The organism is Rhizobium atlanticum (assembly GCF_030182485.1).
In the GTDB taxonomy this organism is placed as follows: domain Bacteria; phylum Pseudomonadota; class Alphaproteobacteria; order Rhizobiales; family Rhizobiaceae; genus Rhizobium.
Genome location: NZ_JAQJCJ010000017.1, coordinates 113,197 through 168,736, shown reverse-complemented (window position 1 = coordinate 168,736; position 55,540 = coordinate 113,197). Strand labels below are relative to the sequence as shown.

Genomic DNA, 55,540 nt, shown 5'->3' with positions numbered 1-55,540 from the left:
ACCGTTCTCATCAAGAATCCGAGCCGGCACTCGCGCCCGATCATGGACAAGATCATCAGAGCGTTTTCGCCTTTGCCGGCCTTCGCGCGTCAAAGCTTCACCTTTGATCGCGGTACCGAGTTTGCCGGATTCAGGGCTTTGGAAGAAGGGATCGGTGCGCATAGTTGGTTTTGCGACCCAAGTGCGCCTTGGCAAAAAGGAACCGTCGAGAACACCAACAAGCGCATTCGACGTTTCCGCCAGGCACCACAGACTTGGCAGTTGTGTCGCAACACGACCTTCTCAACCTGACGCGCCATATCAACGATCAGCCGCGCAAATGCCTCGGATACAGGACACCGACCGAGGTATTTATGGCGCATTTGCGCGAAGATGGGTGATCCCCTATCCTGCAAAACAGGCATGATGCACTTGGGTTAGCTTCTCCACCGGGGGTGGGTTCAAAGTTGAAGTGTCCCGTTTCTGCAAAGTTGGAATGTCACTCGCCCCGCATTGATGACGTGGGAGATTGCGAATGGGACTAATTCCAATGAACGAGCGAGATCTGCAGCGGATCGTTTTGTCGAAGGCAAGGCTCAAACCGGACGTGATCGTTCGAGGCAGGCAGTAGAGACTCTCGACGCCTAATGAGGGCCAAAGGCGGCAGAGCTACGTTCAACCAGTTTGCAAGAGACAACCCGACTGCCCGGATAAATCTTCTCGCCCGCTATCAAATCGTTCAGCCACTTCGCACCCTCTCGGCCGAGATCGTAGTATGGCAACGCCGCTGTGGTCAGCTCTGGCTTTAGCGCCATGGTGACTGTTCGAAAATCGTCAAAGCCGACGATGCTGACGTCTTGTGGAATTCGCAAGCCCAGTGCCATGGCGGCAATGTAGATTTGAATCGCCATTTCGTCGTTGCCGCTCATGATCGCGGTCGGACGGTCGTCTTGTTTGAGCATTTCGGTCGCTGCCGCAAAGACGTAGTTGTTTTCTGCCCCCACAGGTCCATCCATGCCAAGGCTGATCGAGAGGTCGTTCTCTGTGAGACCGAATTCGCTTGTCGTTCGGCGAAATGCCTCCAGGCGCAGTTCGGCTCCCAATAGGATCGGATTGAGCCGGATGTAGCCGATTCTGCGATGACCCCGTTCAAGGAGGTACCGGGTAAGGTCTCGCGCGCCCTGATAATCATCGGGCTCGATGGACGGCAGGAGCTCCCTTGTTTGCGGCCGACAGTTTATCATCACTGTCGGAATGCTGACATCGCCGTTCTCCGGATCCACAATGCGGCGGTACATGGTTACATACAAGACTCCATCAATGCGGTGGGACTGGAACATTTTCCAGATTTCCACCTCTCGCTCGGAAGAACCACCGGTGTTGGCTATCAGGATGGTTTTCCCATTCGCATTGGCCCAGTCTTGAATTCCGCGGACAATATCGACCGAATAAGGCGTCGTGGAAACATAATCGGTGATAATCCCAAAGGTGTTGGAACGGCTGGATCGTATGAGGCGCGCCGCCATATTCGGGATATAGCCGAGGTCTCGAATGGCTTTTTCCACCCTCTCCCGGGTTTCCTCAGTCACGTAGGGCTCGCCATTGATGACGCGAGAGACTGTTTTATTCGAAACCCCGGCCGCTTTCGCGACGCTGACGATGCTCACCATGTCCGCTAATTCTCCTGATGCGGGTCTGTTGTAAACTACACGCATGACAACGTCGACATATTTTTCTGACAACGTCGACAATGCAATTGACAACGTCGTCATAACACGCCTATGGTCCCAACAATGGAACTGCCCGAGGCAAGTGCTTCCGGCGGAACAAGGGAGGAATTCATGAAAAAACTGCTTGGCGCCAGCGCGCTCGCGTTCGTTTGCATTGCGGCCTCCGTCAAGGCCGAAACCATCAATGTCCTCGTGGAAGGCGGCGGCGAAATGCTGCAGAAGGCAGCCGCGGAGAAGTTTACCGCCGAGACCGGTATCAAGGTGGACTTCACCGTCGTTCCCTATCAGGGCGTCTTCGACAAATTTTCCGCCGAAATCGCCTCCGGCTCATCGGCGTTCGATGTGGTAACGATCGACGTCGTGTGGAACGCGAAATTCGCAAGCCATGTCGAAGACCTCGCGCCGCTCTTCACCGACGCGGTTCGCAAGGACCTGCCGCCTGCCTTGCTTGCCGACGCGAAGATCGGCGACAAACTGATCGGCATGCCTGCTTGGGCCAATGCCGAAATTGTTTTTTATCGCAAGGACCTCTTCGACAAGCCGGAAGAACAGAAAGCATTCCAGGCAAAATATGGTTATCCCCTCGCCCCGCCGAAGACTTGGCAGCAATGGCGCGACATCGCAACATTCTTCACCCGAGACACCGATGGTGACGGCAAGACTGACTTTTGGGGCACCGACACCATCGGCAGCTTCTCCGAAGAGTGGATGGCACATGTGCTTCAGGCGGGCTCGCCAGGTGTGATCCTCGACAAGGATGGGAAGGTGATCATCGACAACGAAGCGCATAGGAAGGCGCTCGAATTCTACATCGCGCCTCACTGCATCGATCATTCCGTGCCCGAAAACGTCAACGAGATTGGCTGGGGCGAAGCTCAGAACCTGTTCTATCAAGGCAAGACGGCGATGATGAAATTCTGGGCGCACGCCTACAAGATGACGCCCGCCGATTCCAAGGTCAGCGGAAAGGTCGGCGTCGCCCCGATGCTGGCCGGCGATGCAGGAATCGCGGCAATTCCGGGTCCTTGGTACAATGTCGTTCCGTCGACCTCCCAGCACAAGGACGCGGCCAAGAAGTTCATAGCCTTCGCAATCGCTAACAATGCTCTCGGTATCGAAGCGCCGCTTGGATTGGCTGCCACGAATTCGGCCTATAATGGCTATGCCAGCAAGCCCGGTTATGAGCATTTCACGCCGCTGCTTGAGACGTTGGGCGCTCCTGCGACGCAAGGCCGTCCGATGAACGAAAAATATCAGGAAATTGTCGACGAAGCGGTTCTGCCAGCTGTGCAGCAGGCCCTGACATGCAAAGCGGATGTCGGCAAGGTCCTGACGGACGCCAAGGAAACGATCCAAGACATCCTCGACTAGTCCCTCGGCGGCGAGGAGGACGGGTGGTCCTCCTCGCATCATCAGCTTTCGGAGAGCGCCATGTCGGGTGAAGACCGATTCGTGCTGTGCATGCTTGCGCCAGCCCTCGCCATCCTTGGCTTGCTAGTCGCATACCCGGTAGGGCTTTTGGTGTTCGATTCCTTTTTTAAGGTCGACACCATTACTCCCCACATACGAGAATGGATCGGGCTCAAGAACTATATCGACGCGCTAACCTCGAAGCGTGTCGCGGAAAGCGCATTCAGAACAATCCAGTATTCGATCTTTGCGCTGTTCTTCGAATTTACCTTCGGTTTCTGCGCCGCGCTGCTGTTCACGGCGCTCCCCGGTCAATCGCGCTGGCACCGCACGATCTTCACGCTGCCATTAATGGTGCCGCCCATTGTCGCCGGCCTCTTGTGGCGCTTTCTCCTGGTCGGGAACATCGGCATCTTGAACTACGGGCTCCTCCATCTGGGCGTCATCAGCGATCCCGATGCGATTGCCTGGTTGTCCGACGAAGATATCGTCATCTATTCCGTCTCTTTCGCCGATATCTGGCTGACGACATCCTTTGTCGCCCTCGTCTCCTATGCCGGATTGACAAACATTCCCAAAGACCTGCTCGAGGCCGCGCGGATCGACGGCGCGAACGCGTTCAAGCGCTTCTGGCATGTCACGCTGCCACTGATGCGCCCGGTGATCGCCGTCGTCGTCATCGTGCGTGGGGTGGATGCGGCCAAGACCTTCGACCTCATCTGGATTCAGACGCAGGGTGGCCCCAACCACGCTTCTGAAGTGTTTTCGATGAACATCTATCAGCGCATGGTGCGCTTCGGCGATCTCGGCGAGGCCTCGGCCTCCGGCACGCTGTTTCTGATCGTCATGATGGCTCTGGCTGCTGCTGCCTATTGGAAGATATGGAGGCCGGTCCATGCGTAGTGCGCGCCGCCTCAATTTCAACGGCATCGTGATCAATGCCGCCGCGTTCGTCCTCGTCCTGTCCTATGCGCTGCCTTACGTCTATCTGCTCATGACGTCGATCAAGCCGGCAGCGGATGTCCAGCAGATTCCGCCGAGCTTCTTTCCCGTCGTGATCTCTTTCGAGAATTTTCGCGATGTCCTGCAATCGTCGACCCTGCCGCGGGCCTTCGCAAGCTCGCTGGTAGTGGCGGTGCTGACAACCATCCTTTCCCTCGCTGTGGCGGTTCCGGCCGCCTATGTCGCGACCCACTATAGGCGCCGGATCACCACCCTGTTCCTGCTTTTCGCGCTGGTCACGCGCATGGTGCCCTCGGTGTCGCTCGGCGTGCCATTGTTTCAGCTTCTGAAGTCGCTCGGTCTGCTGGATACCGTTCCCGGTCTGGTGCTCGCCCACACATCAGCCGCGGTACCTCTTGCGCTTCTTCTCATGGCAGCCTTCTTCGAAGGCGTTCCGAAGGATTTGGAAGAGGCGGCGCGCATGGACGGCTGGACCCGTTTCCAGGCCTTTCTGAAGGTTATTCTTCCGATCATGACGGGCGGAATCGCCGTTACCGCGCTCTTTACCTTCATCACGAGCTGGAACGAGTTCCTCTATGCACTGCTGCTGACGTCAGAGTCGACCAAAACGGCACCGATCGTCATTGCTGAATACAACTCGGTCTATGGCCTGGCCTGGGGAGCGATGACGGCGGCAGCCGTGCTCTATTCACTGCCCGTCATCATCGTAACGCTCGCACTTCAAAAGCAGATCGTCGGCGGCCTGACTTTCGGCGCTGTAAAAGGATGAGGGAGGCTAGGACATGGCCGGTATAGAACTGCGCAACGTCAACAAGATCTACGGCAACAGCTTTCATGCGCTACACGACCTGAGTTTCAACATCAGGGATGGTGAGTTCATGGTGTTTGTCGGTCCCTCGGGATGCGGGAAATCGACGGCGCTTCGGATGATCGCCGGCCTTGAGAGCATTTCGAGCGGCGAACTCAGGATCGGGGACAGGATCGTCAACCATGTCGATCCCAAGGATCGCGACATCGCCATGGTCTTTCAGTCTTACGCGCTGTACCCGCACAAGACCGTGCGCGAAAACATCGCCTTTCCATTGCTGATGGCGGGGTTGCCAAAATCCGACATTGCCAGCCGCGTGGACGAGGCCGCGCGCATCCTCGAACTGACGGCTCTGCTCGACCGCAAACCGGCGCTGCTCTCGGGCGGCCAGCGGCAGCGCGTCGCCATGGGTCGGGCGATCGTCCGCCAGCCGTCCGCCTTCCTGATGGATGAACCCCTGTCCAATCTCGATGCAAAACTGCGTGTGCAGATGCGCGCCGAGATTGCCAGCCTCCAGAGAAAACTCAACGTCACCACGATCTACGTCACTCACGATCAGGTCGAGGCAATGACGATGGGCGACCGTGTCGCTGTCATGAAGAGCGGCGTGTTGCAGCAAGTCGACACACCGCAGAACCTGTACAGTCGCCCCGACAACGTCTTTGTTGCGGCCTTTATCGGATCGCCCTCGATGAACTTGTACGAGGCCGTCCTGAATGGAAGGACGGTGATCCTGGGCAGCAACAGTTTCGAAATTCCTGACCGGGTTTTCGAATGCCGTCCCTCGCTCAACGGTGCGTCTCACCGTCAAATCCTTCTCGGCATCCGGCCGGAGCACATGAATGACGCTTCAATCCGGCCTTCTTCGGCCGAGATCTCGGCCCCGGTCACTCTTGTTGAGGCGCTGGGTTCTGAATCCATGGTGCATCTGAATATCGATGCACCCTGGGTGGATGCTGGCGACCCGGACGCCATCGCCGACATCGGCGACGAAAAAGCTGCTGTAGCCCGTTTTTCCCCTAAGAGCACAGTGCGAGCAGGTGACATCGCGCGCATCGCTGTCGATGCCGAAGAACTTCACTTCTTTGACCCGGGCACCCGTACCAGCATCTGGTGATGGCACAGCCAAAAGACAAGATTAACCCTCGCTGTCCGCGGAGATGATAATGATTAGCGAAAACTGTTACGACGTTACGAAGTATCCATCAGGCAATCCCCGTGAGGATATTGGCGCCGTCATCAATAACATCATTGCGGATATCAAGAACAGGCAAGCGGTAGTCGATGCAAATGACGGCGGAAAACCTGGATCAGTTATCTATATACCGCCAGGCGATTATCGTCTTGTCACTCAAGTCGTTATAGACGTGAGCTATCTGAAGATCGTTGGCTCTGGGCATGGTTTTACGTCGTCGAGCATCCGCTTCAACACACCAGCAGGCGAGTTGACCCACTGGCACGAGGTGTGGCCGGGCGGAAGTCGAATCCTTGTGGACATTTCTCCAGAGGCCACAGACGTTGAGGCTGCTGGTGCCGCGTTTTATGTCAAGCGCAATGGAAATCCTCGTGTAAGCTCTGTGGAGTTTGCTGACTTTTGCATCGATGGCTTGCACTTCATCGATGATGGTTCGGGGCAAGACGACGCAGAAAACACATACAGGAATGGCAAAACGGGAATCTATGTAGGCAGCGCCAATGACTCATTTCGAATAACCGGTATGGGCCTTATCTACCTGGAGCATGGAGTCACTGTTCATGATGCAGATGCGCTCGCGATAGATAATAATTTCATCGCAGAGTGCGGCAACTGTATCGAGCTGAAAGGTATGGGGCAGGCCTCAAGAATAGCAAATAATTTTGTGGGCGCCGGATATAGGGGACACTCAATTTACGCCGAGAATTACGCGGGCATTCTGGTATCCTCGAACAACGTATTTCCGCGAGGAGCAAGCAGTCTCCATTTCTCCGGCGTGGTGCGTTCCTCGGTCACGGGAAATAGGTTCCATTCCTTCTATCCCGGAATGTTGGTGTTTGCTGCTAACTGCTGCGAGAATTTGGTCTCCTCAAATCACTTTCTGCGAGATCGCGAGCCATGGGCGCCGATGCAGAAGTACGACAATGGCTTGGATGATCTGTTTGGGCTTCTGCAGATTGACGGCAGCAACAATTCGCTGATCGCGAACCATATTTCGCACACCATTGACACCCAATATATCAAGCCTCCCGCAGCAAAACCTGTCATGATCAATGTAGTTTCCGGCAGTGGAAACTACATAGCCAACAACCACATTGTGGCCACCACCGAAATACCTCAAAAAGCCGGGAGCGATGCGCCAAACAGCGCCTGTTTTTCAACACAAGTGAGCGCATTGCTTTCAATCGGGAATTCGACTTCGCGCGACGTAACGACCGTGCTGGTGCAAAGGAACTCGGTGGGGAATACGGTCCTGGACTGCGGAAACGTCGAACAAGTGGTGATGGACCGAACGGTAAATGCATTCAGGGGCACTCCGGCTCCTGGGCAATAGACCGCAGCCGCCAGGCCTCTCCCGCCGGTCGTGGGACCACAAGTCCTCTTCCAAGAAAAACCTGGGTCAGTCTTCGGACCGGCCGTTCTACACTCAGATTGCGTCTCCAAATGGCTAAAGCGACTGTCTCTTTTGTTTCGGGCGAGCGTTTGGAATTCTGGGCCGTTGGCCCCGGGGCCGTCAGTATTTCGCAAGATGGTGAGACCCTCTGGCATGTGCCCGCTTTCGAAGCTCATCCATCATACTATGCCTATCACCACCGCGAGGCCGGCAGCGTTGTCGTTGAATGGGATCAGCCGGAAGCATTCCTCTGGGCCTACTCCTACGATCCGGCAACCGTTGCGGAGGCCGGCATAAAGCTATGGGAATTCAGCACGGATGAAATTCTAATTCGCGCAGGAAAGGAAATTGGCTCATGGCTGCGAGGCGATCCTCAGCGGCCTCGACTTCATTTTTCTCCTTGTCGCAACTGGATGAACGATCCCGTGGGTCTCTGCAGGATCGGCGAGTGCTGGCACCTGTTTTATCAATTCCATCCATGCGGCGGCGACTGGGGGCCAATGCACTGGGGGCATGCTACTAGCCCTGACCTGTTCAGCTGGACACACATGCCTGTTTTTCTCCATCCGGAGCAGAACCTCTGGCGTCTCGGTGCGACCGGAGGCGCATTCTCCGGCAATGCATTTCAGGACAGGGATGGCAGCCTGATGTTCTTCTATACAGAACGCCTGCCCGCCTATGACCTTTTCAATTCGAGAAATACAGAAGATCGCCCGGCCGGACCGGCGGATGATCAAGGCGGAAAGCATCTCGACCGTGCTCGAGCAGCGCCCCGAAGGAGTCCAGCACGACTTCCGCGATCCAAAGGTGTGGTGGGACGGAGACTCCGGCGCTTATCGCATGGTGCTCGGCGCCTCTATTCATGGCGACCCGGCAGTGTTGCTTTACGGTTCGGAGAATCTGCTGGAGTGGAAATACCTTGGACCGCTGTACCGTGCACCGCCCTTCTTCCGCGAGCAGGGCGCCAGAGCAGTTGAATGCCCCGACTTTTTCCCCATCGACGGCAAATGGGTGCTGATCATGGGACTTGTCGGACACTGTGATCCTGACAGCGGGCGCCACAACCTGCTCTATGGGCTCGTCGGAGATTTCGTCGATGACCGCTTCATTCCGGACTCCGATGCGCTGCAACTCCTCGACTTCGGTAGCGACTATTATGCGATGCAGAGTTTCGCGACGGGTGGGAGGCAGATTGCCTTTGCGTGGCTTTTCAATTGGGAGTTCCGCAAACCTGCCGGCTCGCCCTATTCCGGCGAGTTGTCCTTACCCCGCCAGCTGTCGCTGGATGCGCGCAACAGGATATGTATGAGACCCGCTGAAGAAGTGGAGGCGGCCCTCACTCATGCCCCTCTGTCTTCCGCAGAGCCCGGCAGATATGTTCTGGACGAATCGTCGATCGATATCCGATTGAACGGGATGCTCGACGGAACAAGGATCACTGCGACCGAAGCCGGACAATTGTCATTTTCCATCGTGGTGGAAGATCAAAGTATCTTCGTGCAGCTGCCGCAAGACGACGGATCGATCCGTTACGCCGCGGCCATTGCCGATGCGACTGATCTGAGAGTCATCCACGACAAGGGCATCTTAGAGATTTTTGCCGACGGAGGAGCCGTCTGCGGCACGCGGCGCAACTATCTCAACGTCAAACCGGACGATCTTGTTATCCTGTCAAAGGCACATGTGAGCGTTTTCAGCGGGGGGTAATCGCATCGTGCTGAAGGCGCTCTAAGAGGCAGGTTCTGTGCGTCGATGCCGTAGTCGCGAAGTCACGCGCGTCGTTTCCTATCGCACCTCGAATTCCGGATCTGGGGGAACCTGCATGGCGAGAGCGAGATGATTTGTCTGCGCGGCAAGGCCGATGATCGTCAGGAGTTCGCCATGTTGGGCATCGGTCATGCCGCGGGCTCGGGCAGCTGCGGTGTGGGATTGAATGCAATACTGGCAGGCATTGGCCGTCGACACGGCGATGTAGATCATCTCCCGTGTCAACGGATCAATCGCGCCTTCGACGGTCATGACCGATTTGAGCGTCTCCCATACCCGCTTGAGATTTGCCGGATCGTTTGCAAGTGCACGCCAGAAATTGTTGATGAAATCGGTCTTGCGAGTCGCCCTGATGTCGTCGAACACCGCTTGCACGGCTGGAATGGCTGCGGCCTCTTGGTCCGACAGGAGTTTGACTGTTGCCATCGATTTTCCTTTCGGGTTTGCCGATACACGGCCTCGAGCACGATGTTTCCTCCGCGAGCCCATGTTGCCGGCGGAAGATACGAAGAAATGCCAGCGACCGCCAGCCTCCCTCCCGGCGAGGAAATCGAAGACGGCTGTTTCAGGAACACAGGCAAAATTAGAAATTATTGTCTACAGATTTTATAGATTATACGGTTCCATAGACCTGTCGACTTTCAGCGATGAGATTTCGAACACCCGAAGAATCCTTCTGCGGGCGCAGGTGACCTGCCGACTTCTTGCAACATCAAAAGGAGATTTTCATGAGCGATCCGGTTCTCGTCGATCAGATCATACCCGAGTCCGATGTCGTCCCGCTGACCGGCCGCGTCGGCGCCGAAATCAAAGGTGTTCGTCTTGGCGGAGATCTTTCGCATGCAACGGTGGCAGCCATCAACCAGCTTCTGCTCAAACACAAGGTGATCTTCTTCCGCGATCAGGGACATCTTGACGATTCCGAACAGGAAGCCTTTGCACGCCGGCTCGGCGATCTCGTGCCGCATCCAACCCAGGGGCCCGTCGCCGGCACGGCGTCCATCCTCAATCTCGATTCCAGCCGCGGCGGCGGCAGAGCGGACCAGTGGCACACCGACGTCACCTTCGTCGACGCCTATCCCAAATTCTCCGTCCTGCGCGGCGTCGTCATCCCGGCGGCCGGCGGCGACACGATCTGGTCCAACACCCATGCCGCCTATGAAAGCCTGCCGGCGCCGCTCAAACTGCTAGCGGACAATTTGTGGGCCATTCACAGCAATGCCTATGATTATGCCGCCGTGCGCCCGCGCGCCACCGCCGAAGAGAAGAAGCATTTCGAGGAAGTTTTCACGTCGACGATCTACGAAACCGAGCATCCGGTCGTGCGTGTCCATCCGGAAACCGGCGAAAGATCGCTGCTGCTCGGCAACTTCGTTCAGCGCCTTGTCGGCCTGTCGAAGAGCGACTCCGTAAAACTCTACGAGGTGTTCCAGTCCTACGTCACCGCCCCGGAAAATACCGTGCGCTGGCGCTGGAGAGCCGGCGACGTGGCGATATGGGATAATCGCGCCACCCAGCACTATGCCGTCAACGATTATGACGACCAGCACCGTGTTGTGCGCCGCGCCACGGTTGACGGCGATGTTCCCGTCAGCATCGACGGCCGCCGCAGCATAACCCATGTCAAGGCCGCCAAGCCGCAAGCAAGGGCGGCGTGACCGCGCACATATGAGTGTTGCCCGGCCCATGAAGCGAGCAGGCTTGATGGGCCGGTCTTCGCAAGGACAAATGAACCGTATGCCTTACGAGAAGGAAAGCTTCTCACTTGGCCGCGTAAGCGTTTCCGGGCGCAGGACCGCATCGAGATGCTCCTTCTGCATCAGGCCGCGTTCGAGAAGGATTTCATAGACGCCCCGCCCCGAATGATGTGCTTCCAGCGCGACCTCCGTGGCATTGCGATAGCCGATATAGGGGTTCAACGCCGTCACGATGCCGATCGACTGCTCGACTGTCTGGCGCAGCCGGTCACGGTTGGCGGTGATGCCTTGAATGCAGTTGGCCTCGAGCGTCAGGCAGGCATTGGTCAGGTGGCTGAGACTGCGATAGAGGCTGTAGAAGATCACCGGCTCGAAAGCATTCAACTGGAGCTGGCCCGCCTCGGCCGCCATGGTGATCGTCACGTCATTGCCGATCACCTCGAAAGCCACCTGGTTGACGACTTCCGGGATGACCGGGTTGACCTTGCCCGGCATGATCGACGAACCCGCCTGGCGCGCCGGCAGGTTGATCTCGTTCAGGCCCGCGCGCGGTCCCGAGGACAGCAGCCGCAGGTCGTTGCAGGTTTTGGACAGCTTGACCGCGACGCGCTTGAGCACGCCCGAAAGCTGCACGAAGGATCCGCAATCCTGCGTCGCCTCCACCAGATCCGGTGACGTCACCAGATCGACGCCGACGATATCGGACAGGCGCTCGCGCACCAGCGCGGCATAGTGAGGATGGGCGGTGATGCCGGTGCCGATCGCCGTGGCGCCGAGGTTGATCTCGCGGATCAGCGAGACGGCTTCGGCAAGGCGCGCCTCGTCCTCTGCCAGCATCAGCGCATAGGTTCCGAATTCCTGCCCCAGCGTCATCGGCACGGCGTCCTGCAACTGGGTGCGGCCCATCTTGAGGACGTCGGCAAACTCGATCGCCTTGGCCTCGAACGATCGCCGCAGAATCGCCATGGCGTCGACGAGACGATGAACGCCGATCCATGCAGCGAGCTTCAGGGCCGTCGGATAGACGTCGTTGGTGGATTGCGACAGATTGACATGTTCGTTCGGGTGCAGGTGCTGATAATCCCCTCGCCCATATCCCATGATTTCAAGCGCCCGGTTGGCAATCACTTCGTTGGCGTTCATGTTGGTCGAGGTGCCGGCGCCGCCCTGGATCAGATCGACAATGAAGTGGTCGTGCAGCGCACCGTCGCGGATCTCGATACAGGCCGCAATAATGGCGTCGGCGCGTGCCCGGTCCAGAAGGCCGAGGCTTGCATTGGCCTGGGCCGCCGCCTGCTTGATCGCAGCGAGCGACGCAATCAGGTCCGCCGATTCCCGCAGGGTCTGACCGGTAATCGGGAAATTCTCCACAGCACGCAGCGTATGCACGCCGTAATAGGCCGAGGCCGGGACGTCGCGATCGCCGATCAGGTCATGCTCGACGCGGATTTTCGCAATATCGGAGATAGTCATGGCTGGACTTTCGAAAGCGGCGCTGCGGACCTGAACTGCGGCGGCAGGCCGGAGAGATGATCGGTTAGGCGCGGCAGAATTGCCGCGTCCGGAAGCGTCGTTGTATCAAGCTGCAGGACTGGACTACTCCCCCTCCGGCTCCGGTATGCGCAGCCTGAACGGAAAGGACACGCCACCGGTCGAAACACCCATGGTGTTCACCCGCTTGGGACGATGGAACGTTGCAAGCTCTCGGCGGAGTTCGGGCGAACCGATGCCGAGCTGATCGAGGATTTCCGTCACAACCGCGTAGAGGATTTCGATGTTGCCATCCTCGACCTTGACCGAAATGCCGAGCGCCCCATCCGCCCCCAATTGCCTGGTGTCATCCGAGGCGCGCACACCGATTGCATAGCTGGCATCGGCGCCGAGCTTGCCGATCAGCGCGCCGTTGAACGCGCGCATCAACACTGTGCAGTAACGCCCCTCGCCCGCGACCATTTCGGGGTGGCGCGCCATCGCCCGGAAAATGCGAGCGAGTGCTGCGTCTCGCCTCGACAAACCCTCCTGCCCCTCGCCCCGATCTGCTGCCGAAGCAAGCTTAGCGTAGAGGCGCGCCAGGCGATCCAACGGAAAAGCGGGCGTCGGCAGATTGCATCCGTCGATCCCCCATTCGACGTCCTGCGGATCAAGATCGCATAGTTCAGCGACTGTACGCTTCACGAGCACCTGCATCGGATGATCCGGCAGGTGATAGTCTTCGACGCCCGCGCCGATGGCCCGGGCGCCTGCAATCATTCCAACGTGTTTTCCCGAACAGTTGCTGCAGACCGCCGTCGGCGTATAGTCCTGCCTGATCCAGGCGCGATTCACGGTTTCGGACAAGGAAGGATGGCCGCCGCAGCGAAGATCGGCCTCTTCTGCCCGGACCTTCGCCAGCATGGTCCGCGTGTGCGCGATATGCAGCTCTTCGCTGCTGTGCGAAGCGCACATTAGCGCGAGATCCGCATCATCGAAGCCGTAACGCTCGATCCCACTCGTCTCCAGGATGGCGAGCGCCTGGGCCGGCTTGGCGGCAGACCGGGCAAGCGTCAGGCGCGTCGGGTTTCCCAGCGCATAAAGCAGCCGGCCTTCTGCATCGACGACCGCCGCATGGACGCGATGGCGGTTCTCGACGATGCCGCCACGGTCGGTGACGACGAAATCCTCACTCGGGATCATTTCTCTCTCCATTGAAGCGGCCCCGGCGGCATTTGGCACCGGGGCAAGCCTTGCTGTCGCGCCGGTCAGGCCATATCGAAACCGCCGCGATCGTCGCCTTGTTCGGCCGCGATCATGTGGATGCGCTCCCGCATCAGAAGCCAGCCGACCACCAGCGCCGGAATGATCAGCAGCAGCGACGCGACCGTGTAGGTGCCGACCGGATAATCCAGCGCCATCAGGATCACGACGACCGCAAGGAAGCCGAGCGTCAGCACGCCGGTATAGGGCGCGCCGAACATCCGGAATTCGGGCCGCGCCAGCTTGCCCTGGCGCGACAGGTGCCACAGCTTAAGCTGGCACAGAACAATCACGCCCCATGCCGCGATGATGCCGAGCGCGGCGACATTCAGTCCGATCTCGAACGCTTCTGCCGGAACGACGGCGTTCAGCACGACGCCGAAGGCGGTCACGACAGCCGTCACCGCAATGCCACCATAGGGCACGCCGGATCTGTTCATCTTCGCCAGCGCGGCCGGCGCCGAGCCCGAAATCGCCATGGAATGCAGGATGCGGCCGGTCGAATACAGGCCGGCATTGAGCGACGACAGCACGGCGGTGAGCACGACGAGGTTCATGACGACGTCGGCGCCCTCGACGCCGATCTTGCCGAAGAAGGTCACGAACGGGCTCTCGCCGCCCTTATAGGCGGTATAGGGCAGCAGCAGCGACAGCAGCAGAACCGAGCCCACATAAAAGACCACCAGGCGCAGCACGACCGTTCGGATCGCGCGCGGCATGACCTTGCGCGCATTTTCGGTTTCGCCCGCGGCGGTGCCGATCAGCTCGATCGAGGCATAGGCGAAAACCACGCCCTGGATCACGACAAGCGCGGGCAGGATTCCGTTCGGGAACATGCCGCCGAAGTCGACAATCGTATTGAGCCCCGGCGCGTGGCCGTCGATCGGCGTGCCGGTCACAACGAAGTAGACCCCGACAAGCAGGAAGACGACCAAAGCGAGAACCTTGACGAGGCTGAACCAGAATTCCAGTTCGCCGAAAACCTTTACGGACAGAAGGTTCATGGCGAGAACGAGGACCAGCGCCGCCAGCGCAAAGACCCACTGATCGATCATGGCGATCCATGGAACGTAGGCCTTGAAGAAATTCATGTAGAGAGCCACGGCGGTGACATCGGCGACCGCCGTCATCGCCCAGGTCAACCAGTAGAGCCAGCCTACCGCGAAGGCGAGCTTTTCACCGTAGAATTCACGGGCATAGGAAACGAACGAACCGGAGGTCGGGCGGTGCACGATCAGTTCGCCGAGCGCCCGGAGAACGAGGAACGCGAAAAAGCCGCACAAGGCATAGACCAGCACAAGCGCCGGACCGGCAGCGGCAAGCCGTCCGCCCGCGCCCAGAAACAGCCCGGTGCCGATCGCTCCGCCGATGGCGATCATCTGGATCTGCCGCGGCTTCAGCGCCTTTTTGTAACCGAGATCCTCCTCTGCGAAAATCTGCCCATCGGCCTCGGTTCTGGCGGATTCCATCACTGTCATTTCTCCTCCCTCTCCTGGGTTCGGCAGCCTCCCCGGCCGCCCCTCCGCGCAGCTCCGACAACATGTCAATCTGCTATGCGGTCTGACAGGTTTAGCGAATAAATGGAAACATACACCTCCGTCAAGCTCCTTCGTTTGAGGATGTGCATTATATGGAAGCCGGTTCGCCCATCAGGCAGCTACCGATGCGGACGCAACGGTGTGTTAGAAAGCTCCGATAGCGTTGGCGCCGCTTAGCGCGGTTCGGCGCCGATGATGCGATTGACGGCCGCCTCCACCTTTTGGAGATGGATTTCCATCGCGGCCCGGGCTTCGATGTCCGAGCCTGCGCGGATAGCCTCGACGATTGCGCGATGCTCATCATTCGACTCCTGCCGCCGCGGCCCCAACACCGTTAGAAGGCCGGATTGCTGCGCCATCGCCTCCCGAACCTCATCGACGATATCGCGGAAGACGGCATTCTTCGATGCAGCGGCGATCAGTCCATGAAACTCCGAATCCAGCTGCACCCAGGCCTCGGTATTTTCCTCTTGCTCCATCTCGTCGCAAAGCCTGAGCAACCCGGACAGTTCGTCATGGTTTCGACGCAGCGCCGCCCAGCCGGCGGCCGACACCTCGACGTGAGGCCGCGCCTCCCTCAGATCACGCGCCGAATAATCGCCGTAACTGATGTCTCCGTCGCCGGCAGCCGCAAGCACATATGTGCCGCTGCCCGTTCGTGTCTCCGTTAGCCGCAAAATCTGCAGCGAGCGCAGCGCCTCCCGCACGATCGGGCGGCTGACGCCATATTTTGCAGCGAGCTTGGCTTCTGACGGAAGTTTCGAACCGGCGGCGAAACGGCCGGAAAGGATCAGGCTGCGCAATTCCTCGAACACAAGTTCCGAGGCGCTTTTGCGACTGAGGGTCGCGGAATCGGACAGCCAGTTTTCTAGATCGTTCATCGCTTGCATTCGATCGGCCGCACGGGACATCCGGGCGTAAATTTGAAATCATGCCTTCTGGGCAGTTCGCCTTTCATCGGTAATCCCGATGATGGAGCGCTTGACCTCCAGCAGGTGCTCTGCCATTGCCGCCCGCGCATCCTGCTCGCTGCCTGCAGCAACTGCCTCCAGAATTCGGCGGTGCTCCGCATTGGACCTTTGGCGCCGCCCGCGAACATGCTCGACCAGTTCCGACTGCGTCGAGAGCGCGCCGCGAACATCGGCGACGACTTTCCGGAAGATCGCATTGCCTGAAGCCTCCGCGATTTCTCCATGAAAGGCCGCGTCCATCCGCACCCATTTCTGGACATCCTCCTCCTCATCCATTCGGTCGCACAAGGATGTCAGCCGGGCCAGCTGCTCGCCCGAACGACGCAATGCCGCCCAGCCGGCTGCCGGGATTTCAATGCAGGGCCGCGCTTCCATCAAGTCGCGGGCGGAATAGGCGCCGCCGCCGAGCTGCCGCGCGGGGCTGTCCGAAACGATGAAGGTGCCCCGGCCGGTTCGGGTTTGCGTGAAGCCCAGCGTCTGCAGGGAGCGAAGCGCTTCACGCACGATCGCCCGGCTGATGCCGTAGCGTTCGGCCAGTTGCACCTCCGAGGGAAGACGGCTTCCGAGCGGCAGTTTCTGATCCACAATGGCCGTGCGGATATCTTCGAAGACCGCTTCGGCAGCGTTTCTTCGGTTGATTTCGTTCTTCTCCGACAGCCATAAATCCATATCCCGCATCGAAGGACGATGCGTGTTAACCAGAGAGCTGTCAAGCAACCGGACAGGTGCCAGCCTGCCTCGTGTGCGGCTTATGCGAGCCGCCTACCAGAGCTTCATATGCCGATTGACATCTTTGTAGAGCAGGTAGCGGAAGCGGCCGGGACCGCCGGCGTAGCAGGCCTGCGGGCAGAAGGCGCGCAGCCACATGAAATCGCCGGCTTCGACCTCGACCCAATCCTGGTTCAGGCGATAAACCGCCTTGCCCTCCAGCACATAGAGGCCGTGCTCCATGACGTGCGTTTCCATGAAGGGGATCACCGCACCCGGCTCCAGCGTCACGATATTGACATGCATGTCGTAGCGCACATCGGCCGGATCGATGAAGCGGGTCGTGCCCCAGCGGCCGTCGGTGTCGGGCATGGCCTGGATCGGATGGTCATCCTCATGCGTAAAAATTGCCGGCGGCGGCTCCAGCCCCTCGACTTCCTGGAATGCCTTCCGGACCCAATGGAAGATCGCCGCGGTCGAACCATCATTTTTGAGGCGCCAAGCCGAGCCGGCCGGAAGATAGGCGAAGGAACCGGCGCGCAGCGCATGGCTGACGCCCTCGAGCTCAACCGTCATGCCGCCTTCGACGACGAAGAGCACCGCTTCGGCTCGTTTGTCGGGCTCCGGCCGGTCGCTTCCGCCGCCCGGCTGAACTTCCATCACATATTGCGAGAAGGTTTCGGAGAAACCGGAAAGCGGCCGTGAGAGCACCCATGCCCGCGTTCCCGTCCAATGCGGAAGGAGGCTCGTGACAATATCGCTCATGACGCCGCGGGGAATGACCGCGTAAGCCGTGGTGAAAACGGCCTTACCGGAAAGCAGTTGGGTCTGCGGCGGCAGGCCGCCGAGCGTCGAAAAATACTCTGTCTTGTTCATCGGTGCGGCTTTCCAAGCATTTGTCTCCGCATCTGCTTTATGCGCCGCTGATCCGTTAGGCAACTCCCAGCCCGGACGAGCGCTCGGCCATGACCAGATGGCCCGGCCCGACCTCGCGATAGGAGGCTATCGGAGGGGCGTAGTCGACCGGGCGCATCGGGCTCTTGATCTCGTCGTTCGCCGCCATCCGCTTCTCGTGGCGGCGGTCGGGATCTGGCACCGGCACGGCGGCGATAAGCTTCTTGGTATAGGGATGCTGCGGATTTTCGAAGACGGCGGCGCGCGGGCCGATCTCGACGATCTCGCCGAGATACATCACCGCCACGCGGTGGCTGACGCGCTCGACCACCGCCATGTCATGCGAGATGAACAGGAAGGCGAGGTTGAGACTCTGCTGCAGATCCAGCATCAGGTTGATGACCTGCGCCTTGATCGAGACGTCGAGCGCCGAGACGCTTTCGTCCGCTACGATCACCTTCGGCTGCAAGGCAAGCGCGCGGGCGATGCAGATGCGCTGGCGTTGGCCACCGGAAAATTCATGTGGGTAGCGCGCCGCCATATCCGCGGACAGGCCAACCTTCACCAGCAGGTCGGCGACGACCTCCCTTGCCTGTTTCGCATTGCCCATCCGGTGTTCGAGATAGGGTTCGGCGATCGCAGCCCCCACCGTCATGCGCGGATTGAGGCTGGCGAAGGGATCCTGGAAGATCATCTGCACGGATTTGCGCATCTCGCGCAGCTCCTTCCTGTCGAGGCCGAGCACCTGCCTGCCCTCGACGAGAACGGAACCCGCCTGCGGCTCGATCAGGCGCATGATGGCTCGCCCCGTCGTCGATTTGCCACAGCCGGATTCGCCGACGAGCGACAACGTCTCGCCGGCATGAAGATCGAAGGAGACGTTTTCGACCGCGTGCACGCGGCTGGTCAGCCGGCCGAAAAGGCCGGAATGGATGTCGAAGCGCTTGGTGAGGTTCTTCACCTGCAGGACGGGCCTTGCCGCGACCGTATCGGCAGCCTCGGCGGGAATGTCCGATTCGCCCGTCGCGGTGTTAACCACGGGAAAGCGCAGCGGCCTCTGCCGGCCCTGCATCGAGCCGAGCACCGGCACGGCGGACAACAGCGCCCTTGTGTAGGGATGTTTGCCGCGGTGAAAGATATCGGCAGTGGCGCCGCTTTCCACCTGTTCGCCGCGATACATCACCACGGTCCTGTCGGCGATCTCGGCGACGACGCCCATGTCATGGGTGATGAAGAGAACAGAAGTCCCCTCCTCTTCCTGCAGCAGCTTGATGAGATCGAGGATCTGCCCCTGGATCGTCACGTCGAGTGCGGTCGTCGGCTCGTCGGCGATCAAGAGCTTCGGCCGACTGGCGAGCGCCATGGCGATCATCACCCGCTGGCGCATGCCGCCGGAAAAACGATGCGGATATTCGTCGAAGCGCGAGGCGGCCGAGGGGATACGGACCTTTTCCAGCAGCCTGATCGTCTCGGCCCTGGCATCGGCCTTGCTCATTGCGGAATGGCAGAGCAGCGCTTCGGAGATCTGATCGCCGATGGTGAAGAGCGGATTGAGCGAGGTCATCGGCTCCTGGAAGATCATCGCCACCTCATTGCCGCGCACCTGCCGCATCGCATGTTCCGGCAGGGCCAGCAGGTCGCGGCCGCCGAGCATGACGCGGCCCTCGATGCGGCTCGTCTCCGCCTGCAGCAGCCGCATGATCGAAAGCGAGGTGACGCTCTTGCCCGAGCCGGATTCGCCGACGATCGCCACAGTTTCACCGGGCGCGACGGTGAAGGAAACGTCGCGCACGACCGGTTTCCAGGCGCCGTCGACCAGGAAGGACGTGGTCAGCCGGTCGACGGAAAGAACGGTGGCGGTCGTTTCGATCGGTTGCGCTTGAACGCTGGCCATATCGGCTCCTCTTGCAGCTAATCCGGCCAGCGCAGCAACCCGTCGAAGCGGTGCCGGCTGCGGTTTTCGATCGGTGTGGCGATGACTTCATTGGAGGCGCGCGCCTTGTCGAGTTCCTCAGCGAGGCGGTTTGCGACGATGACCTCCTCGCCCGGATGCAGGTTGCAGGGGTCGAGATAGAAATAGCGGTGCTCCACCTCATGATCGCGCACGATGATCGGCGGACTGCCCTTGGCGAGCGCATCGGCCAGATCCCAGGCGGTGATATGCGCCTCTTCGGGATCGACGATGAGGCGCAGCCGATCGAGCGGATTGTTGGTCGGGTCGGGCTCGATCAGCGCGGTGACGCCCCGACGGCCGTCGAGCGTCTTCTTCCAGAGATTGAGATAGCCGGTCTCGCGCTCGCGGATGCCGGCATGATCGCGCCTTTCCCACGCCTCCAGCGCCGCCATGACGCCGAAGATACTCTCCTTGCCGACCTTCATGCCGCGGCCGATCCCCATATTCTGCAGGAAGGCGTGCCGCACCATTTCCTTGCTGCCGGCGACGATGCCCGAGGTCGGGCCGCCGAGAAACTTGTGGCCGGAATAGAGCGCGATATCGGCCCCCTGCTCCAGGAAGGTCCTCAGGTCATATTCCGAGGCCGCATCGACGATGACGGGAATGCCCCTGGCATGGGCGATCTCGATAAATTCCTTGAGGTTCAGCAGGCCATAATCGACGACATGGTGGGAAACGACATAGACGGCAGCAGCCGTCTTGTCGGTGATCGCCCTTTCCATGTGGAAACGATGCGTCGAGGTCGCCTGTCCCACAAGCACCACCTTGCCGCCGGCAAGCCGGATCGCCTGGTCGACCGGCGCGCCGTAGCTTACCATATGGCCCATCTGCACCAGCACCTCGTTCCTCTCCGGCACGGCGTCCGGCAGTTTCTCGATCGCCAACAGATTGTCGCCGGTGATTGCGCCGGCGACGGCAAGCGAAATTCCGGCCGAGCAGGAGGCGGTGACGAAACCCGCCTCGCCGCCGGTCAGCCGGGCGATGACGCTGCTTGCCTTGCGCTGCAAGTCGTTAATTTCGACGAAGTGCGGCAGGATCGCTGTCATCGCCTCGATCGCCTGCGGAACGACGATCGAGGCGCCGAGGCTGGTCATCGTGCCGGACACATTGATGACGGGACGAAGGCCGAGCGAAGGTCTGATATCATCGGGCATGAAGATCTCCGGAAGTCTGGGAGGAAGGGCAGAACATGGCGCTGCCATGTGGCAGTGTCGAGCAGCCGGGGGAAGGATGCGTGCTTAAATAGAAAAAAGTCATCCGAAGACCACTCCAAACACGAAAACACGTTCAGCAATGCAGGGCGACGATGGCCTCGATCTCAACGGTGATATTGCCGGGCAGCGAGCCGAAGCCGACGGCCGAGCGGGCATGTTCGCCGGCTGCGCCGAACACGGCGATCAACAGATCCGAGCAGCCGTTGATGACGCTCGGATGATCCTCGAACTCGGGCACGGCATTGACCATGCCGAGCAGCTTGACCACCCGCCTGACGCGGGAGAGATCGCCAAGCGCCTCATGCATGACGGAAAGCAGGTTGATGCCGGTCAGCCGCGCATGCCGGTAAGCTTCCTCGACACCAACGCTGCCGCCGACCTTGCCGGCATGCAGGAAGCCATCGGCCTCGCGCGGCCCCTGGCCTGACAGATAGAGCATGTTGCCTTCTATCACATGCGTCACGAAATTGGCGATCGGCGGCGGTGGCGGCGGCAGCGTTATGCCGAGCGCGGCTAACCGTTGGTAAGGCGAGTTCTCGACCTTGCCGGCGGCGGCGGGGAACTGATTCACGCGAACTCCTGTCATGCGAATTTCGATTGGCGGATTTGGATTGGGCGACCTCTGGTCGGCGGATTAAAGGTCCTTGCGAAGTCTTGGATCGAGCATGTCTCTCAGGCCGTCGCCGACCATCTGCAGCGACAGCACCGAGAGGACGATCGCCACGCCGGGGAAAGCCGTCATCCAATCGGCCTGCCCGATATATTGCCGGCCGGCAGCGATCATCGTTCCCCAGGTCGGCACTTCGGGGCTGACGCCGAGGCCGAGGAAGGAGAGGCCGGCTTCGGCAAGCATAGCGCTGGCAAAGAGGAAGGTGGCCTGTACCAGGATCGGCGACAGCAGATTGCGCAACACGTGTCGGGTCATGATATGGAAGGTCGAGATGCCAAGCGCCCTCGCCGCCTCGACATAGGGCAGCTCGCGGATGACAAGCGTCGAGGCACGGACGATACGGGCAAGGCGCGGCGAGTAGACGATCGACAGCGCAATGATGACCGTCGTCAAGGACGGGCCGAGAGCGGCGACGAGGGCGATGGCGAGCAGGATATCCGGAAAGGCCATCATCGCGTCGATCAGCCGGGCGATCGGCGTATCGAGCTTTTGAAAGAAGCCGGCAAGCAGGCCGAGCGTCACGCCGATGGCGGCCGACAAGGCCACAACAGCCGCACCGACGAGCAGCGACAGGCGGCCGGCGAAAATCGTGCGCGAGAAGACGTCGCGGCCGAACTCGTCAGTACCGAAAAAGAAGATCTCGCTCGGCGGCTTCAGCCGGTTGACGATGGAAAGCTTCGACGGCGAATAGGGCGCGACGACCGGCGCGAAGACTGCGAGCAGCACGAAGACCACCAGGATCAGCAGGCCGAAGGCCACTGTCCTGCGCTTCATGAGGCGGCGGACGAACTTGCTGCCTTCGCTTTCGACAGGTTTGATTGCGACATCCGCCATCAGTAGCGCACCCTCGGATCGACCAGCAGGTAGAGCATGTCGATCGCAAAATTGATCAGCACGTAGAGGGCGGCGATGACGAGCAGCGCCCCCTGGATGACGGGATAGTCGCGGCGCAGCACCGCCGAGACCACGAGATTGCCAACCCCGGGCAAGCCGAAGACGGTTTCGGTGACGACAGCGCCCGAGATCAGCACGGCGGCGGTCAGGCCGAGCACCGTCAGGATCGGGATCAGCGCATTCTTCAGAGCGTGCTTGAGGATGACCTTACGCTCGATTAGCCCCTTGGCGCGCGCCGTGCGGATATAATCGTCGCCGAGCACATCGAGCATCGAGGCACGGGTGAAGCGCAGGATCAGCGCCGAAGAGACGATGCCGAGCGCAAAGGCCGGCAGCGTCAGATGATACATCCGGTCGATGAAAGTCGAGCCCGGGCCGCCATAGCCGGAGACCGGGAAGAGGTTGAATCGGACAGCGAAGAACTGCATCAGGATGAGACCGAGCCAGAAGCTTGGAATACTGGCGGCGAACATGGCGAGGGTCGTTGCCGCCTGATCAATGAAGGAACCACGCCGATAGGCGGCATAGATGCCGATCGGCAGGGCGATGATGCTGGCGATGGCAAGCGAAAACAGCGTCAGGAAGAAGGTCGGTTCGGCCCGGTCGACGAGTGCTACAGTGACCGGCATGTTGAGGAAGATCGACTGGCCGAGATCCCCCCTCAGCAACTGGCCGATATAATAGACATATTGCAGGCCAAGCGACTGGTCGAGGCCGAGCCGGGCCCGGAGATCGGCAATATCCTGCGGCGTCGCATCCGGCCCGAGCATGACGGCGGCCGGATCTCCCGGGGTCACGCGCACGATGACGAAGACGATCGTGACGACCAGGAACATCACGACGATCATGCCGAACAGGCGCTGGAGGATGTAGCGTATCATGAATGCCGGCCTTCAAGCCCTTGCAGATGCGGCAGAAAAGATGACCGGTACCGGTCCCGAAGGGCGGCACCGGCGGTGATGCTTACTTCTTGATCGAGGCGTTCCAGAAATATGGCCACGGAGCCGGATCGACGCCCTCGAGCTTGACCGACTTCGCCGAGACGGCGTTGAAATCGCCGATCTTCATGAAGGGTGCGTCTGTATAAACGGCCTTCTGGACATCGGCCCAGAGCGCCACGCGCTTCTTCGGATCGACTTCGGAGGTGAAGGCATCGACCGCGGCCTTGCGGGCCGGCGTGTCCCACCAGCCGGGCGAACTCGTCGACAGCGAGCCGATGAGCGCCGGCTCCGGCAAGAAGGGGCTGTGGGTAATGTAGATATCCCAAAGCTTCGGATCGGTGCGACGCTGGGTTAGCGTCGCCCAGTCCACCACCTGCATATCGATGGTGAAGCCTGCAAGTTTCAGATATTCGGCGGCGACCTGCGCCATCTTGTAATGGAACTCGTATTGGCGGCTGGTCAGGATGCGGATCGGCTCGCCATTGTAGCCGGCTTTCTTGGCGGCAGCGGACGCCCCTTCCGGATCGGCGACATTATAGGCGCCTTCGGCGCCGGCATCGGTCGACCAGGCAAAGGACTTCGGGTAGATGGCCCCGTCGAGCGCATAAAAATCCTTGCTGCCGAAGGCCGCCGCCAGCATGTCTTCCATGCTGAGCGCCTGCCGGATCGCCTTGCGCACCTCGACGTTGGCAGCAGCACCTTCCTTGGTGTTGAAGACGAAGACAGGATAACCGAAGGGCTTCAGCATGACCGGTTGCGAGGCGGTCGAAGCTTTCAGCTTGTCGTAGGATTCGACAGGAATCGAGTCGACATAATCATACTGGCCGGAAACGGCGGCCTCGACGCGGGTGTTCGGGTCCGGCACCGGCACAAAGCGGATTTCATCAAGATATTGATGACGCGCGCCGCCATAGCCATCGCTCTCGCCGCTGCGTGGCTTGTACCCATCGAAGCGGACAAGCTGGATATACTGGTCGGCTTTCCGTTCCTTCAGCATATAGGGACCGGTGCCGATGAACTCCTTCATCGGCTCGTCCTGCTTTTCGGACGGGATGATGATGGCCGCCGAATTGTTGAAGGCAAGCAGCGAGGTCAACGGCGCATAGGGCTGCTTCAGCGTGATCGTAACCGTCGAAGGATCGGAAGCCGCGATCTTGTCGATAAAGCCGGCCACCTGCTTGCCCCGCGAGGCGATCTTCATCCAGCGGGTAAGCGAAGCGACCACATCCTCGGACGTCATATCGGTATTGTCGTGGAACTTGACGCCAGTCCTGAGCTTGATCGTATAGGTTTTGCCGTCGGCGCTGATCTCGGGCAGGCTTTCGGCGAGAAGCGGCGTGACGTTCCAGCTCTTGTCGAAAGTGTAGAGCGTCTCGAAAATATGCTGGGTGACGATGCCGACGAGATCGGCCGTCGACGACATCGGATCGAGCGTCGGCGGCTCGCCGATCGTCGCGACATTGATGACGCCGCCCTTTTCCTGGGCAAGCAGGGTCGAAGGCAGGGCGACGAACGCGGTTCCGAGAAGGAATGCGACGAATGTTTTCATATGAGAGCTCCCGATTTAGTTCCACAATTATGTAATTAATATTTTTGTAACAGAATAGAAGCTGGAGCTATCGTGTCAAGCATGAGTGGTCGATTATGCAGCCGCGGATAGCGCGTTGCCGGAAAAGCACCATCTTCAGCTGCGCTAGTTCTCCGCACGGGGCCTGCGTGGTACGCCAAGTGAGACGACTGCCCTGCGGCAAGATTAAAGGAAGGGAGAAGCGAATGAGCATCGACTTCAATGACGGGAAATGGCTGAACGAGCCGGGCAGCTGGCACGCCGACGAAACCGGCCTGACGATGACGACAGGCGAAAAGACCGATTTCTGGCGCGAGACCTATTACGGCTTCACCCGCGACACCGGCCACTTCCTCGCCTTTCCCACCGGCGACAGCTTCACCGCACAGATCCGCGCCCAGGGCGAATTCCGCACCCTCTACGATCAGGCAGGCCTGATGGTACGCATCGACGAGAGCCGCTGGGTGAAAACGGGCGTCGAATTCACCGACGGAGAAGCCTTCCTCAGCACCGTCGTCACCGACGGAAAGTCAGACTGGTCGGTGTCGCAGCCCTTCAAGGAATTGGAGGATTTCCGCATCCGTGTGACGGTCGCAAACGGCGCCGTGCGCATCCAGGGCTCCCGCGACGGTAGCCGCTGGCCGTTGCTGCGGTTAGCACCCTTCCCGGCTGCCGATCGCTATGAGGTCGGGCCGACAGCCTGTACGCCGGAGCGGAGTGGTTTGAGGGTTCGATTTTCGGAGTTTTCAATCAGCCCGGCTATTACGACGGGGCTGCATGATTTGAGTTAGGCAAAATTGGATGCCTTCAGGATTGCGCTGGGAAGGCCTCCAGCAATGTCCACGCCCAAGGGCAGCCGCTCCGAAATACCGGAATACTCACTTTCGGAGTGACAGCCGCGCCCTTCTCTGCGAAAAAGAGCGTGATGAGAGACAGGGGCGTTCGTCGACAGACGGGCTGAGAAGAACCCTTCGAACCTGAACCGGATAATGCCGGCGGAGGGAGTCGCTCGGGGCATCGCCGTAAGAGCAGCCCCCCGCGCCCGCCCCCGCCTGAAAGGGGCACCATGCAGAGCAAGATCACGTCGGGAGCCATGCTGAAGGCGATGCGCGAAAAGCCGCCGCTCGTTCAGTGCATCACCAATTATGTCGCGATGAATATCGCGGCCAACGTCCTGCTGGCCGCGGGCGCTTCTCCCGCCATGGTGCATGCCGCTGAAGAAGCCGGCGAATTCGCCGGCATCGCCAATGCTTTGACCATCAACATCGGCACGCTCTCGACGCAATGGCTCGAAGGCATGCAGGGGGCTGCCAAGGCCGCCAATGCGGCCGGCAAACCCTGGGTGCTCGATCCGGTGGCCCATTACGCCACGGGCTTCCGTCGCGCCGCGGTGGCCGACCTTCTGGAGCTTCGCCCGACGATTATCCGCGGCAACGCCTCCGAGATCATCGCGCTTGCCGGCGGCGAGAGCCGTGGTCAGGGCGTCGACAGCCGCGATCCAGTCGAACAGGCGGAGGATTCGGCACGGCGGCTGGCGGAGAGGCAGCGGACCATCGTCGCCGTCACCGGTGCTGTCGACTTCGTCACCGATGGCGCAAGGGCAGTCCGTATTGCGGGCGGATCGGCCCTGATGCCGCAGGTCACCGCGCTCGGCTGCTCGCTCACCTGCCTCGTCGGCGCCTTTGCCGCGACCGCGCCCGAAGATCTCTTCGGCGCGACTGTCGCCGCGCTTTCGACCTTCGCCGTCGCCGGCGAAGATGCAGCGCTCGGCGCCGCCGGCCCGGGCTCCTTTTCCTGGCGCTTCCTCGATGCGCTGGCTGCGATCGACGCCGAAACGCTCGATGCCAGGGCAAGGGTATCGGTCGCATGAAGCGCTTCGACCTTTCGCTCTATCTCGTTCTCGATCCCGATCTCTGCGCCGGAATCGGCATGATCGAGACTGCGCGGCTTGCCGTTGCCGGCGGCGCGACGATGGTGCAGTTGCGCGACAAACATGCCGGCACGGCCAGGATGATCGAGACCGGCCGCGCCTTGAGAGAGGCGCTCGTTGGAACCGGCGCCCTCCTCATCGTTAATGACGATGTGGAGGCTGCGGTCGCGATCGGCGCCGATGGCCTGCATGTCGGCCAGGAGGATATGGATGCGCGCAGGGCACGAGACATGATCGGACCCGAGATGATCCTTGGTCTCTCGGTGGAAACAGCCCGGCTCGCTGCCGCCGTCGACCCTGATATTGTCGATTATGCCGGCGTCGGACCTGTCTTTGCGACGCCGACCAAGGCCGACCACAAGCAGCCGGTCGGCTTTGATGGTCTTGCCAGGCTTGTGAAGGCATCGCCGGTGCCGTCCGTCGCCATCGGCGGCCTCAAGGCGGAGCATGTGGCGGAAGTGTTTGCAGCGGGAGCCGAAGGGCTTGCCGTCGTCTCCGCCATTGCGGGCACGCCGGACCCCGAGGCCGCCGCCCGCCGCATCGCCGCAGAAATCCGAAAGGTCCGCCCATGATCCGCAATGTTCTCTCCATCGCCGGCTCGGATCCCTCCGGCGGCGCCGGCATCCAGGCCGATCTAAAGGCCTTTGCCGCCCGCAGCGTTTACGGCATGGCAGTGCTGACCGCGCTGACGGCACAGAACACGCAAGGGGTGACCGGCGTGCATCTGGTGCCGCCGCAATTCGTCGCCGACCAGATCGATGCCGTCTTCGCCGACGTGCGAGTCGACGCCGTCAAGATCGGCATGATCGCCAATGCCGGCATAGCCGAGGCTGTCGCCGCAGCCCTTGCCGATCGACGGAGAATCCCCATTGTTCTCGACCCGGTGATGATCGCCAAGGGTGGGGCCGCCCTGCTCGCGCCCGAAGCGGTCGACGTGCTGACCCGGCGGCTGCTGCCGCTCGCAACCCTCCTGACCCCGAACCTGCCCGAGGCCGCGGCCCTGTTGCACCAGCCGGTCGCGACCAATCGCGATGAGATGGCGGCGCAGGCCGAGCGGCTGCGCGCGCTTGGCCCCGCCGCCGTATTGGTCAAGGGTGGCCATCTCGGCAGCGACGAGAGCCCAGACGTGCTTGCCACGGCCGACGGCCTGCACTGGTTCGAGGCCAGGCGAGTGCCGACGAAAAATACGCACGGCACTGGCTGCACGCTCTCCAGCGCACTGGCCGCCGAGCTTGCCAAGGGCGCATCGGCCGAGCAAGCCGTCGCCATTGCGAAGGATTACCTTGCCGATGCAGTCGCCGCCGCCGGCAGTCTCACTGTCGGCTCCGGACATGGCCCGGTGCAGCATTTTCATGCGCTTTGGAAGCACGGCGAATAACCGATCCCGCCGAAACGCGCAGGCTTAGGATTACGAGAGAAAAACGGCCCGGCCTCCCCGGGCCGTTTTCATTCGCGCCAGCTGGCGCTGGTCCGAAGCCGGGCGCACCGCTCCATTTGAAAATCCCTGTTGACAAGCCCAGTTAGATAGCCAAGTCTATGACATTAAACGGATATATATTACGCTATAAAGGAATACCTGGAGGAGAGACAGGTGCCAGACCTGCTTGTGAGGTTATATTCCAACAGGCTCGCCGACCTGAAAGAGCGGGCCGACAATGTCCGCGCCTCCATTCGTCCGGCTCTTCCACCGGAACTGCACCTGGTCGTCAACTGGGTTCGCCAACAATTCAGTGAGAACTGGGCAAGCGAGGTTTCGGTTGCTTTTTCCCGCCAACCCGTCGCCTGCCAGATTGCCGTCGACGGCGGCAAGCTGCTCGGCTTTGCCTGCTATGACACGACGGCCCGCGGCTTCTTCGGCCCAACCGGCGTCGATCCCGAGGCGCGTGGCAAGGGCATCGGTCTCGCGCTGTTTTCCGCCTGCCTTCAGACGATGAAGACGCTCGGCCATGCCTATGCCTTCATCGGCGATGCCGGGCCTGTCGATTTCTACGCCAGCACCGCGGGTGCGATCGCCATCCCTGCCCCCGACAAGGGCATTTACGAAGGCATGCTGCGAAGCGCGCCGAAATGACCAGCTGATACCGGAGTTCCAGAAGTGTCCTCGACCCCGCTCGCCCTTTTTGTCGGTCTCCCGAACCCTGCGATTTCGGACGACGAATTCGCCCTGTTTCGCGAGACCAATCCGCTCGGCCTGTTCGTCGGCCGGCGCAATCAGCGCGAGCCGGAGCAGACAAAGCGGCTGATCGAACGCTTCCGCGAAGCCGTCGGCCGAGAGGATGCGCCCGTCTTCACCGACCAGGAAGGCGGCCGCGTCCAGCATCTCGACGCCGGTCCCTGGCCGCTCTTCCGCAGCTTCGGCCAGTTCGCCGAACTGGCCCGCTGCGATTTCGATCTCGGCAAAAAAGCACTGCGCCTTTCCTCCCAGGCCATGGGCGCGATGATGACGGACCTCGGCCTTTCCAGCGGCTGCTCGCCCGTTCTCGACCTCGTCTTCGAGACGACGAGTGCGGTCATCGGCGCCCGCTCCTTCGGCCCCGATCCCGACTTCATCGCTGCCCTCGGCCGTGAGGTGGTCGACGGGCTGCTAGAGACCGGCAACATGCCGGTCATGAAGCATATTCCCGGCCACGGCCGCGCCACGCTCGACTCCCACAAGGAGCGTCCGGTCGTCGATGCCAGCCGTGAGACGCTCACCGCCACCGATTTCAAGCCTTTCGTCGCACTGAAGGATACGCCCTGGGCCATGGTCGCCCATGTCGTCTACTCGACCTACGATGCCGAATTGCCGGCATCCGTCTCGCCTGTCATGCACGACGTGATCCGCAAAGAGATGGGTTACGAGGGCGTGCTGATCTCCGACTGCGTCTTCATGCAGTCGCTCACGGGCACCTTGCCGGAACGCGTCGCCCAAGTCCTCGATGCGGGTTTCGATATCGCCCTCCACAGCCACGGGGACGTCAGGGAAAGCGAAGCCGCCGCCAAGGCCGCCCGCCCGCTCACGGATGCCGCTCTGAAGCGTATCGCCGCCGGCAAGGCTCGCCTCGGCAATATCAAAATCGACGTCCGCGCCGCCCATGCCGAGGTGGAAGACATGTTTGCCAGCGTGCCGGCCGCCTGACCGGCAGATCATTTTTCACGCACAAGAAAAGGGGAATGGAACATGAAAAAATATCTATTTGCAGCCGCCGCACTGACGCTGCTTTCGGGATCCGCCACGGCGCAGACGATCCTGACGGCGAATATCGAACCGGCCACGACCTGGGTTCGCAACTTCAACCCGTTCAACCAGACCTCGGCGCGCCAATCGACGCTCGATTTCATCTATGAGCCGCTGGTTATTTTCAATCGCTTCGACAGCAACAAGCCGGTCTATCGCCTGGCCGAAAGCTTCAAGCTCTCCGACGACCTGAAGAGCATCGACTTCAAGCTGCGCCCGAACCTGAAATGGTCTGATGGCAAACCGCTGACGGCAGCCGACGTCAAGTTCACCTATGATTATCTGAAAAAGTTCCCGGCGCTCGACTTCGTCAGCATCTGGACCTTCGTCACCGACGTGCAGGCCGTCGACGGCCAGACGGTGCGCTTCGCGCTTGCCAATCCGAGCTCGCTTGCTGCCGAGCAGATCTCGCAGCTGCCGATCGTTCCCGAACATGTCTGGAAGGATGTCGCCGATCCTGTCACCTTCGCCAACGAGAACCCGGTCGGCAGCGGGCCGTTGACCGAGGTGCCGCGCTTCACCGGCCAGACCTACGACCAGTGCCGCAACCCGAATTACTGGGACAATGCGCATCTGAAGGTCGACTGCATTCGCTTCCCGCAGCTTGCCGACAACAACCAGATCCTGACGGCGACCGCCGACGGCACGCTCGACTGGGGTGTCTCCTTCATTCCCGATATCGACAACGTCTATGTCGCGAAGGACCCGGCGCATTTCCATTACTGGTATTCGCCGAGCAGCATGGTCGCCTTCCTGTTCAATCTGGAAACGGCGAACGAGAACAATAGAAAGGCCTTCAACGATGTGAAATTCCGCCGTGCTATCGGCATGGCGCTCGATCGCAAGACGATGATCGACGTCGCCGGCTACGGCTATCCGACGCTGAACGAAGACCCCGGCCTGATGGGCGAGCTCTACAAGAGCTGGGCGGATCCGTCCGTCAAGGCCGACTTCGGCAAGTTCGCGACCTATGACGCCGACGCCGCCAAGGCCCTGCTCGACGAGGCGGGCTACAAGGACAAGGACGGCGACGGCTTCCGTGACAATCCCGACGGCAGCAAGATCTCCTTCTCGATCATCGTCCCGAACTCCTGGACGGACTGGGTCGACACGGTCAACATCGCCGTCGAAGGCATGCAGGCGGTCGGCATCGACGCCAAGATCGAAACACCGGAGGAAGCCGTCTGGACCGGCAACCTCATCGCCGGCAAGTTCGATGCGGCGATCAACAGCCTGCCGGCTTCGGCCTCACCTTATTATCCCTACAAGCGCGCCTTCAGCGCTTCGGACAAGGGCAAGACCCGCTTCACCGCGCAGCGCTGGTTCAACCCGGAGGTCGAGAAACTCGTCACCGAATTCACCCAGACAGCAGACCTTGCCACGCAGAAGGAGGCGATGAACAAGGCACAGCACATCGTCGCCGAAAACATGCCGATGATTCCAGTCTTCAACAATCCGAACTGGTATCAGTACAGCACCAAGCGCTTCACCGGCTGGTCGACCAAGGAAAACCCCTTCGTCAATCCGTCGATCTCGCGCACCAATCCGGCACGTCTGCTGAACCTGCTCGCCCTGGAACCTGTGAAGTAAAGCATCATGGTCTCGGGAGCGGTCTTGAAACGCCGCTCTCGTCACGACGGAGTTCGCATGGCTTTCCTGCTTCGCCGCCTCGTCTTCTATATTGCAGCCTTCATTGCGGCAGCGACGATCAATTTCTTTCTGCCCCGGCTGATGCCGGGCGATCCCGTGCAGATCATGTTCTCAAGCGCCGGCACCGAATTGCCGCCGGAAAGCCTGCAGGCGCTGAAGCTCACCTTCGGCTTCGTCGACGGCCCGCTCTGGCGGCAATATCTCACCTATCTCGGCAGCATCTTCACCGGCGATCTCGGTCGCTCGGTCAAATATTTCCCGCTGCCCGTCACCTCGGTGCTCGGCCACGCTCTCGTCTGGACCGTCGGCCTGATGGGAACAGCGACGGTCGTCAGCTTCGCGCTCGGCACCTTTCTCGGCATCGTCGCCGCCTGGCGGCGCGGCAGCCGGTTCGACGTCATCGTCTCCGTCGGCGCGATCTTCGCGACCTCGGTGCCAGCCGTCGTCACCTCGCTGATCGTGCTCTTCATCTTCGGCTTCACGCTCGGCTGGTTTCCGAACGGCTATGCCGCCGACCCGTCGCTCGATCCGGCCTTCAGCCTGCATTATATCGGCAGTGTGGCCTATCACGGCATCCTGCCGATGGTGACGCTCTGCACAGTGCTGATCGGCGGCTTCACCGTCACCATGCGCAACAACATGATCAATCTGCTCGGCGAGGACTATATCGTCATGGCACGCGCCAAGGGCCTTTCCGACCGGCACGTGATGCTGTGGTATGCGGCGCGCAACGCCCTGCTGCCGACCGTTTCCAGCCTGGCGATCGCCATCGGCACCATCCTCGGCGGTTCGCTGGTGACCGAAGTCGTCTATAACTATCCCGGCCTCGGCAATATTCTGTACCAGGCGATCCTCGCCCGCGATTATCCAGTCATCCAGGGCCAGCTCCTCATCATGACCGCGACCATGCTGATCGCCAATTTCATCGTCGACGTCAGCTATATCTTGCTCGACCCGCGGCTGAAGGGAGCTTGAGATGAAAAGCCTGCTTCGAAACCGCAAGGCCCTTGTCGGCCTCATCATCATCGCTTTCATCGTCGTCGTCGCGATCGCAGCGCCGCTGCTGACGCAATACGATCCCGCCGCCCGCACCGGCAGGCCGCACCAGCCGCCGTCGCTCGACCATCTGCTCGGCACCACCCGCATCGGCCAGGATGTTTTCGCCCGGCTGCTCTACGGCGCCCGCACCTCTCTTGCCGTCGGCTTCGGCGCCGGGCTGCTGATCACCCTCGCCGGCACCGCGCTCGGCATCATTTCCGGTTATCGCGGCGGCAAGACCGACGAAGTCATCAGCTTCTTCACCAATATGGTGCTCGTCGTTCCCAACCTGCCGCTGCTGCTCGTGCTCGCCGCCTTCATCGGTCAGGCAAGCCCCGTCGTCATCGCCCTCATCCTCGGCGCCACTTCCTGGGCCTGGGGCGCGCGCGTCACCCGCGCCGAGACGCTTTCCGTTAAGCAGAAGGATTTCGTCAAATCGGCCGAGATGATGGGCGAGCCGCAATGGCGCATCATGACATTCGAGATATTCCCCAACGTGATCTCGATCGTCGGCATCAATTTCATCGGCAGCGTCATCTTCGCCATCATCACCGAGGCGACGCTGGAATTCTTGGGCCTCGGCGATCCCAAAGCGATCTCCTGGGGAACGATGCTCTACAATGCCCAGAAGGCCTCGGCCCTTTCGGTCGGCGCCTGGTGGGATATCCTCACCCCCTGCTTCGCGCTCGCCTTCCTCGGGATCGGCATGTCGCTCTTAAACTTCGCCGTCGACGAGATCGCCAATCCGCGTCTGCGCACCGGCAATCAACTGAAGCGCTGGTCCCTGCTCGTCCGTTCCGGGGAGGGTCGCCTGTGACCCAGCCGCTGCTTTCGGTGAGGAACCTCACCATCGACTACATCGGCGAGGAGAAGGATTTCCGCGCCGTCGACGATGTCAGCTTCGATGTCGCACCGGGCGAAGTCTTCGGCCTTGCCGGCGAATCCGGCTGCGGCAAGAGCACCATCGCCTTTGCCATCAGCCGGCTGCACAAGCCGCCGGCATTGATCCGCAGGGAAAGCCGGATCCTGCTCGACGGCCGCGACGTGCTCGGCCTCGACCAGCAGGCGCTCAGCGCGTTCCGTTGGCGCGAGGTCGCCATGGTTTTCCAGAGCGCGATGAACTCGTTGAACCCTGTGCTGCGCATCGAGAGGCAGTTCTACGATGTGCTGCGCACCCACAAGAATATGAGCCGTGCGCAAGCGCGCGAACGCACTGCCGAGATGCTCAAGCTCGTCGACATCGCGCCGGACCGCATGTGCGACTATCCGCACCAGTTTTCCGGCGGCATGCGCCAGCGCATCGTCATCGCCATCTGCATGGCGCTCGATCCGAAGCTAGTCGTCATGGACGAGCCGACGACGGCGCTCGACGTCGTCGTTCAACGCGAAATCCTGCAGCGCATCAACGAGCTACGCCGCAGCTTTGGCTTCTCCGTGCTGTTCATCACCCATGATCTCGGGCTGATGGTGCAGTTCTGCGACCGTATCGGCATCATGCTTGCGGGCAAGCTTGTCGAACAGAACGGCGCCAAGGCGATCTACAGGACGCCGAAACACGCCTATACGAAAAAACTGTGGGCCTCCTTTCCCTCGCTTCATGGAGGCGTGCTGCTGTGAGCGATGCCATCCTTGCCCTCGACAAGGTGACGAAGACCTTCGGCCACGGCGCATCCGCCGTTCATGCCGCCCGCTCGATCTCCATTTCGCTGCATGCCGGCCGGGCGCTGGCGCTCGTCGGCGAATCCGGCAGCGGCAAGACCACCTGCGCCCGGATGGCGATGCGCGAATATCAGCCGACATCGGGGCAGATCCTCTTTAAAGGCCGCCCGGTGGAAGGGGCGAGAGCAGATGAGATCGCTCGCTATCGCCGCTCGGTACAGATGATCTTCCAGGACCCTTTTGCTTCGCTCAACCCGGCGCATACCATCGCCCATCATCTGAGGCGGCCCTTGAAGCTGCACCGGCCGGAGATCAACGGAGCTGAGATCGACATCACGGTCCGCAGACTGCTACAGCGCGTCAGGCTCGATCCCGATCTCGTCGCGCCGAAATATCCGCACGAACTCTCCGGCGGTCAGCGCCAGCGCGTCAATATCGCCCGCGCCCTTGCCGTCAAGCCGGAGGTGATCGTTGCGGACGAACCGACCTCGATGCTCGACGTCTCGGTGCGCCTGGGGGTGCTCAACCTGTTGAACGAAATGAAGCAGGATATGAATCTCGGCCTGCTCTACATCACCCATGACATCGCCACCGCCCGCTATGTCGCCGAGGATATCGCCGTCATGTATGCCGGCCAGATCGTCGAATGGGGCAGCACCGCCCGAGTGATCGACAATCCGCTGCATCCCTACACAAGACTGCTGCTCTCGGCCGTGCCCGATCCCGATGTCCGCTTCGAAGACCCGAAAGCCCGGCTGAGGCCCGATGAAGTCGAGGATATCCGCCGCCGTTCTGCCGCGCCACAGGATGATATCGTCGAAGTGGAGCAGGGTCACTTCATCCGGATGGTCTAAGATCGGCTCGCTGGCCTCGCCCTTTGCGCTATGCTAGGGACGGTCCCTTTCATGTGAGGCGAACCATCATGCTGCCCTGGATCCAGCTCGATTCCGCGACCATTCCCGGCGAAGACGGCGAACTCAGGCTGAAGCGGCGCGGCAGCGAATTCTCGATCATGCTCGGCGCCAACGAACTGATGAACAGCCGCCTCAGCGGCTCGGAAGAAGCGCTGGCGACCCTTTCCTGGGAACGGATCAGGACGCATCGGAAACCGAGGATCTTGATCGGCGGGCTTGGCATGGGCTTTACCCTGCGCGCCGCTCTCGCAGTGCTGCCCGAGGATGCCGGCGTCACCGTCGCCGAACTGGTGCCCGCTGTCGTCGCCTGGGCGCGCGGACCAATGACCGAAGTCTTCAAGGGCTGTCTAGACGACCCGCGCGTCCACCTTCACCAGGGCGATGTCGGCGAGGCGATCCATGCAGGCAAGGCTGCCTATGACGCGATCCTGCTCGATGTCGACAACGGCCCGGACGGGTTGACCCGCAAATCCAATGATCGGCTCTACGATTTCGCCGGCCTTCGCGCCACCCGCGACGCGCTTCGCCCCGGCGGCGTGCTCGCCGTCTGGTCGTCCGGCCCTGATCCCGATTTCACACGCCGTCTCAAGGACAGCGGCTTCTCCGTCGACGTGGTCAATACCCGCGCCAACCGCAAGCGCGGCGCCCGCCACGTGATCTGGCTGGCGGCCAAACCGGCTCGCTGAGACGAGCTCAGCCGCCGGAAGCGATTCTGCGCGCAGCGTTGATCGCCCGGCGAGCGCCGGCGCGCAGTTGCACGGTCTCCGCACCGGCGATGACCAGATCGAATCCGTACTTCAGCAGTTCCCCGGCCCGCTCGCCATCGCCGGCATAGGCGCAGGCGAATTTGCCGTGGGCGCGGCAGCGCGCGACGGCATGCTGCATGGCGCTGTCGATCTCGGCGGCGTTCGGCGCCACCTGATCGCCGTTCGACAGAGCTATCGAAAGATCGGCAGGGCCGACGAAAATGCCGTCGATGCCGGTGACGCCAAGAATGCCGTCGATAGCGTCGAGCGCGGCGCGGGTCTCAACCATGGCGATGGCGACCGTGAGCTCGTTGGCGCTCCTGAGATAGGCATCGGCCGACAGGCCGGTATGGTTCAGCGCCAATGACGGCCCCCAGCTTCGCTCGCCGAGGGGCGGATATTTCGTGGTCCTGACCAGCGCTCGCGCATCTTCGGCCGAATTGATCATCGGCGCGATGATGCCGGAGGCGCCGGCATCGAGCAGGCGCGAGGCGGAAGCGAAATCGCCGACGGGTATGCGGGCGATGGCCGGCTTTCCGGCGAGACGAACCTGAGCGACGGCGTTTGCCGCCGATTGCATATCCCACATCCCGTGCTGCATATCGAGCACGACGGCATCGAAAGCCTCTTGCGCCAAATGGTTGACGAGCATGGCATCGGGGATGCCGACCCAGGCGGAGATCATGCCGCCCTGGTGCTTTCTGATACGGTCGGCAAAACCGTCGATTTCAGCTGCGCTCATGCCATTCTCCTCATTTCGACAGGCCGTCAGCGGCCGGATTTGCCGCCAGACGGCAGCAGCAATTCATCCTCTGCGACGCAGCCGCGAGAGGATGACGATCACCACGATACCCGCTGCGGCCAGAATGGCTCCCCAGAGCATCCAGATCTTTTGAGCGATCATGAAACTGGACGCCGGATAGGGAAAATAGCCGCTTCCCTGCCCGATCCAGATCAGGCCGAGCAAGACCATGAGCAGACCTATGACATATCCGATCGTTCGCATGCTTCAGCCACCTTCGCCATCGATTCGGCCCCACAATGTCGATCGCGATCGCCGATGACAAGGCTTCTCCTGGACAGAACTGCAACCGCCGCTAATCATTTCTCTTCACCGCATCCGCCAGCCAGGCGCTGAGCCTCTCGCTGTGAACGTTTGGAGACCGCGGCGGCACCAGCCAGTAACCGCGGTCGGGCGCCTCCAGCGGTGGACCGGCTTCGACGAGCATGCGTGCCGAAAGAAGCGTATCGACGAGGCCCTTCCAGCCGATCGCCACGCCCTGCTCGCTGAGGGCGGCCTGGATGACCAAGGAATAGGTATTGAAGCTGATATCGCCGCGCCCGGCGTTGATGTCGCGCAGGACCGAGAATTCGGCAAAGTAGCTGCGCCAGTCGAACCAGGGCGATGGCAGAGGCCCGTCAAGATGGATCAGACGCGCCTTTGCGAGCTCTCTTGGATCGTCGAGGGGGCCGTTGCGATCGAGAAATCCGCGCGTGCAGACGGGCACGACCCTCTCCGGCAGCAGGAGCGTACCGACGGCTGCAAATTCCTTACGCGTACCGAAAGCCACCGCGACATCGGCTTCATCGCGGAATCCGGCCGCAAGCCTCTGCGTCGCAATGATCTGTATGTCCGTTTCTGGATGCAGAAGGCGAAACCTCTCCATCCGTGGTATCAGCCAAAGTGCGGAGAATGCATAGTCTGTCCTGAGCCTGACGACCGGCCGTTGAGCTTCGACGCGAAAACTGCGGGCGAGTGCATCGATGTCGCCGACTGCCTTGGCGGTCACCGCGAGAAGGCGCTCGCCTTCCGCGGTCAGCTCAACGCCACGATGCTGGCGGCGCAGCAGGCTGACACCGAACTGTTCTTCCAGCCGGCGGATCTGGTAGCTGACCGCCGGCTGGGTCAGCCCGAGAAGCGTTGCAGCCGCCGAAAAGCTTCCCAGTCGCGCGACTTCAACGAAAAGGCGCATCCATCCAAGCTCAGGCGGGTGTTCTGCCATAAAAATCCCTTTAGGCAGCTATCGAAAAAAGCTGCCTTTACAGGCGCAATGATAGGCGCTTCAATAAAATCTTCAAATAGCAAAAGGCAAATTATATGGCGCGCCCGAATATCCTCATTCTCATGGTGGACCAGTTGAATGGGACCTTGTTTCCCGATGGTCCGGCCGATTTCCTTCATGCGCCGCATCTGAAATCCCTGGCCGAGCGCTCGGTGCGCTTCGCCAATACCTATACGGCAAGCCCGCTCTGCGCGCCGGCGCGGGCGTCCTTAATGTCCGGACAGTTGCCGAGCCGGACGCGCGTCTACGACAATGCCGCCGAATTCGCCTCCGACATTCCGACCTATGCCCATCATCTGCGCGCCGCCGGTTACCAGACCGCGCTGTCAGGCAAGATGCATTTCGTCGGCCCCGATCAGCTGCACGGTTTCGAAGAGCGCCTGACGACGGACATTTACCCCGCCGATTTCGGCTGGACGCCCGACTACACCAAGCCCGGCGAGCGCATCGACTGGTGGTACCACAATCTCGGCTCGGTCACCGGCGCCGGTGTGGCCGAAATCACCAACCAGATGGAATATGACGACGAGGTCGCCTATCACGCTACGCGAAAACTCTACGATCTCTCCCGTGGCCATGACGAGCGCCCCTGGTGCCTGACCGTCAGCTTCACCCATCCGCACGACCCCTATGTCGCGCGCCGCAAATTTTGGGATCTCTATGAGGATTGCCCGGCTCTCGACCCTGCGGTCGCGCCGATCGCCTATGATCGACAGGACCCGCACTCGCAGCGTCTGATGAAAGCCTGCGACCACGCTGCTTTCGACATCAGCCGCGAACAGACCAGGCGAGCAAGACGCGGCTACTTCGCCAATATCTCCTATGTCGATGAAAAGATCGGCGAAATCCTCGACGTGCTCGAACGCAGCCGCATGGCCGACAACACGATCATCCTCTTCGTGTCCGACCATGGCGACATGCTCGGCGATCGCGGCCTCTGGTTCAAGATGAACTTCTTCGAAGGATCGGCTCGCGTTCCATTGATGATCGCAGCGCCCGGCTGGGCGCCGAAGCGCATCGACCAGCCGGTTTCCACCCTCGACGTGACGCCGACGCTCGCCGGCCTCATCGGCATCGACATCGCCTCGCTGAAGCCGTGGACCGAGGGCTCGGATCTCGCCCCGCTTGCCCAGGGCACCGGCAGCCGCGGCCCCGTGCCGATCGAATATGCCGCTGAAGGTTCCGAAGCGCCGCTCGTCTGCCTGAGGGATGGGCGATACAAGCTGTCGCTCTGCGAGAAGGACCCGCCGATGCTGTTCGACCTCGAGGCCGACCCGCAAGAACTCGACAATCTGGCAGCCGACCCGGCGCATGCCGACACTTTGGCGCGGCTTGTCGAACAGGCCGGGCAGCGCTGGAACCTTGGCGATTTCGACGCAGCCGTGCGCGAAAGCCAGGCGCGACGCTGGGTGGTCTATGCAGCGTTGCGCAACGGCGCCTACTATCCCTGGGACTACCAGCCGCTGCAGAAAGCCTCGGAGCGCTACATGCGCAATCACATGGATCTGAATGTGCTGGAGGAGAGCCAAAGGTTCCCGCGTCAGGAATAAGCGCGAAGTCCTTGGACTTTAAGCCGTCCTGCGCTCTGGCGCCTCGCGCAGAAAATCCTCGATGAATTGTTTTTGAAGCAGGATCCCGTCCCATTCATCGGCGAAGAACGGCGAGTCATAGATGAGCGTGAAAGGCCCGGCGTAACCCGCCTTCTCGCACATCTCCAGGCACTTGCGGTAATCGTCAGCATCGAGACCTGCAGGGCCGTAATCGGCCTTGGCGTGGCAGATTTCCGCCCGGCGCATGATATCGGCAAGACCTTCGTACTTGGCGGGTGCCGACCAATTGCCGAGGTCGCCGTTAAGGCCGACCTTGCCGTCCAGCCGCTCCAGCAGCCAGTTCATCTCCACCGGCGACGGCAGCAGGTCGAACCAGTTCTCGACAACGACGCGCACCCCACTGCCTTTGGCCTTGTCGGCCAACCAGTTCAGATGGCGGGCAGCGCGAGCAAGGTTTTCCTCCGTCGGCTTCTGCTTGCCGGCAATGACGCGCATCCTCTGCGCCCCGAGCGCCGCCGCGATATCGATCCATTCTGCCATCCATCTGACATCGCGTTCGGCCGTTTCGGGATGGCTTGGATCGCCGTCCTCGATCAGCAGGGTCTGGAACAGCACGTTCGAGGCCGCCATCGCGTCGCTGAGTTCAGTTAGATAAGCGGCATCAAGGCTCGGCAGATGGAAGGAACAGATCTCCAGCCGGTGGATACCACGCGCAGCGAGCGCCGCCGGCATGTCGATCAGCGCCGCACCGCCGGGGCCGTAGGGCTCTTTGGGCGCCGCACTTTTATCGGGATCGGGGCTATAGCCATAAACGGCGCCGAGCAGCCGATGCAACGACCAGGTCGAAACCGCCAAGCGTCCGTTCTGCAAAACCTGCACGTGCGTTCCTCCAGGATCTCCTCATCCATCAATGGCAATAAAAACCCGGTGCTTCAATTGCCAATTCAGACGAAATCGCCGCGGACCACCACCTCGGCGGCAAGTGCCGCCCCCAGCAGCGCCTCATCGCGATTTGCGGTCGCCGAAAGAAGCAAACCGACCGGCATGCCTGCTACACCCGTCCCGCAGGGGATGGAAACGCCGCACCAGTCGAGGAAATTGCCGAGCGCGGTGTTGCGCAGCGTCTTGTTATTCGCAGCGAAGAAGAGTTCATCATCCTCTTCCAGCGGCGCGATCGGCGGAGCGACATGGGCGACCGTGGGAAAGGCGATCAGACGATTGCCAATGAGACGGTCGGTATCGGCGATCAGGCGGCTGCGCGCCTGCAGCATCGCGATGTAATCGGGCGCCGTCGTCCTGCTTCCCAAGCGAGTGCGCATGACGACGCGATGGTCCATACGCTCTGCGTCCGGTCCCGCCAAACGCTCCCGGTGAAGGGCGAAAGCCTCCGCCGTCACCAGCGGACCGTATGTTGTCATAAGATCGAAAATTTCGTTGAAGGCGGGAATGACCGTGCGGGAAACAGCGGCGCCCGCGCTTTGAAGGCGTTCCAAAGCTGCCTCGAAAGCCTCGACAACGCCTGGTTCCGCCGCATCGAAAACGATATTTTCGGGCACGAGCAATTCCAGCCCCCGCAGCGGACGCTCGACGACATCGGGCGCGGTCAGGCCACGCATCGCCGCATCGATCCACACGGCATCCCTGACGCTGCGGCAGAGCGGCCCCAGCGAATCGAGGCTTTTTGCCAGCGGGTAAACTCCATCCATCGTATAACGGCCACGTGTCGCCTTGTAGCCGACGATTCCGTTGAACGCAGCGGGAATGCGCACCGAGCCGCCGGTATCCGTACCCATCGCGACAGGCACCAACCCGGCTGCGACGGCAACACCGGCGCCAGAGGAGGAGCCGCCGGGGATGCGCGGGAGATCGGTGCCGCGCGGATTGACCGGCGTGCCGTAATGCGGATTGATGCCCAGACCGGAAAAGGCAAATTCGCTCATATTGGTTCGGCCTATGGCGACCATGCCAGCCTGCCTGAGAAGACCGACGACCGCCGCATCACGGCCGGCGGGTGTGTCGGAAGCCAGGACGATTGACCCCGCCGTCGTCGGCAGGCCTTCAATGTCGAAAAGATCCTTCCAGGCGATCGGAACGCCGTCCAGCAACCCGAGCGAGCGCCCGGCCCGCAAGCGTTTGGAGGAGGCGCGCGCCTCCTCCATCGCCCGACCTTCGAGCAGTGTGGTGAAGACAGCCTTGTCGGGATAATTCGCAATGGATTCAAAGACCGTCTCGGCCACATCGACCGGATCGGCGGCGCCGCCTTGGATGAGAACGGAAAGCTGGGCGACCGACATCGCGCCGAAGGATTTGCTCATGGGGCGGTCCTTATGAGAGATGCAGTCAATGACTAACCCGGATCATTCCGGCGAGCCAGAGCTTCACGATATTTTGCATCTATTGGTACGAATTTTTGAACACTGAGTTTGAAAATTGCCCCTTCAATTGCCACGATTGAAGACACACATGCTTGCACGCATGCCGAGCCGGTTCGACGCGAGGGTGAGAGTTTACTCTTCTACCGGCCGCATGTGTTGCAGGAGTAATTAAAAATGACAGATTGTGAAACTTTAAGCCGTCGCCAAGACATGGTGACCCTCCACGTGAAAGAGGACGAATCTCTCGGTCCAGGCGAGCGTGACTATGTGGAACATGTCAGCGCGCAGAAACTTTCCGGTTTCGAGCGCATCGTGGTGGTCGCAGCGTTGGTTGTCTTGAGCTTTGTTGGTTTTGCCGCATATTCTTCCAACGTGACGGATCCGGTGACGACATCGGCCATTGCTGCCACCCCTGGCGATACGCCGCATCATCAGCCTTACGGCCATTGCCGTGACAGCAGCCCTTATGCTGAACGGGTCTGCTGACAGCAAGCCGACTACCCCGGGCGACATTGTTGTTCGCCCAGGGAGAAATTTCTTCGCCGGGCATGGAGCCCCTCTGACTCAAGCTGCGTTGACAGCAAAAGGGAAAGAACCATGGCCGGCAAGATCGATTACAATCTCGAACGTTTCGTCAACGCCCAAAACGGCGTCTACGAGCAGGCGCTTTCCGAGCTGAAGGCCGGACGGAAAACGTCTCATTGGATGTGGTTCATCTTCCCGCAGATCGCTGGTCTCGGCACCTCTGCAATGGCGGAAAAATATGCCATACGCTCGGCCGGGGAAGCGGCCGCCTATCTCGCCGATCCCACGCTCTCAAGCCGGCTGCTGCGCTGCGTCGAGGCTCTTTTATCGATCGATGGCCGATCGGCCCATGACATTCTCGGCTCGCCTGATGATCTCAAGCTGCGCTCATCGATGACCTTGTTTGCAGCGATCAGCGATCACGGGTCGCCCTTCCACCGGGCGATCGACCGTTTTTATCAAGGAAAATTCGACGAGCGGACGATCGAGATCCTCAGCGCCAAGGACTAGAGCGGTTCAGCTTTTCACGGAAGCGCAGCACCGCTCCAAGTTTTTGTTTTTACGCAATTCCCGGCAAGGCGCTTCGCGCTTTGCCTGGGAAAACCGTTTCACACTTTTCCTGGAATTGCTGTAAGCGGAGCGACATGCGCCGCCAAGTTTTTCTATCAGGCCGAGATTTTGGGGCGCACATGTTGCCTACCCCGAGTAGTTGGCGTTTATTGCCCATGGCGCAAGCCAGCGAAGCCGCCTCTGTCGCCTTTTTTGTGAGTATCTGCTTAAATTCTTGAGTTGTTAGCTTTTTTTCACGATGATGCCGGTGAACGCATCCGAGTCTTGGGTAAGAATGTCTGATGGGGATCAAATTGCCAATGCTGCAGATCAGAGCTGGGACTAAATGCATTGCCTTTTTGCTGGCGACCGGAGCGGTTTTGGCTGGTTGCCAGTCATCCGGCGTTGATGGTCTGGCTGCTTACGGCGACAGCGCAAAAACTCTCCAGGATGACTCGGCCGTCGCCTTCTACAAGAACGACGAGCTGATAACCAACGGCAAACTGCAGTTTCAGGAAAAGAATTACGGAAAATCCTACGCCATCTACAAGCGAGCGGTTGACGTTTTTCCGGAAGACCCGGCCGCCTGGTTAGGCTTGGCGGCCTCCGCCGATATGGTTGCCCGCTTCGATACCTCCGACCGCGCTTATCAGCAACTCTCGCGGATGATCGGCAACACCCCGGTCTACTACAACAATATCGGCTATTCTCACCTGTTACGCGGTGACCTGCGTACTGCCAGGCGCTATTTCCTGAAAGCCTATGAGCTTGATCCCGGAAACGAAGTCACTGCCCGTAATCTCGAACTCATGAAGAACAGCGTGAAGTATGCTCAGCGGTAATCGATCCTTCAGCGATCGGCAATCTGCGTCGAGATGAGAACGCCCTAGATATGAGCAGCGGCACGGCGCCCCGGGCGGCGTCCACCGATTGCTTTGGAGATTTCGGCGAGTCGGAGTTTACCGTGCCTTCCGAAGAATGAGCTTGCCTTCCGGCGAGAGTGTACGTTCGTAACGCGGCAGGTTACTGACGGAAATGCCGCCGGCTTCGATCGACGCAAGGGTGCTATCTGCAGTTTGTGTTTCCGCTGACACGCCCCGGGGTGCGAAAAACTGTGCCGGTTCCTTGCCGGGTGCACTGAGGACCAACGCTGAACCCATGCGTGCACCGCTCATGTCGTTGCGCATTCCTTCGTTGATCGACAGAATGGACTTTTGCAGACTATCCATCTCCTGGCGGATCAGTGCGACTTCGTCGGCCTTGGCATTCTCCGCGATGTTGCGCGACTGCTTTTCCATTTGTCCTCTCAGGCCATCGATGGACCTTTTAAGCGCAGCGATGGTCTCGCGGCTCTCGCGAACATCGGCCGAGTTCTTGGCCGTATAAATGAGAACGCCGGCATTCACAGGCAGGAGCATGAGGATCAAACCGACGAGCAGCGGGTTTCTTGAGACTCTCGGCTCTGGTGTTCGCATATGGCTTTGTTTTGCGCCGTCGACTTCGACGTCGATATTCGGGATGCCGGTCATTCGCTTACTCCCCGTAAGTCATCAAATCTGCGTTGGCATTGTCCAGGAACAGGCCGTGATCAGCGCCAAGTCCGCAATCATTCCGACGTAAATACACCTTCCCACGCGCGTTCGAGCATATCAAGCGACGCGATTCGCGCTAAGCCATTAAACTCGCAGTAGGAACTGACGAAATCGAGAAGATATTTCGGATGGTAGCAAGACGCTAGCACATCGCCGTTGTACTTGCGATCGTAGAACAAGTTCAGCTCTGGGTCAGAGACAACCAATCCAGTGCCGCTGGCGTAGGATTTGAAAATTCTGAGATATTCGTCGCGCGACGGAGTGTTGACAAAAATCTTGTATTTGAGGCGCCGCAAGCCCGCCTCGTCGGAGAGGTCCTTCGGTGCGATATTCGTCGAAAACACGACCAGCTCGTCAAAGGGAACCTTGAACTTCTTGCCGGTGTGCAGCGTCAGAAAGTCATATCCGCGCTCGAGCGGCACAATCCAGCGATTGATGAGCGCCTGTGGCGCCACTTGCTGACGCCCGAAGTCGTCGATGATGAACACGCCGCCGGACGCTTTCAAGTGTATGGGTGCTTCATAGACATTTGGCCCGGCGTTGAAGGTGAGATCGAGCTGATCGAGGGTCAATTCCCCGCCCGTCTTGATCACCGGACGGCGGCATTCGATCCATCGTTGATCGGCTTTCGAATGGGAGTCCGCGCCAGCCTCCGATACGGGGTGATGCACGGCCTCGTCATAGAAACTGATGACATGACCGCCGACCTCGATGGCATATGGCACCCAGATCGTTTGGCGAAACAGTTGCGACGTCCGCTCGGCGATGCTGGTCTTCCCGTTGCCGGGCGGTCCGTAAAGCAGGATAGAGCGACCGGAGTTGATGGCCGGGCCGAGTTTCTCGACCAGGGTGTGCGAGAGCACCAGCCCCTCAAGGCTGTCGGTCAGCCGCTCTGGGGTCACGCGCTCGTGATGGATGGACTGCAAACCTATTTGCCGGCAGAACGCGTCGAGCGACACCGGCGCCGGCCCGACATATTGGCATTGACGCGACGCCGCGTGGGCATATTCGAACCCCTTCATTGACAGCGCATATCGGACATCAGATCTGACATCCTCACCCGCCAGGCCGCGAGCCTCGAGGTATGCAAGTTTCACCAGTTCCTTGATCAGGAGATTGACGATCACTTTCGGCAATCTCATGCGTTCAGCGAGATGAGAGGCCGTGGTCGTATCCTGCTCGGCCGCACATTTTGCGGCCAGCCGAAGCAGGAACGACTGATCCAATCCCGCTTGCTCTATGCTTCCCGGTGCCATTGGCATACGCGGATCGAGCGAAATGATGGCGTCACGATTGTGTTCGAGCGAATACTGCATACGACCTCGCTTGGCTTAACCGCCGGGTTTCATGCCGACAAGAAGACTGATGACACGCATAACAACGGGCACAAGCACAATGACGAGGCTTACCGGAAAAAGGAACGCGCCCAGCGGCAGCAGCATCTTGACCGGCAAGGCGTTCGCCTTTTCCTCGGCGCGCACAATACGCAGGTCGCGCATTTCCTTGCTGTAGACCCGCAGCGTCTGGGTGACGCTGGTCCCGAGCTCCTCCGATTGGCGGAACAGAACGGACAGGGCCCGGGCCTCGTCGATTCTCAGGCGGGTGGCCAGGTTAGCGAGCGCCTCACGCAGTCGCCGGCCGCCCCGCACTTCCAGCATCATGATCGAGAGATGGAGGCCGAAGTCCTGCTGCTTGGCCACGAATTCCCGGGCAACACGGTTCGCGGCCGCTTCGATGCTCATCCCTGCATCGAGGCAGACGATCAGCATATCCATAAAATCGGGAAAAAGGCGGCGGTACTCCCTCTCCTTGGCGGTGCCACGCCGGTCGATATAAATGTTGACGAGAATAAAGGTCGCGCCCGCAGCAAACATGGCAATGATCAGAGCGCCTATCTGCGGCATGTTCGGCGCGATCCGGTTTAGGGCCCAGACCGCCCCGACCAGTATGCAGATACAAATCACCGCGCGGACCACCTGGAAGGTGGTCACCGCGCCGGCAGCAAAATAGCCCGCCCGAATCAGCCGGTTCTGAGTGGAGTTCAGATTCGTGTCACGTCGCGTAATTTCGAAATAGCGGCGGATCAGGCGGTTTTCCGCCTCGCCGAGATCGGCAATCGTCGTATCGCCGACATGGAAGTCGTCGCCCATCGCCGAGCTCTTCGACACCCGAACGGAGACCTCGCGCTGTCGAAAAAACAATTCCGAGGCTGCCGCCGAAAATATCAGCACTGCAAAGAAGACGATGAGGTAGATTCCATACTCGCTCGACATGACCGCCTCAGTACTCGAAGTTGACCATCTTGTAGAGAATGACATTCCCGATCGCCATGATGGCCAGCAGAATGCTCACAACGGCGGGTCCGTGGCCGCTGTCCCAGACGGGGTCGAAGTAGGTCGGCGATAACGCCTTGATCATCGCGTAGAGCAAAAACGGATAGACCGACATGAAGATCGCCGTGATGCGTCCTTCCGACGAAATCGCCCTGACCTTTGCCTTGAGCATCGACCGGTCTCGCAGCGTTTTCGAAAGGTTCTGCAAGATCTCCACGAGATTGCCGCCGGTTCCGGCCTGTACGCTCAACGATATCGCAAGCAGATTCAGGTCCTCGACGCCGACCCGATCGGCTAAGTTCACAAGGGCATCATCCAGCGTCACGCCGTAGGTGAGTTCATCCGAGAGGAGGCCGAACTCGGTGCCGATCGGATCAGGCATCTCGCGTGCCACCAAAGAAATCGCCGCCGGCAGCGGGTGGCCGGCGGCCAGGCTGCGATTGGCGACATCGAGCGCTTCAGGAAGCTTCAGCTCGAATTTCTTCATGCGGCTCGCCCGGGCGCGCCAGACGACCAATGCGGGGATGAGCAGGCAGATCAGCAGAAAGACGATTATTCTAAACAGAGTGCTCGGCACGAGGAACTGAACTGCCAGCCACGTAAAAAGTGCGCCAGCGATCGCGAAGAGAGCAAATCGCCTGGCATCGAACTTGATTCCCGACTGGGCGTAGAACCGCAGCAGCCGCTGCATCATGGGGGTTTGCCGCCAACCGCCGGCGACACCGCGCTCCTTGAGCATATCGCTATAGGTCTTGCGATGATCATCGCTGACCTCGAGCAAGCTCAACCGATGGTTCACGGCGCGGTGGCGTTCGGATGTCTTGAAGTAGCCGCGCATAATCGCTTCAACAGCGACAAGGGCCGCGGTGAAAACGGCAGCGTAAACGAGAGTCAGGGTCATTGAACAGGTCCCGTTTGGAGCGGTTTACCGGGATCAAAAATTGCCACGGGAATCTCGATCCCGAGTTCCGCAAATTCCTCGACGAATCGCGGCCGGATGCCTGTGGCGCGGAATTCGCCATGGATCCGCCCGCCTTCGTCAGTGCCGATTTTCTTGAACTTCATAATCTCCTGCATCTGCACGACTTCGCCCTCCATGCCGGTGATCTCGGAAATCGAGACGACTTTGCGGCTGCCGTCGCTCAAGCGCTGGACCTGCACGATGATGGTGATGGCCGACGAGATCTGTGAGCGAATGCTCAACTGCGACATCGGCATCCCCGCCATGCCGACCATCTGTTCGAGTCGGCCGACGGCGTCGCGGGGCGTGTTGGCGTGAATGGTCGTCATCGACCCCTCGTGACCAGTATTCATCGCCTGCAGCATGTCGAACGCCTCGTCGCCGCGGACTTCGCCGACGATGATGCGGTCGGGACGCATGCGAAGAGCATTTTTCAAAAGTTCGCGTTGACGGATCTCGTTGCGTCCGTCGAGCGTTGGCGGTCGGGTTTCCAAACGCCCGACATGGGGTTGCTGCAGTTGGAGTTCGGCCGCATCCTCGATGGTGATCAGGCGCTCCTTTGGAGAAATCTGCGAGGAGAGAGCGTTGAGCAAGGTGGTCTTGCCGGAACCGGTGCCGCCTGAAATGACCATGGACACTTTGCCCTTGACGGCGGCGCTGAGAAGAATGCGCATCGCATCGGCCATGGCGCCATATTGCACGAGGCGCTCCAATGTCAGCGGCTTGCGGGTGAATTTGCGGATGGAAACGAGCGGCCCATCGACCGAGATCGGCCTGATGGCGACGTTGACACGTGAGCCATCCTTGAGGCGGGCGTCGACCATCGGCGTCGATTCGTCGACGCGGCGGCCGACGGCCGAGACGATCTTGTTGATCACCCGAAGGAGATGGTCCTCGTCCTTGAAACGCACGGCGGTGCTTTCAAGCTTGCCGCTCCGCTCGACATAGACGCTGCTGTAGCCGTTGATGAGAATATCTGCGATCGTCTCGTCGGCCAGCAGCGGCTCGATCGGCCCCAGCCCGAGCATCTCGTCGGTGATATCGCGGATCAGATCGTTGATTTCCTTGGCATTCAGCGGAAAGTTGTTACTCCGGATATAGTCCTTGACGAGCGGCCGGATCTCGGTCGCGATCTCCTCATTGTCGAGCGCGTCGAGTATCCCGAGGTTGATACGATCGAGCAGGTAACGGTGCAGATTGACCCGCTCGGAAACCATGTCCGGCCCGAGCGACGCCTCTTCGCCACCCGCCGTGGCGCTGTCAGAGACCGGTCGGGCAGGCATGTTCTGAGCTGCGACGAGAGACAGGTCGGCCGCCTCCGGATGTTCCCGGCTTTCAGGCTCCTGCTGATGCTTGTAGAAACGCCCCATGATGCCGTTCGCCATGCTTCCCACCCCTGAACTATTTTACAATGACCGTGGAACCGACTTTCACCCTCTCATAGAGATCGATGACGTCGGCATTGCTCATGCGAAAACAGCCCGATGAGGCGAAATCGCCGACCGTCGACTGCTCGTTCGTTCCGTGAATGCGGTAGAGCGTGTCGGTCCCGCCCTTGAAGAGATAGATCCCGCGAGCGCCCAAGGGATTGAGCGGTCCGGCAGGTACCAAGTCCGGAAGTCCGGCCGCGCGCGCCTTCATCTCGGCAGGCGGGCGCCAGTCGGGCCACTCTGCCTTGCGTCCGACCTTGACGGTCCCGCTCCAGCGAAATCCGTCACGTCCGACGCCGATCTTGTAACGGATCGCACGTCCTTCAGAGATGACGAGATCCAGCGTTCGGTTCGCGCTGACGATGACGATCGTTCCAGCCGCGTAGCTTTTTTCGATCGTCACCACGGTGCTTGTCGTCGGCCCCAGGGTTCGTGGCACAAGCCCGGCTGCCGCGGCATCCCCGGCAACGGCCAGAACGGCCAGAACCAGAAGGCCGACGCAGGACCTTATGCGGCCACGGTCAATCGCCTTCATCGCACCAATGCTCCAAGTTTACCGACCGCGCCGCAGAATCGCGCCCGGGAATTCACCTGAGCCGGCAGCACACCGCGGTTAACCGCCTCGCTCAAAGTATCCCACTCATCCGCAATGACATGCGTCGGGATGCCCTTGAAGATCTTCTCCGTCTGTTGTCGGCGCAGGCCGAGGCCGAAAAGCTTGGCGCGGTATTTATTGATGACGATGAATATCTGGTCCGAACTGCCTCGCAGCCGTACCAGATTGGCAAACAAATCCCTGGCTTGAGATAGCGCAGGGACCGTCATTTCGGTGACGATGTAGATGCTGTTGACCGAAGTGAGCACCTCGTATTTCCACGGCGTGTCATAATAGGGGACGTCGACGACCGTGTGGTCGCTCTCGAAGGCGGCCACATCAAGCATACGCAGCACGAGTTCACCGCCCTTCGGCGACAGAAGGACTGACGGCTGCTTGAAGGAAAGCAGTGAAAAGCCTCCCGGATGCCGCTTTCGGACAAGATCGATGAATTCAATATCGACCCGGGAAGGGTTGGCGATGACCGGTTTCAAGTCATAGTCGTTCACAAGATTGAGATAGTAGCCAAGCGCCCCGGAGCAAAAATCCGTATCGAAGAGGTCTACCCGCGGCGTCGAGTTTTTGGTCGGCTGAGCCAGCGAATGTGCAAGCGACGAAGCGATCATGCTGGCGCCCGCACCACCGACGGCTGAGACCACGGCATGCACCCGGCTGTCGCTGGCCCCGGTGCCTGGCGCATGGGTCGAAATCATGTCGATCAGGGCGCGGCGCTCGAGCGGCTTCTTCAGCCAGTCATTGCCGTTCAGGCGGAAGAGCAGCCGCAGCATGTCGTCCGGCAGGTCTTCGGAAACGACGACGAGCGGAATGTCCCGATAGGCGGTGCGAAACGAGAAGAGCTCCGGTTGCTGCAGCAAACTTCCGTTGTCGACGTCGAGAACGATCAGGTCGAACTGCGTCGGATCGAGCCGGCCCTTTTCTCCGAGCGCCTTCAGAGAGAAATGGCGGACATCGTAGCGCGAAAGCGACCCGAAAGTATCGAGCATGAAGCTCGCTGCAGCCGCGTCGTCGGAGAGAACCAGAATCTTGGCGGATGCGGCAATGTTCATGTGCGCTGTCATTTTCGCTTTCCTACGCGTTAATTAAGGAATCAGCAGGTTGAGCAGGTCTTCAGGTCTTCCGTCGTGATCGTTACTGGATGGGCCGGGATGGTGACGTCGTTCAATCCCAACAGCCCGCCGAGGATCGGCAGATCGAAGGTGATGTCGCGCACCTCTAGCCGCATCGTCAGCACGGGTCCGTCAGGGCGGCCCCAATAGCCGAGTCCCGATCGCTGATAGGTGACGACCAGATTCTGCGGTTGGATACGCCAATTGAGATCGCAAATGCCGGGGTGCAGATCAGTTCCCGCGTTGCAAACGCCATCGCTTCCCAGGACGATCCGGTTCAATGCCGCCGTGCAGTTTGCAAGAGCCGGTCCGCAAGTTGAAGATATCGTGGCATTATTCGGTGTGGCTTTGCCGTTGTTGAGCGGATCGGCAGCGTCGGTCGGGAAAACGGCATTGAAATTGGTCGTCAGCGGATCTGATACCGCCGCCAGTCGGGCACCATACTGCAGTGCCTTGACCGTCTGATTCCACTGCGACATGGCATAGCCGAACTCGATGAAGGCGGCGAAGACCAGCATGACGATCGGAAAGGTCAGCAATGCTTCGACAAGGCTGACACCACTGCTATCCTGCCAGAATGTCTTGACCCGCCGAAAGATCACCATCCGATATATCTCTCTTCATGGAAGGAACTGAGGGTGATGGCGTCAATTCCAAGAAAGCCGAACACCGGCGAGCTCTGATAGAGATGCGCAGTGGAAAGGGTGATGTTCCCGTCGGCATCGGGCGCACTGATGGTGATGTCGGCAGGGTCGTTCCAGCCGGGGACGCGCGGTTGAGCGTTTGCCGCAGGTGTCTGCGTTCCGTAAAAGGCGATCGTCTTTGCCGTTGCTTGATTGCATGTCGGCACATAAGTTCCCGACAGCGGTCGGCATCGCGAAAGGTAACGCCCAGCATCCCGCAGACCTGCGTCGATCTGCATCCGCTGCCAGAAAATGCTGCCAAACTCCAGTATGGCCGCGGCAAAGAGCGTCACAAAGGGGACCGCGAGCAGCGTCTCGGCGAGCACCGCGCCTTCCTCCCGCCGCCAGAAGCCGAGGCACAGTCGATGCAGGATAAAATTGCGAAGCGCCATCATCTAACCAGCTCCGCTTCTTCCCGAAGGAATTCGTCCAGCGTGCCGCGTCCGCCCTTGCCGGTGATGTCGATCATCTCCAGGGAAAGGTATCGTTCGCCGGAATCCTTAATTGCCGGCTTGGTCAGAAACATGCGCGCGAAGGCGACCGCGCGCGTGGCCTTGTGGCCGTTCAGATGCCCGACCGAGGCTTCATAGCCACAATTGACGATGGCTGAGAAGATTTCGCGGCGATCACCATATTCAGCCGCGGTATAGTTCGAAAGGTCCGGGCCGGTATAGCACTGGCCGCCGGTTGTCGGTTTGCCGGTTTCGCCATTCGCCGAGGCATGGTTGATCAGAGACGGGTTGGCAAGCTCGTAACGATAAACATCGTAAGCGGAGGGTTGGCTTGGTGTTCCGGTCGCCTGCGGGGGATAACTGGAGTAGTTGCCGAGGACCGTGCTCACCGAGGGCGCAGCGGTGCCCTGCGCGACATTCCAATAGGTCGTGTAATTCCAATTGTTGCCGCTGCTGATCTTGCCGCCGGCAAGCGAGGTCATGCTTGCTCCGTAGCCGAGCGGCAAAGCCTTGGTCGCATCGCCGACAACGGATCCGACCATGACCGGAGCATAGGTATCGCAGCCCTTCTTTCCCTTGCCGCTGATTGACTGCGCGGAGCGCACGTTCTGCGCAGGTCGGTAACGATAATCTCCGTTCGCCTTGTTGAACGATGAGGAGTAGAAACCGAAGCGCGTATTGACCCCGTCCTCGACGGGCCCCGCCTTTGCGCCGGTCTCCGTATCGAGGTTGTCCTGTGTGTAGCATGTACCGGGATTGCCGGTGGCAAGAGCCTCCGCCAGCACGGACGCACCATTGCCCAAAGGGGTCCGCAGGAAGCCAAAATTGCCGGGACCGGGATTGGACGCCGCGGTGCTGTGAAGCTCGATTTGACGCCCGTAGAGATTTCCGGCCGCAAAATTGGTGTGCAACGCGGCAGCTGCAGTTTCGCTGGCGCTTTCACTCGTGTTCCCCACCGGCTCGAATGGATTGCAGATAAAGATCGGCGTCACGTCGCAGGCGCTGGCGTGGTATACCGCCACGGCATCGGCTGCAATGTTGATCGTATCGCGGTTGAAGCCAGCCGGCATCGGAAATATCGTCTGCATCGCCTGCGGCTTGGCGATGACCCAGGCATAAGACGCTTCGCTGGCCACGGTCGTTTCCATGGAAGACGGGATGGGCGTATCGTCATTGGCCGGGATGCTCTTCAGAAAAAGCACGGTAACCGTGCTTCCGGCATCATTGCCGGCGTCATAGCTCACGCTGATATACGAGCCAAGCGACATGCCGGTCCCGCCGCCGGAGAAAGCCGCGCTATTGGCGATTTTCTCGATCGCCGTCTGCGCCCTCGAAATGGCATCATCGCGGCCATCGAGTTCCCGGGCCCCCGCCAACGCCATCGCATCGACCGCGTTCTGGAGATCGGTATGCAGGTTGCTGCTGCGGCCGACATCGATGACCAGCAGCGAAAAGCCGAGAAGCATTGGCATGGCGATGAGCGTCAAGGCGATGACATAGCCACGATGATCATTCCAGAACCGTCTGACAACCCTGCTGAGCATTGGCGTCCCCCCATCACGGCGCTATCGCCGTGATGACCCCGTTTCGTGCATTTCCCCTGCGGCGCGCTGCGCCGTTCATGCCTTCCGCCAGCTACTGGCTGGCGATCGCACCGTTGGAGGCCCCATTCGCCCCCATGGCCGGCGACGGCTGAACAACGCCCAGCCCGCCGTTCTGATATTGAGTGACCACCCTGCGGATCACCTTGCCGTCGCTTGCGATTCGGGTTCGCTGGGCTTCCGGCGGGAATGGGTCCTCGATCTGGATGGCCTTGTTTGCTTCCACGGCGTTGCCGACCCCGAAGGTGATCGTGTCGCGATGGTTCATGTAGTCGGCGCAGCCGGAAGCGAGGCCGGCGACCGCAAAGACGAGAAGGACGCGCTTAGCGTTTTGTAGCAACGGCTTGGACTCCCTGGTTCAAGTCGAGACGGTGGCCATAAGGCCCGGTCACACCTACGCCATTTCGAAAACGTCGGAGCATGTCCTTGTCGACTTCCAGAACCCCGAGCGCGAAGAGCTCGACGTCGTTGGACGAACGCGTCTGATCGAGCGGACTGTAGAGGTCCTCACCCGGGCGGGCCGGGCGCACAATGTGAGGCGTGACGACGATGACGAGGTCGGATTCCTTCTTCTGGAAACTCGTCGAACGGAACAGAGCGCCGAGCACCGGTATCTGCCCGAGTCCCGGCAATTGCTGGATGTCTTTGGCATTGATCGACTGCAGCAGGCCCGCCAAGGCAAAGCTCTGGCCGTCGCGGAGCGCGACCGTGGTGCTGGCAGCGCGCGAGATGAATCCCGGATTGCCGTTGACGTTGATCGACGGATCAATCTCGGAAACCTCAGGCTCGATCTCCAGGTTGATGAGACCATCATCAAGAACCACCGGCTTGAAGGTCAGCCGCACACCGAATGGGCGATAGTCCGTCTCTGTGGCCACCGTCGTGCCGTTGTTCGTCGTCTTCAGGATCGGCACTTCACCGCCGGCATGAAAGCTGGCGGTAGAGCCACTCATGGCGATGAGGTTCGGCTGAGCCAGGCGGCGCACCAATCCCTTCTGCTCGAGGGCGTTGATCACAACGTCGATGTGGCCGCCGGAGATTTCCAACACCTTGGCGATCAGCTGGCCGAAGGGCAACGCACCCGTTGCCGCACCCTTGGGATCAAGGAGGGTACGGGCCAAGTTGCCGTTGTCATCAACGGTGATCCCCTGGCTGGCCGTTGCCTTGCCGATGCGATTGTTGTTGCCATAGCCGGACCAACCGATCCCGAGGTCACGACCCGTCTGGCGCGAGGCTTCGATGACACGGACCTCCAGCATCACCTGCTGGCTGTCACTGACGCGCAACTGGTTCAGCACTGGCTGGTCGGAATAGGATTGGGCGATTTCCATCACCCGCTGCAGTTCGATACCGTCACGGACGAAGCCTGTCAGGCGAATGCGATCGTTGGAGTTGATAACCCTGACCCGAGCCGAGGGCGCGGCAGAGCGAATGGCGGAAGCGACTTCGCTGAAATCGCTCGCAACGCGGATGTCGATGACCCCAAGCAGCGACTTGTCGTCGCCATAGACCGAAATATTGGTG

53 protein-coding genes, 2 pseudogenes and 1 riboswitch (1 of these 56 cut by a window edge) are annotated in these 55,540 nt (G+C 60.4%); of the genes and pseudogenes, 24 read left to right on the top strand and 31 right to left on the bottom strand.

Going from position 1 to position 55,540, the window contains the following annotated elements; genetic code table 11:
* Positions 1–380: pseudogene (locus PH551_RS23735) on the top strand (IS30 family transposase); the annotation flags it as partial.
* Between the two features lie 243 nt (positions 381–623).
* Here PH551_RS23735 and PH551_RS23730 read toward each other — a convergent pair.
* Positions 624–1,649: a LacI family DNA-binding transcriptional regulator gene (locus PH551_RS23730; RefSeq protein ID WP_285195275.1), complete on the bottom strand. Its 1,026-nt coding sequence runs from the start codon at positions 1,647–1,649 to the stop codon at positions 624–626.
* A gap of 171 nt (positions 1,650–1,820) precedes the next feature.
* Here PH551_RS23730 and PH551_RS23725 point away from each other — a divergent pair, with 171 nt between their 5' ends.
* The 6 genes and pseudogenes from PH551_RS23725 to PH551_RS23700 all read left to right on the top strand — a co-directional run bounded on the left by PH551_RS23725 (position 1,821) and on the right by PH551_RS23700 (position 9,185).
* The gene (locus PH551_RS23725) at positions 1,821–3,080 is read left to right on the top strand and encodes an ABC transporter substrate-binding protein (RefSeq protein ID WP_085781153.1); all 1,260 of its coding nucleotides are present in this window, start codon (positions 1,821–1,823) and stop codon (positions 3,078–3,080) included.
* A 60-nt stretch (positions 3,081–3,140) separates the two neighbouring features.
* Positions 3,141–4,022, top strand: coding sequence for a carbohydrate ABC transporter permease (locus PH551_RS23720; protein ID WP_085781152.1), 882 nt, complete (start codon positions 3,141–3,143; stop codon positions 4,020–4,022).
* Positions 4,015–4,851: a carbohydrate ABC transporter permease gene (locus PH551_RS23715; RefSeq protein ID WP_285195274.1), complete on the top strand. Its 837-nt coding sequence runs from the start codon at positions 4,015–4,017 to the stop codon at positions 4,849–4,851. The genes PH551_RS23720 and PH551_RS23715 overlap by 8 nt, the downstream gene beginning before the upstream one ends.
* Before the next feature lie 13 nt (positions 4,852–4,864).
* Positions 4,865–6,007 carry an ABC transporter ATP-binding protein gene (locus PH551_RS23710; RefSeq protein ID WP_285195273.1) on the top strand — a complete coding sequence of 381 codons (1,143 nt, stop codon included), beginning with the start codon at positions 4,865–4,867 and terminating at the stop codon, positions 6,005–6,007.
* Between the two features lie 49 nt (positions 6,008–6,056).
* A complete protein-coding gene (locus tag PH551_RS23705; protein ID WP_285195272.1) occupies positions 6,057–7,418 on the top strand; it encodes a NosD domain-containing protein in 1,362 nt (453 codons plus the stop codon).
* 110 nt (positions 7,419–7,528) lie between these two features.
* A pseudogene (locus tag PH551_RS23700) lies at positions 7,529–9,185 on the top strand (glycoside hydrolase family protein).
* 78 nt (positions 9,186–9,263) lie between these two features.
* On the opposite strand, the gene PH551_RS23695 reads toward PH551_RS23700, so the two are convergent.
* The gene (locus PH551_RS23695; RefSeq protein WP_011428207.1) at positions 9,264–9,671 is read right to left on the bottom strand and encodes a carboxymuconolactone decarboxylase family protein; all 408 of its coding nucleotides are present in this window, start codon (positions 9,669–9,671) and stop codon (positions 9,264–9,266) included.
* Positions 9,672–9,973: 302 nt separating this feature from the next.
* Between PH551_RS23695 and PH551_RS23690 the strand changes: the two genes are divergently transcribed.
* Positions 9,974–10,903: a TauD/TfdA dioxygenase family protein gene (locus PH551_RS23690; protein WP_285195271.1), complete on the top strand. Its 930-nt coding sequence runs from the start codon at positions 9,974–9,976 to the stop codon at positions 10,901–10,903.
* 84 nt (positions 10,904–10,987) lie between these two features.
* On the opposite strand, the gene aspA is transcribed toward PH551_RS23690, so the two are convergent.
* The 12 genes from aspA to PH551_RS23630 all read right to left on the bottom strand — a co-directional run bounded on the left by aspA (position 10,988) and on the right by PH551_RS23630 (position 25,008).
* The gene (gene aspA / locus PH551_RS23685) at positions 10,988–12,415 is read right to left on the bottom strand and encodes an aspartate ammonia-lyase (RefSeq protein WP_285195270.1); all 1,428 of its coding nucleotides are present in this window, start codon (positions 12,413–12,415) and stop codon (positions 10,988–10,990) included.
* Between the two features lie 123 nt (positions 12,416–12,538).
* The gene (locus PH551_RS23680; RefSeq protein WP_285195269.1) at positions 12,539–13,615 is read right to left on the bottom strand and encodes an asparaginase; all 1,077 of its coding nucleotides are present in this window, start codon (positions 13,613–13,615) and stop codon (positions 12,539–12,541) included.
* A gap of 65 nt (positions 13,616–13,680) precedes the next feature.
* Entirely contained in the window at positions 13,681–15,153 is a 1,473-nt protein-coding gene (locus PH551_RS23675; protein WP_285195268.1) for an amino acid permease, read from the bottom strand.
* Between the two features lie 233 nt (positions 15,154–15,386).
* Positions 15,387–16,094 (bottom strand): FadR/GntR family transcriptional regulator, encoded by a 708-nt coding sequence (locus PH551_RS23670; RefSeq protein ID WP_183701072.1) that lies wholly within the window; start codon positions 16,092–16,094, stop codon positions 15,387–15,389.
* Between the two features lie 48 nt (positions 16,095–16,142).
* On the bottom strand, positions 16,143–16,862 hold the full coding sequence (locus PH551_RS23665; protein WP_285195267.1) for a FadR/GntR family transcriptional regulator: 720 nt from the start codon (positions 16,860–16,862) through the stop codon (positions 16,143–16,145).
* An 84-nt stretch (positions 16,863–16,946) separates the two neighbouring features.
* Positions 16,947–17,768 (bottom strand): bifunctional allantoicase/(S)-ureidoglycine aminohydrolase, encoded by an 822-nt coding sequence (locus PH551_RS23660; protein WP_085781141.1) that lies wholly within the window; start codon positions 17,766–17,768, stop codon positions 16,947–16,949.
* 55 nt (positions 17,769–17,823) lie between these two features.
* Positions 17,824–19,680 carry an ABC transporter ATP-binding protein gene (locus PH551_RS23655; protein ID WP_285195266.1) on the bottom strand — a complete coding sequence of 619 codons (1,857 nt, stop codon included), beginning with the start codon at positions 19,678–19,680 and terminating at the stop codon, positions 17,824–17,826.
* A gap of 17 nt (positions 19,681–19,697) precedes the next feature.
* Positions 19,698–20,894, bottom strand: a complete 1,197-nt coding sequence (locus PH551_RS23650; RefSeq protein ID WP_285195265.1) for an aminotransferase class V-fold PLP-dependent enzyme — start codon at positions 20,892–20,894, stop codon at positions 19,698–19,700.
* A gap of 133 nt (positions 20,895–21,027) precedes the next feature.
* Positions 21,028–21,540 carry a RidA family protein gene (locus PH551_RS23645; RefSeq protein WP_085781138.1) on the bottom strand — a complete coding sequence of 171 codons (513 nt, stop codon included), beginning with the start codon at positions 21,538–21,540 and terminating at the stop codon, positions 21,028–21,030.
* A 48-nt stretch (positions 21,541–21,588) separates the two neighbouring features.
* Positions 21,589–22,458 carry an ABC transporter permease gene (locus PH551_RS23640; protein WP_285195264.1) on the bottom strand — a complete coding sequence of 290 codons (870 nt, stop codon included), beginning with the start codon at positions 22,456–22,458 and terminating at the stop codon, positions 21,589–21,591.
* Positions 22,458–23,399, bottom strand: a complete 942-nt coding sequence (locus PH551_RS23635) for an ABC transporter permease (RefSeq protein ID WP_285195263.1) — start codon at positions 23,397–23,399, stop codon at positions 22,458–22,460. Before PH551_RS23635 ends, PH551_RS23640 begins: the two co-directional genes overlap by 1 nt.
* 82 nt (positions 23,400–23,481) lie before the next feature.
* Positions 23,482–25,008: an ABC transporter substrate-binding protein gene (locus tag PH551_RS23630; protein WP_285195262.1), complete on the bottom strand. Its 1,527-nt coding sequence runs from the start codon at positions 25,006–25,008 to the stop codon at positions 23,482–23,484.
* A 224-nt stretch (positions 25,009–25,232) separates the two neighbouring features.
* Here PH551_RS23630 and PH551_RS23625 point away from each other — a divergent pair, with 224 nt between their 5' ends.
* From PH551_RS23625 to PH551_RS23570, 12 genes are all read left to right on the top strand, one after another.
* Positions 25,233–25,817: a DUF1349 domain-containing protein gene (locus tag PH551_RS23625; protein ID WP_085781134.1), complete on the top strand. Its 585-nt coding sequence runs from the start codon at positions 25,233–25,235 to the stop codon at positions 25,815–25,817.
* Between the two features lie 133 nt (positions 25,818–25,950).
* A riboswitch (TPP riboswitch) is annotated at positions 25,951–26,047 on the top strand.
* A gap of 45 nt (positions 26,048–26,092) precedes the next feature.
* Positions 26,093–26,896, top strand: coding sequence for a hydroxyethylthiazole kinase (gene thiM, locus PH551_RS23620; RefSeq protein ID WP_285195261.1), 804 nt, complete (start codon positions 26,093–26,095; stop codon positions 26,894–26,896).
* Positions 26,893–27,528 (top strand): thiamine phosphate synthase, encoded by a 636-nt coding sequence (thiE, locus tag PH551_RS23615; protein WP_285195260.1) that lies wholly within the window; start codon positions 26,893–26,895, stop codon positions 27,526–27,528. The genes thiM and thiE overlap by 4 nt, the downstream gene beginning before the upstream one ends.
* On the top strand, positions 27,525–28,334 hold the full coding sequence (gene thiD, locus PH551_RS23610; protein WP_285195259.1) for a bifunctional hydroxymethylpyrimidine kinase/phosphomethylpyrimidine kinase: 810 nt from the start codon (positions 27,525–27,527) through the stop codon (positions 28,332–28,334). The genes thiE and thiD overlap by 4 nt, the downstream gene beginning before the upstream one ends.
* 213 nt (positions 28,335–28,547) lie before the next feature.
* Positions 28,548–29,027 (top strand): GNAT family N-acetyltransferase, encoded by a 480-nt coding sequence (locus tag PH551_RS23605; protein ID WP_285195258.1) that lies wholly within the window; start codon positions 28,548–28,550, stop codon positions 29,025–29,027.
* Between the two features lie 24 nt (positions 29,028–29,051).
* Positions 29,052–30,074 carry a glycoside hydrolase family 3 N-terminal domain-containing protein gene (locus tag PH551_RS23600; protein ID WP_285195257.1) on the top strand — a complete coding sequence of 341 codons (1,023 nt, stop codon included), beginning with the start codon at positions 29,052–29,054 and terminating at the stop codon, positions 30,072–30,074.
* A gap of 42 nt (positions 30,075–30,116) precedes the next feature.
* A complete protein-coding gene (locus PH551_RS23595) occupies positions 30,117–31,763 on the top strand; it encodes an ABC transporter substrate-binding protein (protein ID WP_285195256.1) in 1,647 nt (548 codons plus the stop codon).
* A 57-nt stretch (positions 31,764–31,820) separates the two neighbouring features.
* Positions 31,821–32,798: an ABC transporter permease gene (locus PH551_RS23590; protein ID WP_285195255.1), complete on the top strand. Its 978-nt coding sequence runs from the start codon at positions 31,821–31,823 to the stop codon at positions 32,796–32,798.
* A 1-nt stretch (position 32,799) separates the two neighbouring features.
* Positions 32,800–33,678 (top strand): ABC transporter permease, encoded by an 879-nt coding sequence (locus PH551_RS23585; protein ID WP_183701109.1) that lies wholly within the window; start codon positions 32,800–32,802, stop codon positions 33,676–33,678.
* The gene (locus tag PH551_RS23580) at positions 33,675–34,478 is read left to right on the top strand and encodes an ABC transporter ATP-binding protein (RefSeq protein ID WP_285195254.1); all 804 of its coding nucleotides are present in this window, start codon (positions 33,675–33,677) and stop codon (positions 34,476–34,478) included. The genes PH551_RS23585 and PH551_RS23580 overlap by 4 nt, the downstream gene beginning before the upstream one ends.
* Positions 34,475–35,374, top strand: a complete 900-nt coding sequence (locus PH551_RS23575; RefSeq protein ID WP_285195253.1) for an ABC transporter ATP-binding protein — start codon at positions 34,475–34,477, stop codon at positions 35,372–35,374. The genes PH551_RS23580 and PH551_RS23575 overlap by 4 nt, the downstream gene beginning before the upstream one ends.
* A gap of 68 nt (positions 35,375–35,442) precedes the next feature.
* On the top strand, positions 35,443–36,120 hold the full coding sequence (locus PH551_RS23570) for a spermidine synthase (RefSeq protein ID WP_285195252.1): 678 nt from the start codon (positions 35,443–35,445) through the stop codon (positions 36,118–36,120).
* A gap of 7 nt (positions 36,121–36,127) precedes the next feature.
* Here PH551_RS23570 and PH551_RS23565 read toward each other — a convergent pair whose 3' ends face one another.
* The 3 genes from PH551_RS23565 to PH551_RS23555 form a co-directional block, all read right to left on the bottom strand.
* On the bottom strand, positions 36,128–36,922 hold the full coding sequence (locus tag PH551_RS23565) for an HpcH/HpaI aldolase family protein (protein ID WP_085781122.1): 795 nt from the start codon (positions 36,920–36,922) through the stop codon (positions 36,128–36,130).
* A 63-nt stretch (positions 36,923–36,985) separates the two neighbouring features.
* Entirely contained in the window at positions 36,986–37,186 is a 201-nt protein-coding gene (locus PH551_RS23560) for a hypothetical protein (RefSeq protein WP_085781121.1), read from the bottom strand.
* Between the two features lie 91 nt (positions 37,187–37,277).
* Complete coding sequence (locus PH551_RS23555; RefSeq protein ID WP_285195251.1) at positions 37,278–38,183, bottom strand: choline sulfate utilization transcriptional regulator; 906 nt, start codon at positions 38,181–38,183, stop codon at positions 37,278–37,280.
* A gap of 95 nt (positions 38,184–38,278) precedes the next feature.
* Between PH551_RS23555 and betC the strand changes: the two genes are divergently transcribed.
* On the top strand, positions 38,279–39,793 hold the full coding sequence (betC, locus tag PH551_RS23550) for a choline-sulfatase (protein WP_285195250.1): 1,515 nt from the start codon (positions 38,279–38,281) through the stop codon (positions 39,791–39,793).
* An 18-nt stretch (positions 39,794–39,811) separates the two neighbouring features.
* Here the strand turns inward: betC and PH551_RS23545 are convergent, their stop codons facing one another.
* Positions 39,812–40,672, bottom strand: coding sequence for a sugar phosphate isomerase/epimerase family protein (locus tag PH551_RS23545; protein WP_285195249.1), 861 nt, complete (start codon positions 40,670–40,672; stop codon positions 39,812–39,814).
* 65 nt (positions 40,673–40,737) lie between these two features.
* Entirely contained in the window at positions 40,738–42,108 is a 1,371-nt protein-coding gene (locus PH551_RS23540; protein WP_285195248.1) for an amidase, read from the bottom strand.
* Between the two features lie 270 nt (positions 42,109–42,378).
* Here PH551_RS23540 and PH551_RS23535 point away from each other — a divergent pair, with 270 nt between their 5' ends.
* The 3 genes from PH551_RS23535 to PH551_RS23525 all read left to right on the top strand — a co-directional run bounded on the left by PH551_RS23535 (position 42,379) and on the right by PH551_RS23525 (position 44,084).
* Entirely contained in the window at positions 42,379–42,654 is a 276-nt protein-coding gene (locus PH551_RS23535) for a hypothetical protein (protein ID WP_285195281.1), read from the top strand.
* Between the two features lie 111 nt (positions 42,655–42,765).
* Positions 42,766–43,203, top strand: coding sequence for a DUF1810 domain-containing protein (locus PH551_RS23530; protein ID WP_221114053.1), 438 nt, complete (start codon positions 42,766–42,768; stop codon positions 43,201–43,203).
* A 359-nt stretch (positions 43,204–43,562) separates the two neighbouring features.
* Positions 43,563–44,084: a tetratricopeptide repeat protein gene (locus PH551_RS23525; protein ID WP_285195280.1), complete on the top strand. Its 522-nt coding sequence runs from the start codon at positions 43,563–43,565 to the stop codon at positions 44,082–44,084.
* Positions 44,085–44,201: 117 nt separating this feature from the next.
* Here the strand turns inward: PH551_RS23525 and PH551_RS23520 are convergent, their stop codons facing one another.
* The 12 genes from PH551_RS23520 to PH551_RS23465 all read right to left on the bottom strand — a co-directional run.
* Positions 44,202–44,771, bottom strand: coding sequence for a hypothetical protein (locus PH551_RS23520; protein ID WP_285195247.1), 570 nt, complete (start codon positions 44,769–44,771; stop codon positions 44,202–44,204).
* Positions 44,772–44,848: 77 nt separating this feature from the next.
* Positions 44,849–46,150, bottom strand: coding sequence for an ATP-binding protein (locus tag PH551_RS23515; protein ID WP_285195246.1), 1,302 nt, complete (start codon positions 46,148–46,150; stop codon positions 44,849–44,851).
* A gap of 15 nt (positions 46,151–46,165) precedes the next feature.
* Positions 46,166–47,107: a type II secretion system F family protein gene (locus PH551_RS23510; RefSeq protein ID WP_285195245.1), complete on the bottom strand. Its 942-nt coding sequence runs from the start codon at positions 47,105–47,107 to the stop codon at positions 46,166–46,168.
* Between the two features lie 7 nt (positions 47,108–47,114).
* A complete protein-coding gene (locus tag PH551_RS23505) occupies positions 47,115–48,068 on the bottom strand; it encodes a type II secretion system F family protein (RefSeq protein WP_285195244.1) in 954 nt (317 codons plus the stop codon).
* Positions 48,065–49,513 (bottom strand): TadA family conjugal transfer-associated ATPase, encoded by a 1,449-nt coding sequence (locus tag PH551_RS23500; RefSeq protein ID WP_285195243.1) that lies wholly within the window; start codon positions 49,511–49,513, stop codon positions 48,065–48,067. The genes PH551_RS23505 and PH551_RS23500 overlap by 4 nt, the downstream gene beginning before the upstream one ends.
* Positions 49,514–49,529: 16 nt before the next feature.
* Positions 49,530–50,093, bottom strand: coding sequence for a L,D-transpeptidase (locus PH551_RS23495; protein WP_285195242.1), 564 nt, complete (start codon positions 50,091–50,093; stop codon positions 49,530–49,532).
* Positions 50,090–51,232, bottom strand: coding sequence for a pilus assembly protein (locus tag PH551_RS23490; RefSeq protein WP_285195241.1), 1,143 nt, complete (start codon positions 51,230–51,232; stop codon positions 50,090–50,092). Before PH551_RS23490 ends, PH551_RS23495 begins: the two co-directional genes overlap by 4 nt.
* 29 nt (positions 51,233–51,261) lie before the next feature.
* Complete coding sequence (locus PH551_RS23485; RefSeq protein ID WP_285195240.1) at positions 51,262–51,885, bottom strand: TadE/TadG family type IV pilus assembly protein; 624 nt, start codon at positions 51,883–51,885, stop codon at positions 51,262–51,264.
* Positions 51,879–52,358: a TadE/TadG family type IV pilus assembly protein gene (locus PH551_RS23480; protein WP_183701141.1), complete on the bottom strand. Its 480-nt coding sequence runs from the start codon at positions 52,356–52,358 to the stop codon at positions 51,879–51,881. The genes PH551_RS23485 and PH551_RS23480 overlap by 7 nt, the downstream gene beginning before the upstream one ends.
* Positions 52,355–53,959 carry a TadE/TadG family type IV pilus assembly protein gene (locus tag PH551_RS23475; protein WP_285195239.1) on the bottom strand — a complete coding sequence of 535 codons (1,605 nt, stop codon included), beginning with the start codon at positions 53,957–53,959 and terminating at the stop codon, positions 52,355–52,357. Before PH551_RS23475 ends, PH551_RS23480 begins: the two co-directional genes overlap by 4 nt.
* A 91-nt stretch (positions 53,960–54,050) precedes the next feature.
* Complete coding sequence (locus tag PH551_RS23470; protein ID WP_285195238.1) at positions 54,051–54,356, bottom strand: hypothetical protein; 306 nt, start codon at positions 54,354–54,356, stop codon at positions 54,051–54,053.
* A protein-coding gene (locus PH551_RS23465; protein WP_097600795.1) for a type II and III secretion system protein family protein crosses the window boundary here: on the bottom strand, positions 54,340–55,540 show its 3' portion. The gene runs 290 nt beyond the window's last position; only the last 1,201 of its 1,491 coding nucleotides appear in the window; the start codon falls outside the window, past its right edge — the gene reads right to left on this strand; its stop codon occupies positions 54,340–54,342. The genes PH551_RS23470 and PH551_RS23465 overlap by 17 nt, the downstream gene beginning before the upstream one ends.

Coding starts and splice junctions, on each gene's coding strand:
- PH551_RS23720 (WP_085781152.1), top strand. CDS start 3,141: ATGTCGGGTGAAGACCGATTCGTGCTGTGCATGCTTGCGCCAGCCCTC.
- PH551_RS23585 (WP_183701109.1), top strand. CDS start 32,800: ATGAAAAGCCTGCTTCGAAACCGCAAGGCCCTTGTCGGCCTCATCATC.
- PH551_RS23675 (WP_285195268.1), bottom strand. CDS start 15,153: ATGACAGTGATGGAATCCGCCAGAACCGAGGCCGATGGGCAGATTTTC.
- PH551_RS23510 (WP_285195245.1), bottom strand. CDS start 47,107: ATGTCGAGCGAGTATGGAATCTACCTCATCGTCTTCTTTGCAGTGCTG.
- PH551_RS23500 (WP_285195243.1), bottom strand. CDS start 49,513: ATGGCGAACGGCATCATGGGGCGTTTCTACAAGCATCAGCAGGAGCCT.
- PH551_RS23565 (WP_085781122.1), bottom strand. CDS start 36,922: ATGAGCGCAGCTGAAATCGACGGTTTTGCCGACCGTATCAGAAAGCAC.
- PH551_RS23485 (WP_285195240.1), bottom strand. CDS start 51,885: ATGGTGATCTTTCGGCGGGTCAAGACATTCTGGCAGGATAGCAGTGGT.
- PH551_RS23655 (WP_285195266.1), bottom strand. CDS start 19,680: ATGGCCAGCGTTCAAGCGCAACCGATCGAAACGACCGCCACCGTTCTT.
- PH551_RS23680 (WP_285195269.1), bottom strand. CDS start 13,615: ATGATCCCGAGTGAGGATTTCGTCGTCACCGACCGTGGCGGCATCGTC.
- PH551_RS23490 (WP_285195241.1), bottom strand. CDS start 51,232: ATGACAGCGCACATGAACATTGCCGCATCCGCCAAGATTCTGGTTCTC.
- thiD (WP_285195259.1), top strand. CDS start 27,525: ATGATCCGCAATGTTCTCTCCATCGCCGGCTCGGATCCCTCCGGCGGC.
- PH551_RS23570 (WP_285195252.1), top strand. CDS start 35,443: ATGCTGCCCTGGATCCAGCTCGATTCCGCGACCATTCCCGGCGAAGAC.
- PH551_RS23660 (WP_085781141.1), bottom strand. CDS start 17,768: ATGAACAAGACAGAGTATTTTTCGACGCTCGGCGGCCTGCCGCCGCAG.
- PH551_RS23475 (WP_285195239.1), bottom strand. CDS start 53,959: ATGCTCAGCAGGGTTGTCAGACGGTTCTGGAATGATCATCGTGGCTAT.
- PH551_RS23515 (WP_285195246.1), bottom strand. CDS start 46,150: ATGCAGTATTCGCTCGAACACAATCGTGACGCCATCATTTCGCTCGAT.
- PH551_RS23540 (WP_285195248.1), bottom strand. CDS start 42,108: ATGAGCAAATCCTTCGGCGCGATGTCGGTCGCCCAGCTTTCCGTTCTC.
- PH551_RS23730 (WP_285195275.1), bottom strand. CDS start 1,649: ATGGTGAGCATCGTCAGCGTCGCGAAAGCGGCCGGGGTTTCGAATAAA.
- PH551_RS23530 (WP_221114053.1), top strand. CDS start 42,766: ATGGCCGGCAAGATCGATTACAATCTCGAACGTTTCGTCAACGCCCAA.
- PH551_RS23725 (WP_085781153.1), top strand. CDS start 1,821: ATGAAAAAACTGCTTGGCGCCAGCGCGCTCGCGTTCGTTTGCATTGCG.
- PH551_RS23705 (WP_285195272.1), top strand. CDS start 6,057: ATGATTAGCGAAAACTGTTACGACGTTACGAAGTATCCATCAGGCAAT.
- PH551_RS23635 (WP_285195263.1), bottom strand. CDS start 23,399: ATGATACGCTACATCCTCCAGCGCCTGTTCGGCATGATCGTCGTGATG.
- PH551_RS23495 (WP_285195242.1), bottom strand. CDS start 50,093: ATGAAGGCGATTGACCGTGGCCGCATAAGGTCCTGCGTCGGCCTTCTG.
- PH551_RS23690 (WP_285195271.1), top strand. CDS start 9,974: ATGAGCGATCCGGTTCTCGTCGATCAGATCATACCCGAGTCCGATGTC.
- PH551_RS23625 (WP_085781134.1), top strand. CDS start 25,233: ATGAGCATCGACTTCAATGACGGGAAATGGCTGAACGAGCCGGGCAGC.
- PH551_RS23695 (WP_011428207.1), bottom strand. CDS start 9,671: ATGGCAACAGTCAAACTCCTGTCGGACCAAGAGGCCGCAGCCATTCCA.
- PH551_RS23665 (WP_285195267.1), bottom strand. CDS start 16,862: ATGCGGGATATGGATTTATGGCTGTCGGAGAAGAACGAAATCAACCGA.
- PH551_RS23710 (WP_285195273.1), top strand. CDS start 4,865: ATGGCCGGTATAGAACTGCGCAACGTCAACAAGATCTACGGCAACAGC.
- thiM (WP_285195261.1), top strand. CDS start 26,093: ATGCAGAGCAAGATCACGTCGGGAGCCATGCTGAAGGCGATGCGCGAA.
- betC (WP_285195250.1), top strand. CDS start 38,279: ATGGCGCGCCCGAATATCCTCATTCTCATGGTGGACCAGTTGAATGGG.
- PH551_RS23640 (WP_285195264.1), bottom strand. CDS start 22,458: ATGGCGGATGTCGCAATCAAACCTGTCGAAAGCGAAGGCAGCAAGTTC.
- PH551_RS23560 (WP_085781121.1), bottom strand. CDS start 37,186: ATGCGAACGATCGGATATGTCATAGGTCTGCTCATGGTCTTGCTCGGC.
- PH551_RS23650 (WP_285195265.1), bottom strand. CDS start 20,894: ATGCCCGATGATATCAGACCTTCGCTCGGCCTTCGTCCCGTCATCAAT.
- PH551_RS23670 (WP_183701072.1), bottom strand. CDS start 16,094: ATGAACGATCTAGAAAACTGGCTGTCCGATTCCGCGACCCTCAGTCGC.
- PH551_RS23630 (WP_285195262.1), bottom strand. CDS start 25,008: ATGAAAACATTCGTCGCATTCCTTCTCGGAACCGCGTTCGTCGCCCTG.
- PH551_RS23480 (WP_183701141.1), bottom strand. CDS start 52,358: ATGATGGCGCTTCGCAATTTTATCCTGCATCGACTGTGCCTCGGCTTC.
- PH551_RS23505 (WP_285195244.1), bottom strand. CDS start 48,068: ATGACCCTGACTCTCGTTTACGCTGCCGTTTTCACCGCGGCCCTTGTC.
- PH551_RS23715 (WP_285195274.1), top strand. CDS start 4,015: ATGCGTAGTGCGCGCCGCCTCAATTTCAACGGCATCGTGATCAATGCC.
- PH551_RS23595 (WP_285195256.1), top strand. CDS start 30,117: ATGAAAAAATATCTATTTGCAGCCGCCGCACTGACGCTGCTTTCGGGA.
- thiE (WP_285195260.1), top strand. CDS start 26,893: ATGAAGCGCTTCGACCTTTCGCTCTATCTCGTTCTCGATCCCGATCTC.
- PH551_RS23645 (WP_085781138.1), bottom strand. CDS start 21,540: ATGACAGGAGTTCGCGTGAATCAGTTCCCCGCCGCCGCCGGCAAGGTC.
- PH551_RS23555 (WP_285195251.1), bottom strand. CDS start 38,183: ATGGCAGAACACCCGCCTGAGCTTGGATGGATGCGCCTTTTCGTTGAA.
- PH551_RS23590 (WP_285195255.1), top strand. CDS start 31,821: ATGGCTTTCCTGCTTCGCCGCCTCGTCTTCTATATTGCAGCCTTCATT.
- PH551_RS23525 (WP_285195280.1), top strand. CDS start 43,563: ATGCTGCAGATCAGAGCTGGGACTAAATGCATTGCCTTTTTGCTGGCG.
- PH551_RS23535 (WP_285195281.1), top strand. CDS start 42,379: ATGGTGACCCTCCACGTGAAAGAGGACGAATCTCTCGGTCCAGGCGAG.
- PH551_RS23520 (WP_285195247.1), bottom strand. CDS start 44,771: ATGACCGGCATCCCGAATATCGACGTCGAAGTCGACGGCGCAAAACAA.
- aspA (WP_285195270.1), bottom strand. CDS start 12,415: ATGACTATCTCCGATATTGCGAAAATCCGCGTCGAGCATGACCTGATC.